This window comes from Parendozoicomonas sp. Alg238-R29 (genome assembly GCF_947331445.1).
Classification (GTDB): Bacteria; Pseudomonadota; Gammaproteobacteria; order Pseudomonadales; family Endozoicomonadaceae; genus Sansalvadorimonas.
The window spans coordinates 1-55,749 of record NZ_CAMZOG010000024.1; the positions used below are offsets into that span (position 1 = coordinate 1).

The window sequence follows — 55,749 nt, forward strand, 5'->3', positions numbered from 1 at the left end:
CGGGTCAAGATTTGCCGGGAAGAAGACGGCAAAGTACTGGTTTTTATCAGTAACGATCTAAAGAGAAGTGCTGCAGAGATTGCCGCCTTGTATAAATCCCGCTGGCAAATCGAACTGTTCTTCAAGTGGATTAAGCAGAATCTGAAGGTGAAGCGGTTCCTTGGGCGCAGTGAAAATGCTGTAAAAATACAGGTGCTCACAGCAATGATTGCCTACCTCCTATTGCGTTTGGCTCAGATCACAACACCCTGCAAATTGTCGTTACAGCAAATAGCTCGAAGAGTCAGTCTTAACCTGACCCGCCGTTGCTCTTTGTTGGAATTATTCAGTGATCCGCCGGATAGCATGGAAGTCAATGTACTCCAGAATCAGGGGAGTCTGGAGCTGGTTTATGCTTAACCGGACAGTAGTGTCCTGCTGGTAAGCATTGTTATATAAATGTGTCAGGTATTCTGTCTGGATCTGTTACCCCGAGTGACGAGTCAGGAACATATTGTTAACAAATCTGTCAGAGCTTGCAGTGAACAAGGCTTTGCTGCGAATTTTCGGGGAGATTTGTTATGGATAGAGAGTTTGGCTTTCATAGATTAGGTCCGGGTAAATTATCTGGATCAAGGGACTCTGGCCACAGATGGCATAGCGGACAAATTCTGGGTTCAGATGGTTCGTCAGTATCTGCTTACCAAGGGCGCACTGTGGGAAAGGCTCAAGATCATGAGCAAGCAGTAAGGCGCCCCTCATCTACAGGTCACTCTGGGAAAAGTGTTACAGCTTCGACTGGGAAGTCGATCTCTGGCAGTGCACTTGTCCCCCCCACAGCTCCTTTGAGGACTACTGATACGGAAAATGGGGAGATGGCTTTTGCTATTGCTGAAAGCTTGAAAAGTCATGCGGCAGATAAGGAGCTTGATGAGCGTCAGGTTCAGCGAGCTATGGTAGCTAATAACCTGGAGCGAGAAGAGAAGAAAAAAAAGGAAGCGCTAGAAGAGGTACGCTATTATAGGCAGATGGCTATTGCCCGTCTTGATAGTCAAAAGGTATCAAGACAAGGGGGGCAAACTGTTGAGGAACGGCCAGCACAGAGTCGCCTCCTAACCGCTTCGCCCAAAATAAAAGCTAATTATCCAACTCCAGCTAACCAGCCACCATACGCTCATCGTAAAACGACCAGTTGCCATGCTGGAAATCCCTCTCCTATGCCTGCCAAGTTAACAATAAAAGTACCTTCTTCACAGGAGGCTAAAAATAAATTTAATAGGGCTTTGGAAGCATTGCCGCCTGGGTTATGGAAGATTTTGGATGACAACTATAAATATCATCCAGATAAAGAGGGGGCACTTCGACAGATTGCTGCGGCATTCCAATCAGGACGTATGCTACATATTGCCTGCCACGAGCAGCATCTCAAACTTCCCCAGGATTTACTTCGGCATTTTATTAGAGATGCGCGGGAGAAAAATTCGTTTCACTTTATTGGCCTGTTTATGCGTGTTTTCCCCGAGCCATATCCTTATGAGAATCTATTAGTGGATAACTTAAGACCATTAATTGCGCTGGCAGTATCGGCAGGAAGGGGGGATTTTTGCGGCTGGCTGGAAAAGAGCCCTAAAATTAATGAAATGCTAGCCCGGCGTCAGAAAAATACATTAGAAATGGATGCCACTGTACTTAGAGGAAGTGCGGGGCGGAATCAGGTGCCATCAAGGGTTGCCGGTCAAGCCTTAGTGAGGAGCGTCGACACCGCGGGCTCAGGTAGTGCGAAGGGAAATCCTGTCGTTTATATCCTGCTGACAAGTAATGAGATGACAATGAGAGATGCTTTACAGCATCAGGAGGACAGTGGGCAGCAGGCTTATGTTTTGAGTCTTGAAAAACAAGGGGAGGCTCCGGGTCTGGTTGAAACTATTGTGCTTAGAAGCCCGAAACAGCTTTCGATAGATAGTAGTACAACGTTGAAACTCTATGTCCACTGGCCAGATGTTCATGAACTTAGTGTTCAGGAAACTGCTGATGCCATTCATAAGTTGTTGAACGGACGCGGAGTTCCCGAGGATCAGTGTCCACAATTGAGCTTCAACATGATTCCTTATCCAACAACTAATCAAGGCTGCCCGTCGTTCCAAGACTGTCAGTCGTTCCAAGACGACCTGCAATTGGCTATGGTGGTTAGAAGGGGAAAGGATTTAATCTCTATTAACACCTGAGAGGTTAATTGGATTTATAGCAAAACAGTACTTCCCGCAAAGGGTACAACCCATTTAAACTAAATAGTTTTAACCTGGAGCTTGCAGGAGCACTCCCATTAATCCCATATTTCGAAAGGGGCAGTCTTTAGGTGCCGGTTTTACCTTTTTATTGGCGCTGTCTCTGGCTTTAATATTTGTTGATCATCGCTTTGAGTACCTTACTCAGGTACGCAGAGCACTGTCTGTTGTTGTTGCTCCTATCCAGTGGTTGGCTGATACTCCTGCTCGCTTAACTGATGATGTCAGAACGGTCGTGATTTCTCGCACTGAGCTAACTCAGGAAAATGCCCGCCTGAAAGCCCGTACGCTGATTCTTGAACAGAAAGTCCAGAAGCTCGCTTCCCTTAATGCTCAGAATGTTCGTTTACGGGAACTGCTCAATTCATCCCGGCTGGTGGATGAGAAAGTTGTGGTCGCGGAACTAATAGGTATTGACCCTGATCCCACGATCAAACAGGTTCTGATTAATAAAGGTGATCAGGACGGTGTATACGTAGGCCAGCCCTTACTGGATGCGACAGGCGTTATGGGGCAGGTGATTCAGACCAGCCCATTCAACAGCCGGGTTATTTTGATTACTGACAGCAGTAACCGTATCCCGATACAGGTGAATAGAAATGGCTATCGTGCCATTGCCGCTGGAACTGAGTCAGGTACCGAACTTGAGTTGCTGCATGTGCCAGCTACAGCAGATATAAAAGAAGGCGATTTGCTAGTAACTTCGGGTATGGGGCAGCGATTCCCGGTAGGGTACCCGGTGGCAGAAGTGAAAGATGTTCATAAAAGTGCCGGCCAACCATTTCTCACGATTCATGCCCAGCCTCTCGCAAGGTTGAATCGCAGTCGATTAGTGATGCTGGTGTTTATTTCTGAACGGGAAATCTACGGGCAGGCGGCTCCTATCGCTTCTGAAAATGCAGGCAGTGAAACAGCTGGAGAGGGAACGCCTCAATGAGACAGAGACATGCTCACTGGCTGGTATGGTTAACTATGCTTGTGGCAGCGGTGCTCAGCCTGCTGCCTATGCCTGATCTGATTTCTTATGCTCGCCCGGCCTGGGTGCCATTGGTTGTACTTTTCTGGATGCTGGCTCTGCCTCAGTATTATGGATTGTTCTTTGCCTGGTTCTCGGGGCTGATTATGGATGTACTGTTTGGCACGGTATTTGGGCAAAGCGCCATGGCTATGTTGTTTATGGCTATTGCTGTCAACCAATTGCATAGGCGGCTGAAAATGTATCCCTGGTGGCAACAGTGTTTTATGGTGTTGGTGATTATCGGGTTATATCAACTCACCGTATTGTGGATTGGTAATGCGACCGGCAGAGTCAGCCCATCACTGCTTTATCTTTTACCGTCGGTAACCAGTGCTTTACTCTGGCCGTGGCTGGCAGCTTTGCTGCATAGTCTGCGCCGACGTTTTGTTGTTATCTGATCTGTTTTTTCCTGAACATTGTTTAGGTAGTGTTTAGGTAGTGTTTAGGTAGTGTTTAGGTAGTGTTTGTTTTAGGTGAATGTATACGATGACGGCTCCATCCTTTCTCTATCTGGCTTCCCGTTCCCCACGGCGCAGGGAGCTTTTGAAGCAGGCAGGTATACCTTTTTGTTTGCTCGATATTGAGGTGGATGAATCTGTACTCCCTGGAGAGCCAGCTACAGATTATGTTGAGCGCCTTGCCCGAAAGAAAGCCGCTTCAGCATGGAAAGCACTTTCTGCGGCTGGTGTGAAAGAACAAGCGCCGGTGCTTGCCGCTGATACAACTGTGGCTTTGGGAGCCGATATCATGGGCAAGCCGGAAACTGAGCAACAGGCTGTGCAAATGCTGATGCAGTTGCAGAAGCAGGTTCATAGTGTACATACCGGTATCGCTCTTTGTTATGGTGGAAATATTGAAACACGTGTGGTGACTACCATCGTACGTTTTAGCGAATTTTCACAGGATATCGCCGAACAGTATGTGAAAACCGGAGAGCCCATGGATAAAGCCGGCGCTTACGGTATACAGGGCTTTGGTGGTGTGCTGGTCGCAGGAATTGAAGGTAGTTATTCAAATGTTGTTGGGCTGCCGGTTCAGGAAACTGTCGAACTGGCCCGCTTGTTCAACGTACCATTTTGGCAGAAGCCTGCTGATGAGGGGGATGGTCAGCGGCTTTAGCAAATGATTTCTGAGCGAGATCTTTTGATCTGATTCGCTCAAGACAAGGGCTGGGGGTTAGGGATGAGTGAAGAGATACTGATGAATATCACGCCCATGGAGTCTCGTGTGGCGTTGGTGGAGAATGGCGTTCTGCAGGAGGTTTATGTAGAGCGTTACCGAAGCCGAGGTATTGTCGGCAATATCTATAAAGGGAAAGTTGTTCGGGTTCTGCCTGGTATGCAGGCGGCGTTTGTTGATATTGGCTTGGAGCGTGCGGCTTTTATCCATGCCAGCGAAATATATGACCGGGCTGATAAAACTGATGGTCAGGAACCGGGTATAGTTGAACTGGTTCATGAAGGTCAGGCTCTTGTTGTTCAGGTCACCAAAGATCCAATTGGTTCCAAAGGCGCTCGCCTGACTACCCATATTTCTATTCCTGCCCGTTATCTTGTTTTTATGCCCCACAATACTCATGTGGGTATTTCCCTGCGTATAGAAGACACAGAAGAGCGTGATCGTCTGCGACTCATTGTTGAGCAGATGATGGAGAAGGAAGAGCTTAAAGATAAAGGCGGGTTTATTCTGCGAACAGCGGCGGAGGGAATCAGCGAGAAAGAGATTCTGGCGGATATCCTGTTTCTTCACCGCCTGTGGGAAACGGTTGAAGAGCAGCGTAAGTGCAGTAAAGCGCCATCCTGTATATATGAAGATCTTCCTCTGCATCTCCGTACTATGCGGGATCTGGTTGAGCCAGATATTGAGAAGATCCGCATTGATTCTGAAGAAACCTTCAACAAGGTTAAAAAATTCGTCCGCAAGCTGGTCCCTCATCTGGATGGTCGGGTGGAGTTCTATACCGGTGAGCGCCCGATCTTTGATCTTTTCAGTGTGGAAGATGAAATCAATCGGGCCATGTCTCGCCGGGTTGAGTTGAAATCTGGCGGCTATCTGATTCTTGATCAGACAGAAGCAATGACCACCATTGATGTGAACACAGGTGGTTTTGTTGGCCACAGGAATCTTGAAGAGACTATCTTCAAAACTAATCTGGAAGCGGCTCACGCTATTGCCCGGCAACTGCGTTTGCGCAATCTGGGCGGCATCATCATTATTGATTTTATCGATATGGAAGATGTGGAGCACCAGCGGCAGGTGTTACGAACTCTGGAAAAAATGCTCGAGCGTGATCACGCCAAAACCAATATCACTGGCGTTTCTGAGCTGGGGTTAGTGGAAATGACCAGAAAGCGCACCCGTGAATCTCTGGAAAACACGTTGTGCGAACCCTGCCCAACCTGTCAGGGGAGAGGTACACTGAAAACAGCAGAAACTGTCTGCTATGAAATATTCCGGGAAATCATGCGGGAAGCCCGGGTTTATGAGAGCGATAGCTATCTGGTGCTGGCATCTGAGCAGGTTGTCGATCAACTGCTGGATGAAGAGTCTGACAATGTGGCTGAGCTGGAGTCAGCTATGAAAAAGACAATTCGCTTTCAGGTTGAACCCCGCTACAGTCAGGAGCAGTTTGATGTGGTTCTGGTTTAAAACCAGAAGAAAAAATCGCATCAATCTCTATAAACGGAAGTAAAGATTTGGGTCTTGATTGTTTGAATAACCGGCGTTTCTGCGCCGGTTCTGTGTATTTGATAATGGGCGATGTTAACGACCTATGAGACGTATCGCCCTGCATATTTCCCGTGCGACCAAAATTACCCTTGTTTTCTCGGTGGTGCTGTTGGCACTGCTTTCATCTGCAGCCCGTTTCATGCTGCCTATGGTGGATGATTTAAGGGAACAGTTGCGAAATCAGATCAGTAGCGCAGTGAACTCTGAGGTTTATCTCGGTGAGTTGTCTGGCGCTGTTGTCAATTTCAATCCCGCCGTCGGTGTCAGTGAGCTGGTTATTTATCAACCGGAAAACCCTGATGTTCCAAGCCTGACATTAACGGATATTGTCCTTGAGCTGGATACAGTCTCCACGCTGATGACAATGAAGCCTGTCTTTCGGAGAGTTGTTTTCGGTGGAGGTGAGCTGCGCCTCGACGGGCGATCAGGGGCAATTGGCCTGTCCGGCTACCCACGTAAACCACAAAAAGATAATGACGAAGCCGCAAAAAGAACGGATGTGCGTGGAGTTATTGATCTTTTAAGTCAGCAAAAACAGATAGATTTTCGTAATTTTCGTGTTGTATTCGCTATGCCTTCCGGGGAACAGAGTGAAATTACTGTTCAGCGTATAGCTCTTTCTGGCCCTCCAGAAGCCCGTAAACTGGCAGCCATTATTGAAACAGAAAGCAATGAACAGATAAGCCTGACGCTGAACATTGCCGGTCGCGCGTATAACTGGCCCGATGTGATGGTGAACGGTTATGTTTCATTGCCATCGGTTAATTTGAAAAGATGGTTACCATTGCTCCCTGAAATGCTGCGTGATGATGGCGGTATTCAGGTGAATCAATTAAGGGCGGGCAGTGAGTTGTGGTTCTCGTACTCACCTGTCGGCTGGGATTTTCGAGGGCAGCTTCGTGCTGACATGCTGGATGTTGACTGGAAAGATCAAACAATCCCTCCTTTAACGGCCCTTAAAACAGATGTTGCATTGAAGTTTTCCCGGGAACAACCAGCACAACTCTGGCTGAGCAATCTGTCATTTTTGTTTGCTGGTTTCCCTTATCCTGAAAGCAATGTATTTATGGAGTGGAAGCGAAAAGGAGATCGCAGTTTTACATTTGCTGCGGATAAAATTCACCTTCAACCTCTTGCGCTTTCAGTGCATGCATCCAACCAGCTTCCAGACTTGCTTGACCAGGTTGTTTCCACTCTGGCACCCCGTGGAAGGTTGAGCAACCTGGTAATGCGAGCGTATCCTGATCGCAAACCATTTGATTTTGATCTTGCCGCAGATATGCAAAGTATTGGCGTTGATCATTGGTATGGGGCACCTTCCGGAGAGCGGATAACGGGCAGTTTCCGAATGAATGCTGACTCGGGAGTGATTGATGTAAATAGTGCTGGTTTCACTCTGGGGCTGGACAATGTTTTTGAAGATAACTGGGTTTACGATCGGGTAGCAGGGCGCTTGTACTGGCGTATCGTGGATGATGTTTATGTGTTGCGCTCTGATGGACTCTCTCTGACCGGTGGTGAGGGGGATATTAGAACACGACTGCGTTTAGATATTCCTTTTGATGGCAATAAGAGTATTTGGATGGCTCTGGAAGCTGGTATTACTGATGGTGATATTGCTTATACCGGTAAATACCTTCCTGTAAAAGGAGCTATGTCTGATGATCTTGGCAGCTGGCTGAATAGCGCCGTTAAAGGTGGAGATATCAGTCAGGGTGCGTTTATCTGGAACGGCCCTCTCGATGGCCCGGATATTGAAAATGACCTGAGTTGGGGACTTTTTTTTGATATCGCTGATACAAGTCTGGCTTTTGATGCGAGCTGGCCTGAGCTGACAGGAATTGATGGTTTGGTATCGGTGGATCAGGACGAAGTTCTGGTAAAAGCCGACAAAGCAAAAATCTATAACAGCCGTTTAAGTGCTATGACTGCCAGAGTCCCTGATCTGCTATCGGGGAAACCTTTGACGATTAATGTGAAGGGGCAGGCAGCGTCTGATGGCAAAGATGGTTTGCGCATTCTTCAGGAAACTCCCATCGCTACAGCCATGGGGCATGGGGCAGATGACTGGAACATGTCTGGCAAGCTTGGCGTAAACCTCGATCTGGATATTCCGCTAACCAGTGGCCCTGAAGGTGACTACAAAGTTGCCATCAAGCTAAATGACAATCGGTTGGTCATTCCTGAAGCCAACATTGAAGGCTCTCATCTCAATGGCGATTTGTTCTATTCCTCAGCCAAAGGACTTGATGGTAAAGGGCTGACAGGTGAAGTGTTTGGAAAACCTGCGTCGTTTAGCCTGTCAACGAAAACAGCGGGGAAATCCCAGACTACACTTCTGGATCTAAGAAGCAGAATCTCTATGGAGGCGCTTTCCTTCTGGTTAGGGCGTGACTTTAATGACTTGGTAGCAGGGGAAACAGATTATCGGGCCCAAGTGAGTGTTGGTCGAACGGTTAAGGTTGATGTCACCTCCGATTTGGTTGGTGTTGCCACAACTCTGCCTGTTCCGCTGGATAAAGCAGCGAAGAGTAAAGAGCCTCTCAAGGTCAGCGTGAATGTTGTTAAAGATAAACCACTGAATGTCACCGCAAACTTGAAGCGTGATGTTTCCGTGGCTATGGAGATTGGTGAACAACATCAGCTTCTTCGCTTAGGGGCAAATTTTGGTTCCGGGAAGCCAAAAATACCTGAAAAAGGTGTTCTGGTTACCGGGCAGCTTGAAGAGCTAAAGCTACAGCCCTGGGTAAGTTGGTGGGAGGGTTTTTCAGCGACAGGATTGAGTACAACCAGTGTAAGTGGGAACTCACTACCCGGTACGCAGGCAACAACAGGTAGTGTTCTTTCATCAATAGAGGTTGAGAGTTTTGATATTAAACACCTTTACTGGCAGGAAGAAATCTTTACTGATTCTGTCGTAAATGTATCCCGTCAAAACGCAGCCTGGGAGCTTTGGTTGAAGGCTCTTGAGATTGAAGGTACAGCAGTTATACCTGATAACAATGATCCGTTGTCGCTGGATATATCTCACCTTGATATTGCATCTTCATTTCTGCTAAACCATGAAGTTGCGACCGACGCACAAGGGAATGCTGTTGTTGAGGTCGCAGAAGCAGATGACGTTGATCCTTTGCTTGATGTTCGACCTGACTCTCTCCCTGATATGAATGTCACCATTAAAAACATTCAGCTGGGTGGGAAAGATTTTGGCCATTTGTCTTTCAATAGTCGTACGGTGAAACATGGCTTGGAAGCCAGCAATGTGGAAGGTGTTTTAGGTGGCAGCAATATTGATGGGTCACTGCAGTGGATGCTGAAAAATAATCAGCATCACACATCGATCAATGCTCTATTCAACAGCTCCGATGTTGAGAATATGCTGACGCAGTGGGGTTATCCTGAGTTAATGACCGGGAAACAGTTGGATGGTAATGCAAGCCTGAACTGGCGCGGCTCTCCGGCTGATTTTGATATTGATGATGTTATTGGTGACCTGAGCGTTGATATTCGAGAAGGGCGTTTTCTTTCAGTTAACGCAGCTTCTCCAACCGGAGCATTGAGACTCTTTGGGGTTCTGAATCTTGACGCCATAACTCGTCGACTAAGACTGGATTTTTCTGACCTTTACAGCAGCGGTATGGCTTATGACAAGGTTGAAGGTAAGTTGGAATTTAATAATGGTTTGATTGTGTTTAGCGAACCGATCACCGTTAAAGGCCCGTCATCGGATTTCCGATTGGGAGGTCAGCTCCATGTGCCTGATCGATCTTTGAATATGGAGTTGGTGGTGACTCTTCCTGTTACCCAGAATATATCAGTTGTCAGTCTGTTGTTAGGGCAGCCCTATATTGCCGGTGCCGCTTATCTGTTTGACAAGTTTCTTGGCAGTACAGTTGAGCAATTTGCCAGCCTTCGTTACGAAATTAAGGGCAGTTTCACCGAGCCAGAAGTAAAACTGGATCGACTGTTTTCCAATAAAGTCAAAGAGAAAAAATAGCAGGGAGAGGGTCGGAAGTGATTCGTGCAGCAGTGATTCGTGCAGCAGTGGTTCAGATGAACTCCAGTCCTGATGTTCAACGTAACTTTGTTGCTGCTGCTGAACTTATCGCTGAAGCAAAATCACAAAAAGCTGAACTGGTTGTTCTGCCGGAATGTTTTTCTTGTATGTGCGGCGACCTCAAAGAGCTTGGGCAAAAAGAAGCGCAAACAGGCGGTGTTCAAAGTTTCCTTTCTGAGCAGGCTGGTTTTCATCAATTAACACTGGTTGGCGGTACAACGCCTATTGCCCAGAATTATGATGGAAAAGATAGTCAGGGCAAAAACTGGGCAACCTGTTTTACCTATAACCCCAGCGGCAAACAAATCGCCCGTTATGACAAAATCCACCTCTTTGATGTCGATGTGGAGGACAGCTACGGAGCCTACCGTGAATCCAGTGATTATCATCACGGCGAGCGTGTAGTTATAACTCCAACAGAGCAAGTGATATTGGGCTTCAGCATCTGTTACGACCTTCGCTTCCCTGAGCTTTACCGCGAGCTTGTACGGCAGGGCGCCCAAATTATCACTGCACCTTCAGCGTTTACTCATGTCACTGGTGAAGCCCATTGGGAGATTCTTGTGCGTGCCCGTGCTATTGAGAATCAGGTATTTATGTTGGCGGCGAATCAATGTGGCAGTCATGCCTCTGAGGGGAAAACTAACCGGGAAACATGGGGACATTCCATGATTGTTTCTCCTGCGGGAGAGGTGTTGGTGGAGGCGGGTAGTGAGCCTGGCGTATTTGTGGCTGATCTTGATTTGTCTTTGCAGAATACTGTTCGGAAAACTATGCCCTGCTTGAAGCATTGTCGTGTATGAGTCAGTGTTTACATCTTTTCTAAATGTTCTTCCACGATAAACAGGTGATCCTGCCCAAAGCAATCCTCATTGCCAATAAACATGGATGGCGCTCCCAATATGCCACGGGATATCGCTGTGATGCTGTGATAAATATTAGAATCACCTCGCTTTTGCGTAGCGAACGTTCGAGCCTAAACGAGAAGGGCTTGTCCTGAGGATTCTTTATTATTCTTTACAGTGATATTGCCTCATCTATCGCCCTCCCATACCATGAAGGGTGACGTAATTCAGGGAACACCTGTCAGATGAGCGATATCCTTGCCCAGGCTAAACAGCAGCTGCTTGCTCCTTCCGCCCTTGATGAGGGTCATTTGGAGAAGATTATTCACGGAATGCTGGGGCATCAGATTGATGCTGCAGATCTCTATTTCCAGAGTCAGCGCCATGAAGGCTGGGTGCTGGAAGATGGTATTGTTAAAGAAGGTAGTTATAACGCAGACAGGGGCGTTGGTGTGCGAGCGGTAAGCGGTGAAAAAACCGGCTTCGCCTACGCCAATGATATTGCCTTAACGTCTCTGGAAGCTGCCGCTGGAGCTTCCCGAAGTATTGCCCGTGCGGGTCAGAATGGTCAGGTGCAGGCCTGGAACCGAACTCAACCTCTGGCTTTGTACAGCGATGCCAATCCTCTTGATTCCATGTCCCGTGATGACAAGGTTAAACTGCTGAAAGATATGGATGCTGAAGCACGCCGTATCGACAGCCGCATAAAACAGGTAAGTGTTAGCCTGGCAGGTGTGCATGAATATGTTCTGGTTGCTGCCGCTGATGGAACCTTATCTGCAGATATTCGCCCTCTCGTTCGTTTAAATATTTCTGTGATTGTTGAAGAAAACGGCAAGCGTGAGCGTGGTTCTTACGGCGGCGGTGGTCGTGGCGATTACAGTATGTTTTTCCAGAACAACTTATGGAAAAAGTATGCAGCTGAAGCTGTGCGTCAAGCTCTGGTGAACTTGGAAGCTGTTGCCGCTCCAGCCGGTGCCATGGAGGTTGTGCTGGGGGCAGGTTGGAATGGTGTACTTCTCCATGAAGCTGTAGGGCATGGCCTTGAAGGTGACTTTAACCGCAAGGGCAGCTCCATGTACTCCGGTCGTATTGGGGAACGTGTAGCTTCACCTCTGTGTACCATTGTGGATGATGGCACTATTGCTGGCCGTCGTGGCTCACTGAATATTGATGATGAAGGCGTACCCTCCTCTAATACCGTGCTGATTGAGAACGGTATTCTTAAAGGTTACATGCAGGACAAAATGAATGCCCGACTGATGGGTGTTCAGTCAACAGGCAATGGCCGTCGTGAATCTTATGCCCATCTGCCTCTACCCCGTATGACCAACACCTATATGCTGGCGGGGCAACATGATAAAGATGAAATTGTCGCTTCTGTGAACAAAGGTATTTATGTTGCCAATATGGGGGGCGGCCAAGTAGATATCACTTCCGGCAAGTTTGTTTTCTCAACCAGTGAAGCGTACCTGATTGAAGGCGGGAAAATCACGACACCTGTTAAGGGCGCTACATTGATTGGTAATGGCCCGGATGTGATGAACAAGGTGTCTATGGTGGGTAATGATCTTGAGCTGGATACCGGTGTTGGGGTGTGTGGTAAGGAAGGTCAATCTGTGCCCGTTGGCGTTGGTCAACCAACTTTGAAGATTGATGAGATTACTGTGGGTGGCACCAGCGCCTGATCCTGTTTCTCAATGTGAAAAGGCCCATCGCTTAATCAGCTGCGGGCCTTTTTCTTATAAGTCTCGATGTTTTTCTTGGAAGTGAGATCTACTCTTCGCTCACTTCACGCAGGTAGCGGAAGAGTTTCTTGCTTTGTGCCGCTTTCTTATCTTCTGATTTTTCTTTATTTGTGTTGCGAATAAGCTGGCGCAGTTTTTGTGCATCCGTTGCCGGATGGCTATCAAGAAATTCGGTAACAGCAGTATTACTGTTTTCCCCTAACAGGCGATCACGCCACCGCTCCAACAGGTGGAAATGGCGATTGTATTCGTCGCTGCTGGTGTCGAGCATGGCTAGCTGGTGGCGAATTGCGTCGATATCCTGATCCAGCATCAGTTTGCCGATAAAACCAAAGTGGCGTTTTCGGGCGTTGTGGCTGGTAATGCGCTTAGCTTCCAGAAGGGCATCAACAATACGTCCTTCTAGAGGGAATTTTTCCAGTTGGCCTGGTTTAAGGTTGGAGAGCTTTTCTCCCAGGTCACGGAGTTCGTGGGCATCTCTTTTGAGCTCAGATTTGCTGACCAGGATGATTTCGTCGTCCTGATCTTCATTCTCATGGAGAGCACTTCTGTCTTTGCGCATTCTGTTGCCAATATGTGAAATATGAGCGCTATTGTAGGCTGCGGTTTACTCTCGGAAAAGCCCGGTTGTAGAATGGATGGAAACCTACAGGATAGGGAGTTGTAATGAATAATCAGGTGCAACCGGTGATTGATCCGGTACTTGAGGAGCAGCGTCTGACCACGCTGGTATCCGATATTATTGATGAAGCCAGTAAACAGGGTGCTACAGCCTGTGAAGTGGGAGCCAGTTCGGATGCCGGTTTATCCACCACCGTGCGAATGGGGGAAGTGGAAACTGTTGAATTCAATAAGGATCAGGGATTTGGCATAACGGTTTATTTCGGGCAGCGAAAAGGTTCTGCCAGCACCAGTGATGATACACCTGAAGCGATTCGTGACACGGTGCGTGCAGCTTGCGATATTGCCCGTTATACCAGTGAAGACCCTTGTGCCGGCCTTGCTGATGCCGATCAGATGGCAACAGAATTTCCTGACCTGGATCTGTATCACCCCTGGGGAATCAGTGCGGAAGATGCTATTGAACGGGCAAAAGAGTGTGAAGATGCAGCCCGTGGTCATAGCAACCTGATTATTAACTCTGATGGTGCGACTGTGAACTCCCATCAGGGTTGCCGAGTGTACGGTAACAGTCATGGATTTATTGGCCCACACCGTTCCAGCCGCCAAAGTGTCAGTTGTGTGGTGATTGGTCAGCAGGGCGAAGAGATGCAGCGGGATTACTGGTACACGGTAGCCCGGGACGGTAACAATCTTGAAAGTATGGAAGAAGTGGGCCGTAAGGCTGCTGAGCGCACACTGGGGCGCCTGGGGAGTCGCAAGCTCGCTACCGCTAATGTGCCTGTGATTATGAGTGCAGAGCTGGCAGGAGGCTTTGTAGGTCATCTTATGGGTGCAATCAGTGGTGGTGCCATCTATCGAGAATCTACCTTTTTGCTGGATCACCTGGGTAAAAAGATTTTCCCGGATTGGGTCAATATCTATGAGCGTCCCCATCAGAGAGGGGGGATGGGATCAGTAGCCTTTGATGGCGATGGCCTGCAGACCCGTGACCAGTCATTTATTGTTGATGGTGTGCTGGAAAGCTACCTGCTCAGCACTTATTCCGCACGTAAACTCGGTATGACCAGCACAGCCAATGCTGGAGGTGCCCATAATTTGTTCCTGGACAGCAATGCTGGTGACTTGGACGCTTTGGTAAAAGAAATGGGAACCGGTTTGCTGGTGACCAATCTTATCGGGCAGGCAGTAAATATGGTAACGGGAGACTATTCCCGCGGCGCCGGTGGGTTTTGGGTCGAGAATGGTGAAATCCAGTATTCGGTTTCTGAGGTCACCATTGCGGGCAACCTTAAGGATATGTTTATGAATTTGCGCTGTGTCGGCAATGATGTTGATCGCCGGGGCAATATTCAGAGTGGTTCTCTGTTGATTGACGGAATGACGGTGGCTGGGGAGTAACAATCTTCCACCGTTCTTGCTTTTCTACCATCTAAACTTCTCGGCTGTATCTGGCCGGGAAGTTGTTTATGAGATTAAGCTCTTTCTTTCGCACCCTTTGTTTTTCCTTTCTTTTACCATCCGCGTCTCTCTGGGCTGACACTCTTGTTCGGGGGCTGCCAACCAATCCAGTTTCTCTTGATCCACATCGCTTTCTGGGAACCCCAGAAGCTACAGTTCTTAAAGATATGTACGAAGGGCTGACCAGTCAGGATGAGCTTGGTAAGCCTGCTCCAGGCGCAGCTGAAAGTTGGAGTGTGTCGGAAGATGGCAGAGTCTGGTCGTTCCATATTCGCAAAGGATTAACCTGGTCTGACGGTTCTCCCCTGACCTCTGCAGATTTTCTCTATAGCTTCCGCCGTTTGGCTGATCCTGCAACACGGGCTCAGTATCGTTGGTATCTGGATTTGGCGGGGGTGGTAAACAGTCGAAAAGTCGCTGCCGGAGAGTTATCAGCAGAACACCTGGGTGTGAGCGCTCCTGATCTGCACACGTTGGAAATTAAGCTTGAGGCTCCACGAATCTGGTTGCCGAACCTGATGACTTTCCCGGCATTTCTTCCGGTTTCGGAGCGGGCAATAAAACGTTGTGGGCCTCTTTGGGCAGAACAGAAAGGTTGTGCTGTCAGTAATGGACCTTATCGTTTTCTTTCCTTGGGAGACGGGCGGATACGGCTTGGGAAAAACTCCGCCTATCGGGATCCCCTGAAATCATCTCCGGAGAAAGTGGTCTGGGAAGTTTTCGGCAGCATACTGGATGAACTGGTCGCTTTTCGGGAAAAGAAATTGGATATCTCGTCTCCTATCCCTGCTGAACTGGGATTAGTTCAGGGGCGAAAGCCATTGTCTGACCGGCAAGTGCGTCAGCTCAACACAACTTATCTTGTATTGAATACCAGAGATCCACAATTATCTTTGCCTGTGCGTAAAGCTCTTGCTGGAATTCTTGATCGTCAGGCTCTCTTTCCTGGTGGTAATCAATCAGATCAGGCCTGGACGCTGATTCCGCCCTGGACTCAAGGGTATCTTTTTCAGCGATTGTCGGAGGTTGATTATTCACAGGGGCGACGTGATGAAGCAGCCAGAAGTATTCTGCAACAGACAGGTATTGATGAAACCAATCCTGTTCGACTACAGCTGTTAACAACTCATTCTCACTACAGATGGGTGGTAAATTCTATCGTTGTGCAGTGGCGCCGGCTGCCGGGTGTTGAAGTGGAAGTTGTCAGTGTGGGCTGGGAGGAGTATATCGATCGTTTGAATCGTGGCGATTACCAGGTTCTTCTGAATCACTGGTTAGCGGCTTATAACGACCCTTCCGCCTTCCTTTTGCTGGGCAGTCGGAGTTTTACCTTCTTTCCTCCTGGGTTGATGGATGAAAGCTATGAAAATGAACTCCAGTCAGCCATGAGCTTGGATGAGCCTGCCGAAATATACCGACAACTTGAACAGAAATTGTTGAATAGCCACTCGTTGATTCCTCTATCCCATATTCGGGTATCTCAGTGGGTGCAGCCAGAGGTGAAAGGTTTCGATATAAAAAATCCGGAAGGGTGGTTGCCCAGCTATAGATTGCAATTAGAGTCAGGCGTAAAAAATTGAAGCAAGGCCAAGGAAGGCAAAGAAACCGACAACATCAGTAATCGTGGTGAGAATAACGGAACCTGCCAAGGCAGGATCAATATCCATCGATTTGAGAAACAGTGGCAGCATTGCACCGGCGAGAACTGCGATAAGCAAATTGATAACCATCGCCAGCCCGATAATCAAAGCAATAGTCGGATCGTTAAACCAGAGCATGGATGCACCGGCGACAACTACAGCCCAGATACCGCCATTTAACAGCCCCACCATAAACTCACGGCTTAACAGCCATGAGGTATTGGACTTCCCTATCTGCCCTAAAGCCATAGCCCGAATAATCAGAGTTAAAGTCTGACTTCCTGCAATGCCACCCATACTGGCAACAATAGGCATTAGAACTGCCAGAGCGACAACCTTATCAATCGTATCTTGAAATAATCCAATCACGCCAGAAGCGATAAAGGCAGTGATCAGATTAATACCCAGCCATAAAGCACGACGGCGGGATGTTTTGATAACTGGAGCAAAAGTATCTTCGTCTTCGTCCAGGCCTGCCATGCTCATGATGGAATGTTCGGCTTCTTCCCGAATAACATCAACAACGTCGTCTACGGTGATTCGCCCTAGCAGGCGGCCGTTTTCATCCACAACCGGTGCGGAAATTAAATCTTCCCGTTCAAACATCTGTGCAACGTGGGTTTCTTCCATATCCACAGGAATGGCCTGATCTGACTCGTCCATCAGTGAGGAAAGCAAATCATCGGGATCGGCAGTGAGCAAATTGGCGATAGAGACTGAACCCATCAGGAAATCCCGACGATCAACAATCAGAACTTTATCTAATGGTTCCGGGAGCGATTCATGACGGCGCAGGTAACGCAGGGCAACATCCACATCGATATCACCACGCATAGTGATGGTATCTGTATTCATCAGGCCGCCGGCAGTATCTTCCGGATAAGCCAGGACTTCTTCGACCCGATGTCGGTTCTGCTGATCCATTGAGTTCAGAACCTGACGGGTAATACGTGTGGGGAGTTGCTGCAAGATGTCGACCATGTCGTCGATATCCTGGTCTTCCAGAATATCGATCAGTTCGGCGACATTCATTTGGTTGATAAAGAATTGGCGAACTTCTTCGCCCAGCTCATTTAGAACATCCCCTTCATCTTCAACCGGGATCAGTTTCCAGAGAATACTGCGTTGACGTGGTGGAGAAGATTCAAGAAGGTGTGCAATATCGGCAGCAGACAGGTTCCCCAGCATCTGCCGGGTATGGTCGGGAATATTGCCTGAGAGTACTTTGTCCAGTATCTCAAGCTGGTCTTCCGAAAGTGCCAGTGACTGTTGCTGCAGCATAAGAAATCACGCGGTTAAAATTGTTGTGTTCCGCTGTTTTGGAACAGTTATTCGTTCTCGTCAAAGCGATTGGCCACAAGAGCTGTAATAGCCTCAAGAGCCTTGTCGGCATCGTCACCTTCGGCCTCCAGCCGCAGGGATGTGCCTTTACTGGCTGCAAGCATCATGACCGACATAATGCTTTTTCCGTCTACCATTTTATCTGGTCGACCAACGCGTATGTTGCAGGTAAATGACGTTGCCACACCTACAAATTTGGCTGCGGCCCGTGCATGGAGCCCGAGTTTATTTATGATTTCGATCTGTTCCTGAATAGCAGCCATAAAAGTTATTGCCCTTGTCCTGCTAATTGAGGTTCTGGTTTCCGTTCCAGTTCCCGGTGTCGTACCTGCACTGATGCCATTATGCCTTCAAAAGCTTTGGCCAGCAGCTCGCTAATATAGACAGAACGGTGCTGACCGCCGGTGCAGCCTATACCAATGGTCAAATAGCTTCTGTTACCTGATTCAAATGCTGGCAGCCAGTTATGGACGAACTGAAAAATATCATCCCGCATGCGTGTGACAGATTCATGCGCTGACAAGAAGTCTTGTACGGGTTGTTGCTGCCCGGTCATTCCCCTCAGCTCTTCACGCCAGTAAGGGTTGGGGAGGCAGCGCACATCGAAAACAAAATCTGCATCTATGGGCACGCCCTTTTTAAAACCGAATGACTGAAACTGTAAGGAAAGTTCATGGCGTTCTTTTCCTGCTACACGCTGGCGAATAACGCTGCGCAGATCGTGCAGGGAGAGACGGCTGGTATCGACGCGCATGTCAGCCGCATCGGCAATAAATCCCAGAACCTCGGCTTCTTTTCTTATCGCTTCGTCTAGTGAGGACTCTCCATCGCTGAGCGGGTGACGACGACGGGTTGCACTGAATCGTTTCAGTAATGTTTCATGATCTGCGTCCAGATAAATAATATCGCCGGTCAGGTTTTCCTGTTCCCGAAGCTGCTGATGAATCATGGGGAACTCTGCAAGTTCTCTGGGAGTGTTACGGGCATCAATGCTGACCGCCAGTGCATTGCCCGCGCCAGCAGGTTTATTTCTAAAACGTTTAACAAGGCTGATCAGTAGACTGGCAGGCAGATTATCTACGCAGTAGAAACCCTGATCTTCGAGAGCTGCAAGAGCGGAACTTTTTCCCGAACCTGATCGCCCGCTGATAATTACGAGCCTAATGGTCTTTGGCATATGTCACCGTATCCCCCGCCGATGGATCTTTATGAATTTGGATCCTTGGTCAAGCATAGGAAAAAAAGCAGGCAAAAAAAACAGGGCCTGCGATTGCAGACCCTATTAATTTATAAATAAATGAAAGTCACGCTGTAACTTTCGCTGTAAGCAAACGATAGAGGGTTTCGCTGCTGTCTGCTTCCCTCAGTTGTTCACAGAGCGAATCGTTACTGAACTGCTCAGCTATTTGCCGCAGGAAATCCAGATGCCTCTCTGTTTCATGCTCTGGAACAACCAGCGCAAAAACAAGGTCGACAGGTTTTTTGTCGATAGCATCGAAATCAATTGGTTTAGCGAGCCTGAGGAATACAGCCTGGGGTTCTTCGCAGTTTGCTACCCGGCAATGGGGTAATGCAAAGCCATTACCAAGACCTGTACTGCCGAACTTTTCCCGGGTAACAAGTTGGTTGAACAGCTCTTTGGCGTCAAGACCGGGTTGTCTTTGGCTGATGATGTTGGCGATGTATTCCAGAGTGCGCTTTTTGCTGGCTCCCTGCACGCCATATAAGGCGTGACCGGGAGCAAGAATATTCCGTAGACTCATTGGATTTGGGACCGGGGATCAGTGAGAAGCCCCCTGAAGGCGATCAATATTCTTTTCCTTGTACTTCAAAAGTTGACGGTCAAGTTTATCAGTCAACAGGTCAATAGCAGCATACATATCTTCATGCTCGGCTGAGGCAGCGATATCAGCGCTTCGAACGTGCAGAGTGGCTTCGGCGCATTGCCTTTGCTTCTCAATACTCAGGGTAACCTGAACACTTGTTATTCCATCGTAATGGCTGGCTAGCTTGTTAAGTTTTTTTGAAACGTACTCGTTCAGAGCTTCTGTTACGTCGAACTGATGACCACTGATCTTAACTTGCATGCGTTACTCTCCTGATGTCAGGTTGAGCAGCCCCGGCAATTCCATACCGGGCCGACACTTTAGATTCTATCACCAGTCCTGTGCCTCGTCTCGGATTTTGCGTATCTGGAATTCATTTCTTATGAGCCAAGGCACGCTTAGGGCTGATCTGACGCTGTGGTAGCGTGTTTTCTACAAAATGGTAGCTATACCAGACGCTTTCGCTCATTAGATGGGGGAATCATTAGAGCTTCCCGGTACTTGGCGATGGTTCGTCTGGCGACCTTGATTCCCTGCTCGCCCAGAAGCGTAGCGATTTTGCTGTCGCTGAGAGGTTTTTTCGGACTTTCCTGAGCAACCAGTTTTTTGATAAGAGCCCTGATCGCCGTGGAAGAGCACTCTCCACCGGATGTGGTGCTAACGTGGCTGGAGAAAAAGTATTTCAGCTCAAAAATTCCGCGAGGGGTATGCATGAACTTCTGGGTGGTGACCCGGGATATTGTTGATTCGTGCATATCAACTGCTTCGGCGATATCGTGAAGAACCAGAGGCTTCATGGCCTCCTCGCCGTAATCCAGAAAGCCACGCTGGTATTCAACAATGCGGGTTGCCACTTTCAGAAGTGTTTCGTTACGACTCTGCAGGCTCTTGATGAACCAGCGTGCTTCCTGAAGGTGATTTTTCAGGTAAGTATTGTCATCACTGGAATCAGCACGCCGGATCAAGGACGCATAACCATCGTTAATGCGTAAATGTGGAGCTGTGTCAGGATTCAGATCAACAACCCAACGACCTTTGCGCTTACGAACCAGAACATCCGGAATCACATACTCTGCTTCTGATTCCTGAAGTTCAGCGCCAGGGTGAGGGTTGAGGCTCTGGATAATAGTCAGCGCATCTTTGATCTGGGATTCTTTCAGGCGTGTACGGCGCATCAATGTCGCATAATCACGAGTACCAAGAAGGTCAATGTAACGATCAACAATGCGGTGAGCATTGATAACATCGTCTGTGGCTTCCGGAAGCTGGCGAAGTTGAATCAGCAGGCATTCGCGTAAATCCCGGCAACCAACACCAACGGGCTCAAAATGTTGTATGCGGTTGAGAACCATCTCAACCTCGTCCATTTCAACCTCCCGTTCAGGGTCCTGATTTTCCAGAATATCTTCCAGTGACACGGTGAGATAACCGTTGTCATCAATGCCCTCAATAATTGCCATGGCAATCATACGATCAGTGTCGGACATTGGAGCCAGATTCAGTTGCCACTCAAGATGATCCTGTAGAGTTTCGCTGGAACTGGTGCGGGCTGTGAAATCGTCAGTTGGGCCGTTTGGCTGGTTGCCAGAGCTGGAAGGTGCAGCCTGGTAAACATCATCCCAGCCGCTATCTACCGGCAGGTCTGAGGGGATGGATTCTGTCCAGTCTTCCTGGGTTTCTTTGGTCTCGTCAGTTCTTTCGGCCTTGGCGGATGCGTTCAGATCGGTCAGGCCAGCATCAGAAATGGCGTCCTGCGCTTCTGGGTCAACAGGTTGGAGTTCCTCTTGCTCTAGCATTGGGTTGCTTTCCAATGCCTGCTGAATCTCCTGCTGGAGATCCAGTGTAGAAAGTTGCAGCAAGCGAATGGCCTGTTGCAGCTGGGGTGTCATCGTCAGCTGCTGACCAATTTTAAGTTCAAGAGTTGGCTTCATGGGATCGTATTATCCAGCCTTTACTGCACAGTCCTGCAAAATTATTTTCAACATCCCTGCCTGTTGGCTTAATGCTCGATAACGCTTCCGTATAAACCACTATATTACACTGACGTATGCTCTAACGTGAAGCGCAGCTTGTGAAATACGAAGGGCTATATCCAATGAAGGAACAGCCCTGCAGGCGTTAAATCCGGAAGTGTTCTCCAAGGTAGACGTCGCGCACTTTCTGGTTGGCCAGAACTGTGTCACTGTTACCTGACGCGATGATCTGACCTTCGCTGACAATGTATGCATGCTCGCAGATGTCCAGCGTTTCCCGAACATTGTGATCTGTAATGAGTACGCCAATACCTCTGTTCTTCAGGTGTGTGACTATTTCTTTAATATCTGTTACGGAAATAGGATCTACACCGGCAAAGGGTTCATCAAGTAATATGAATGAAGGTTCAATGGCCAGAGCGCGGGCAATCTCAACCCGACGTCGTTCACCGCCAGACAGACTCATACCGAGGCTGTCACGAATGTGCTGAATATTGAACTCATTCAGCAGTTCTTCCATCTTTTCCAGACGTTGGGCTTTACTCAACCCTTTTCTGGTTTCCAAAATGGCCATGATGTTATCGGCCACAGTCAGCTTCCGGAAAATTGATGCTTCCTGGGGCAGATAGCCAATACCAGCACGGGCTCTGCCGTGCATGGGTAATGCAGTCAGATTTTGGTCGTCAATGGAAATCTGGCCGCCTTCAGCATGAACCAGACCAACAATTATATAGAAACATGTGGTTTTTCCGGCTCCGTTAGGGCCAAGTAGGCCGACGATCTGGCCACTTTCTATAGAAACAGAAACATCACGAACGACCTGCCGACCGCTGTAACTTTTCTTCAGGTGTTTTGCTTGCAGTTGTGCCATGTGGCCTGTGTCTTTCTCTGCGTCTACTTGGATGAACCGGGAGCTTGATTGGGTTGGATTACCATCTGCACCCGGCCACCTGATTTCTTGGTTGTTCCGCCAGTAGCGTTAACAAGCTGTTTGAGTTGGTCGTAATTAATCTGGTCACCGATAAATGTATCACCCTTTTGAATCAGGCGAGCTTTTTCGATGAGTTTGATCTTGTCAGTGCCCATGTTGTAGTCGATGGTTATACCCCAGGCCTTTAGTAAGCCTTTGTCACCTTCCTGCTCTTCTTCGTAGTAGGCCAGGTCTTTATCACCTTCAGACACCACTCGTTTAATCTCACGATTCTGGGAGTAGATGGTGATAATGTCGCCGGTCAGTTTGGTGGAGCCCTGGGTCATTACAACATCGCCGCGATAGATGGCAATGCCTTTTGCGTCGTCAATATCCGCATTATCAGAGGTAATGTGGATGGGCTTCTCTCTGTCACTGTTCAGAGCCCAGGATGGTGTGGTGGCCATCACTGCAGCCAGAGCTAGATAAAAAGGGAGTTTAGCGGCTTTCATGTATGCTTCTTACCCTGGATTTAAGCTGAATAAAGTCCCGTTTATAAAAAGTGCGCATTCCTACAGCGTTAACGACACTGGTTGGACTTGTTAAGCGAACAGGTAAATCGGTCTCTGCGAAATCTTGTCCAGAGTAAACGGTCATAAAATCCGTGTCTATACGCTGCTCAGGGTTTCCTTGGGCGTCAGGCTGGATCATTACTACATTGTCAAACAGCTCAACAGTCTCTCCATCGGGGAGTATGCGACCATTGTCGGAAGTCGTGTGCCACGGCTGTTTACCTGTTTTTTCAGGATCACCGTTGTAACTCCACATATCTGGTTGAGTGAGCAGGGTTATATCGTTATGGGGGTAGTGACTAATTTCATCGGAAACCAGAGTCGATTCCAATTCGCCAGCCGGGCCGAACTCTTTGATGCGGGCATTGCGAACAAAGAAGTCAGGCGCCTTGTTTTCTGCTGCAGCTTGGCTTTTCACCATGGCATGGGGGTTGTCAGCGGTGTAGGACCAGTATCCAACAAGGCCGGTAAAGCCCAGAGCAAGAGCGATAAATAATAACTGACGCAGAGACATCAGGCCTCCCACTGTATCTGGTTCGGGGTTGCGGAAGGCTGTTGGAGTGCAGTTGTTGTAAACGGTGCTTTCATATTACCTGTCAGACAACACCTGCTTTGAGTAGGTCATGCATATTAATTGCACCAACCGGATGTTTTTCATCATCAACGCAGATCAAACCGCTGATCTTATGATCTTCCATAACTTTCAGGGCTTCTGCTGCCAGGATGTCGGAAGTGATAGTGACGCAGTTTTCCGTCATCACCTCTTCCACTCTGGTAGAGCGTGGATCGATGCCATTATCCAGTGTCCGGCGGAGATCTCCGTCAGTAAATATTCCCCGCAGGCGACGTTGACCATCGGTAATGGCGGTCATACCCATACCTTTGCCGGTCACTTCCAAAAGGGCATTGCGCAGATCGGTACCTTCTTCCACAACAGGAAGACGGCTACCGGTATGCATGATATCGCTGACTTTCAGTAGCAGGCGACGGCCAAGGCTGCCCCCTGGGTGGGAGAAGGCAAAGTCTTCTGCAGTAAAACCACGAGCTTCCAGAAGGGCGATGGCCAGCGCATCACCCATCACCAGTGTTGAGGTGGTACTGGATGTCGGAGCCAGGTCCAGTGGGCAGGCTTCTTGGTCAACACCGGTATTCAGGTGAACATCAGCGCTGGTGGCCAGTGCAGACTTTGGGTTACCGGTCATAGCAATCATGGGGATGCCGAGACGCTTGAACAGAGGAATAAGGGTGACAACCTCGGAGCTGTTGCCAGAGTTGGAAAGAGCAATGACAACATCATCGGCTGTAATCATGCCCATGTCACCGTGCTGGGCTTCGCCAGGGTGCACAAAGAAAGAGGGGGTGCCGGTACTGGCAAGCGTTGCAGCTATTTTATTGCCAATATGACCGGACTTTCCCATTCCTGTAACGACAACCCGGCCACGGCAGGCCAGCAATAATTCACAGGCTTTGGCGAAGGTCTGGTTAATGCGATCCTGCAGTGCCTCTACAGCCCGGCGCTCTATATCCACTGTGCGCCGCCCGGAGGCAATAAAGTCTTCAGCACTCTTCATCGGTGTTGCCATAAGAGAAGCGTTTATACATCCAAAAAACGATTGATGGGATTGTAACGAAACAACTGCCTGGCTGCTATCAACTTCCGGTGGTCAGAATCAGGAGACTATAGGCTATATAGCAGGCCAGAAGTAGAGTTCCAGATATTCGCCCTATGACTTTTGGGCGCTTGCCAATCAGGGTGAGAGCCACCAGAAGCAATGTTAGTCCGGTCATGATCGGATAATCCCGGGCGAAAGCCGAGGGGTCAATGGCCATGGGGGAAACCAGCCCGGGCACGGCCATTACGGCCAGCAGGTTGAATATATTGGAGCCAATGATGTTGCCAATCGCCATATCGTGGTGCTTTTTCAGGGCGCTGGCGATACAAGCGGCGAGCTCCGGAAGGCTGGTGCCGATGGCGACGACTGTCAAGCCAATGGTTAATTCGCTCATGCCTAGCTCTAGAGCTATTTCTGTGGCTGCCCACACCAACATTCTGGAACTGGCCAGAAGTACTGCCAGACCTGTTACCAAAACAAAAAATGCCTTCCCTTGAGGTATGTCCGGAATGTCTTCATCACTCTCTTGTCCCACAGAGGTGGTCTCGCCGACATCGGGTTGTTTCTGCCAGTGGTTGAAAATCAGAAGAGTGATGATCAGTGCGCACACCATGACCACACCTTCAAAAAAGCCGATGTAATTGTCATACATCATGAACCCGGAGGTTATGGTGATCATTGCCAGAAGGGGCAGCTCTTTTTTCATCAAGCGGTCGTTAACCGGAATTGGTGCAACCAGAAGCGTGATCCCAAGAACTAGAGCTATGTTAGCGATGTTGGAGCCCAGTGCATTGCCGATCGCCAGGTCTCCATGACCGGATGTGGCAGCCATTAGTGAAACCAGAATTTCAGGGGCGGATGTGCCTATGGAGATAATGGTCAGGCCTATCAGCATAGGTGACATACCCAGATTTCTGGCAGTGGCGGCGGCACCATTTACAAAATGATCAGCGCTCCACATCAAGGCGATGAAACCGAGAATCAGGGCTCCTGTGGCTAGTAGCATGTATCCGGGACCGTTTGTTTTAGGAGGGTAAATTAGGGAATCTGACCATTCTACGGATTTTGGCGCAGGATTCCATCCAGCTTAACTGTTCACCACGCAATGAAATTGCTGACTATTCTGAATACATAATTGCAAGGATGCAGGGGTTTATTATCTATGGATAAATCCGGAGCGGGTTCGGGAACGTCTGGCTATGCCGGGCAGGATGTTCATGGGTTTTCAAAATTATCGGGCCATCAGTCAGAAAAAGAGTCGGGCGTTAAACCGGTTCCTGTTTCTCTGCGTATGGAACTGGACGCTGCAAGCAAAGTTAATAAAAAAGATCTTCAGCATTATAAGGTTGAACAGGAGCATAATGTTTCCTCCCGGCTGAAGACAGCAGGCAAGGTTGCTGGAGTAGCGGTACTCGGTACAGCTGTAGGTGCTGCGGCAACAGCTTTTCTTGGGCCTGCCGTAGTGGTGGGAACCGCAGTTGGTGGTAGTGGCTTTTATCTCCTTAATAAGGGGTGGGAATGGTGGGCGAAAAAGTCCGAGGTTGATGGCTCGTCTCCCGGCCACCTGGAAGATGATATTGAGATTGAGCTGGAATCGGCCATTGGGCAGATAAGGCGGCAGGAAAAAGAAATTGCAGACCTTAATGGAGAGCTTAGGGAAGCGCAGGCAGCTCTCGATGAAACGCGTTTTTCTTCTCTCGAAAGTGAATCTGTCGATTCGGAAACGGATAGAGTTTATGCGCTTTTTCGTTTTAGGCGGGCAGAGAGTGTTAATAGCGAGAACGGTGGGAGCTTCATTGCTGACACCTTGACAGGTGTCCGGCTTTTACAGGGCGAGGTTAATGCAAATTTATCTGTGGGGAAGCGAGGTGATACTCCGGTTAGAGATAGTTTGGAGGGTGAGTCTGATAGTGGCAATGTATTGGAAGGGACGCGTGCGCTTCACAGTCAACTCAGTAATTCCAGTGTACTCAGCTCGTTGAGTCATTACTCCGTAGACAGTGGGATAGGTGAGCCGAATAAACAACCTGAGCCGAATAAACAACCTGAACCGAATAAACAACCTGAACCCAAAGAAGAATACGATGACACGCTGTTTAGAGGGGATGGTTTTATTCCATCAAGGCCAAAAACAGAGCCGCTGGAGGATCTTTTGGATATCAGGGAGGGGCGTATTCAGGAACTGGAGAGTGAAGCAAAAAAGGTTAAAGGGCAGTTTGACGATGTTATTGCCAGCCGAGATGAGCTGTTGGTAAAAAAAGAGGAAGACATCCGTCGCCGGGATGCTGATATTGCTAACTTTGAGAAAAAGCTTAAGAGTAAAGAAAACGAGTTGATTGCCTACAAAGATGATCTGGAGTTAGAACAAAAACAAACTGCAGATTTGAGAGAAGTGAATAGTCAGTTAAAAGAAGGACTTGTTACACTGAGAGACTCTCTGGGGCAGTTGCTGAAAGATGACGAGTCTCTGCACCTTGAGGTGGTGGAACGGGTGCAACCCTATACCCAGAAAACAGGAAAAGTGTTTTGGTCGCGGGCATCGGAGCAAATCTTTGAGGGTGGTTTGCCACGTCTTGCGACCGGGATGAAAGAGCTAAAAGTTCTTGTCGACGTAATTGGTAAAAGGCTGAAAGCGGCTGATCTGAATGAGGAGGATATGAACAGCCTCAGGGGTGAGCTGGATAAGCAGGCGCAGTTTTCAACATTCGGCAGGCAGCTTATTGCAGAGTTTGACCCTGATGTGAAACCGGACGCTCTTCTTGATGGCGCAATGCCTTCAACCTTGCAGTTGATGGCGGAGGCACTGAAGGATGGAAAAATGTTTCAGGAGGGATATGAGCATATGTCAGCCAACGGTTTTGCCGGCAGCAAGAAGGATCTTATTAAGGTCATGATGGGGGCGAGGCCGCAGGGTGGATAGGTGAAGTCCTATATGTGTCTTTCAATTTGTGTTGAGAGATGGAGTGCTAATGTGCTGTAGTGAATGGTACACTTTGTTTTTACGGATAATCAATTCTATTTGTCGTATTTAAAGGTAAGCGGATACGGCAGTTGGCTATAGTCTGGCCTCTGCAGTGGAAACCTGTTGCTGATGAATCAAGAAAATGAAAGCTTTATCGAGATCCGGGGACTCACGTTTATGCGTGGCGACCGAGTGATTTTCGATAATATTGATATGGATATACCCCGTGGCAAGGTCACCGGAATAATGGGGCCCAGCGGGACGGGTAAAACGACTTTGCTGCGTCTTATTGGTGCTCAGCTTAGACCTGACGCAGGAAAGATTTTTGTAGATGGGCGCTGTGTTTCAACAATGGGACGCGACGAGTTGTTTCGTGTTCGCTCCCGAATGGGCATGCTGTTCCAGAGTGGAGCCCTGTTTACTGATATTACCGTTTTTGAGAATGTGGCCTTTCCGCTTCGGGTTCATACTCGTCTTTCTGAACAGATGATTCACGACATTGTACTGATGAAGTTGCAGGCTGTTGGGCTTCGTGGTGCCAGTCAGCTAATGCCTGCTGAATTGTCCGGTGGTATGTCACGGCGTGTTGCATTGGCACGAGCTATTTCTCTTGACCCTGATTTTATTATGTACGACGAACCTTTTGTCGGTCAGGATCCTATTGCCATGGGCGTTTTGGTGAACCTTCTTCGAAAGCTGAATAATGCCTTAAATCTGACCAGCGTGATTGTGTCTCATGACCTGAGTGAAACGGCCAGTATTGCCGACTATCTCTATCTGCTTGCCGATGGCCATGTGATTGCTGGTGGTACGCCAGACGAACTGCAGTCTTCAGAAGATCCAAAGGTGCGACAGTTTATGAATGGTATACCGGATGGCCCGGTTCCCTTTCATTATCCTGCAGATGATTATGCTAAGGAACTTCTGGGGGAACGTCCATGAGCCGTTTGCTGGATCATGTCGCTACTCTAGGGCGCAGCGGGCTTGAAGTCCTTCAAGCCATGGGGCGGGCAACGATAATGCTGGGTATGGCTTTGTTTGGTCGCAGCAGCAGTCATGGATCCATGCCTTCACTGGTTGTGAAGCAGATTTATGCCGTGGGTGTCCTTTCGTTGATCATTATTACCGTATCCGGCGTGTTCATTGGCATGGTGCTGGGGCTTCAGGGTTATAACATTCTTGTGCGGTACGGCACTGAACAATCTGTTGGTCAGATGGTTGCTCTGAGTCTTGTTCGTGAGCTCGGGCCGGTAGTAACAGCTCTGTTGTTTGCCGGGCGAGCCGGTTCAGCACTGACTGCAGAGATTGGCTTGATGAAAGCCACTGAACAGTTATCCAGTCTGGAAATGATTGGTGTTGATCCACTCAAGCGTATTATTGCCCCCCGTTTTTGGGCTGGCTTTATCAGTATGCCTCTGCTGGCCTGTATCTTCTCAATGGTCGGTATCTTCGGCGGCTCCATGGTCGGCGTTGACTGGTTGGGGATTTATGAAGGATCTTTCTGGGGCAATATGCAGCAATCTGTCGACTTCTGGAATGATGTGGTTGATGGCCTGATTAAAAGTGTGATGTTTGGTTTTGTAGTGACCTGGATTGCGGTGTTCCAGGGATATGATGCTGTGCCGACATCTGAAGGTATCAGCCGGGCAACAACCCGGACAGTTGTCTACGCCTCCCTGGCTGTGCTGGGGCTGGACTTTATCCTCACAGCCGTGATGTTTGGAGATCTCTGAAATGCGGATGCGAACCGTTGAAATCAGCGTTGGCGCCTTTCTTTTGGCCGGTTTGTTTGCCTTGGTTTTACTTGCCCTGAGGGTGAGTGGCCTGTCTGTTAATGCTGACAATACTACCTATCGGCTTTATGCAGAGTTTGACAATGTGGGTTCCCTTACCAAGCGGGCAAAAGTTGCCATGGGTGGTGTAACGATTGGTCGGGTTGTCGATATCGAGCTTGATAAAAAAACCTATATGGCCCGTGTGATTATGGATATTGAGACCAATGTCGATAATATCCCTGTGGACAGTTCGGCCGCTATTCTTACTGCAGGACTTCTGGGTGAGAAATTTATCGGGATCAGTATTGGTGGTTCCCGGGACTTTTTTAAGGATGGGGAAACCATCGATGACACCCAATCAGCTATTGTCCTGGAAGACCTGATTGGTAAGTTCTTGCTCGGCTCTGTCGGTAAGGACGATGAAGAAAGTAATGACAGTTTCTGATTTGCTGGAAAGGAATATGGGTATGGTCGGCTTCAACAAGAGCAGTTTTTCAGGTGTATTTTTTACATTCCTGATCTGGTGTCTGCCTTTTGGCGTTTCTGTCGCCAATGCTGCTGAAACTCCTGATAAAGTCTCTGGCAATGCAACGGCCAGAGTAATCAAACTGCTTCAGGATAACCGTAATACTTACGAGAAAAAACCGGATCAGTTTTACAGGGATGTTGAGCAGGTTATTGATCCTGTTATTGCCTTCGATGAAATGGCTCGTGGGGTCATGGGTAAATATGCGCATCGAGCCTCAGACGCTCAGATAAAAGAATTTACTGGTGTGTTTCGCAGTAGCCTGATCCATTTTTATAGCAAGGCGGTGCTGACGTTTGATTCCAGCCAGCTATCACTGGGTAAAGTCGATCCTGTTTCTCCGGAAATCCTGAAAGAGTATGACAGTGGAAAAAGTCGTTCTGTTCCCGTGAGCCTGAAAATCAAGGCGAAAGATGCAGAGTACTCTATATCTTACTCCATGATGAAAGAGGGAGGGGAGTGGAAAGTTCGCAATATCATTGTTGAAGGTATCAATATTGGTATTCAGTTCCGCAACCAGTTTGGCGAAGCCATGAATCGCTATAAAAAGGTTGAGGTGGCTATTGAGAAGTGGCCAGAGCTGATGCAGCAGACTGAGAAGAGTCAGGAAAAAGAACTGCGTGAGAAGGGAAAAGACAAGTCATGAGTGAGTTGTCCGTCGTCTCTCCTGGGCGCTTTTCCTTGATTGGTGAAATTAATAAAGAGTCGGTACCAGGTTTAGTAGACAGAGGCTGGGCGGCACTTGCAGATCATGACGGCAAAGATTTGCTTGTTGATTTGTCTGGTGTGAACCATGCCGACAGCGCCGCTTTGGCCATGCTTTTATCCTGGGTAAGGCGCTCCCGTAATGACGGAAAGGACCTGTCCTACTATCAATTTCCCGAAGATCTTATGGCTCTTGCTCGGGTGTGTGGTGTCGATACGCTGCTGCCTTTGGCAGAGCCTGTCTGACAATTCAGTGCATCAGAGCCCTTCTTACACTGGTGTCCTGCCCCGCACTTCCCTATCATAGGCCTCTTTGCGTTCCGGTTCCGGGAAGAGTCCTATGCATGCCAGTGAAGTAAAAGAGCTGCTTGAAGCGAAAATAGATGGTGCTCAGATTTTGGTTGAAGGGGAAGGCTGCGACTTCACCCTGACCGTAGTTTCTGAAGTTTTTGCCGGTTGCCTGCCGGTCAAACGCCAGCAGATGGTCTATACACATCTCAACGAGATGATTGCTGCAGGCACTATTCACGCTGTAACCATGCAAACCTTTACTCCTGAGGAGTGGGCTGCCCGACAAGGGTAATACCATCCGGAATGCGGTTTGGACGGCGCTGTTTGGGCGAAAAGCTCTAAGTGCCAGTTAACAATTGTATTTAAGAATGATGCAGATTCATGGAGGAATGCTTCCGGACTCTGCATCTTTCTGTTTTAGCCTGCGGGTATTCGATGGATAAACTGATAATTACTGGTGGCAACCGTCTGGATGGAGAAATTCGCATCTCCGGTGCCAAGAACTCTGCGCTGCCTATTCTTGCGGCAACTCTGCTGGCTGATGAACCAGTGACGGTTTGTAACCTGCCTCACCTCCACGATATTACCACCATGATTGAGCTGTTTGGCTGCATGGGCGTGGAGTTAATGATTGATGAAAAGATGAATGTTGAAGTTCATGCCAGCACTATCAAGCATCTGACCGCACCTTACGATTTGGTTAAAACAATGCGTGCTTCCATTCTGGTTCTGGGACCGCTGGTAGCCCGTAACGGTTACGCAGAAGTTGCTCTGCCTGGTGGTTGTGGAATTGGCAGTCGACCTGTCGACCTGCATATTCGTGGTCTTGAAGCCATGGGAGCCGAGGTTTCTGTTGAAGACGGTTACATTAAAGCGAAAGCAACGCGCCTGAAAGGTGCACACATTTTCCTCGATACCGTGACTGTAACCGGTACTGAGAACTTGCTGATGGCCGCGACTCTGGCCGAAGGCGAAACCATTATTGAGAATGCCGCCCGTGAACCGGAAGTGGTTGATCTGGCTGAGTGCCTTATTCGCATGGGTGCTGAGATTGAAGGTCACGGCACCGATACGATTCGTATCCAGGGTAAAGAAAGCCTTCATGGTTGTGTTTACTCAGTACTTCCTGATCGTATCGAAACCAGCACCTACCTGATTGCTGCGGCAGCTACTCGTGGCCGTGTTCGAGTAAAGGATACCGACCCAACCATTCTTGATCCGGTTCTGGTGAAACTTCGCGAAGCGGGTGCCAAGGTTGAAGCCGGTGACGATTGGATTGAACTGGATATGGAAGGTCGTCAGCCAAAAGCTGTCAGCCTTAAAACTGCCCCTTACCCAGGCATGGCTACCGACGTTCAGGCGCAGTTTACCGCCTTGAATGCTGTAGCTGAGGGTACTGGTACCATTACCGAAACCATTTTCGAAAACCGCTTCATGCATGTTCTGGAAATGAAACGAATGGGTGCAGATATCGATGTGGAAGGCAACACTGCGATTGTTAAAGGCGTCGATAATCTGAAGTCTGCTCCGGTTATGGCTACCGACCTGCGCGCATCTGCCAGTCTGGTCATTGCAGGTCTTGTGGCGGAAGGTGAGACTGTTGTCGACCGTATCTACCACATTGATCGAGGCTATGAATGTATTGAAGAGAAGCTGCAACAGTTGGGTGCTACGATTCGTCGAATCCCTCGCTGATAGCTTTGGTTTTGCTGTTGGAATGCGGGGAGCATTTCAGCAGCAGGGCTGTATTGAAAGAATTTGAGTGGTCACAAAATAATGATATCAACACCTCTGACTATCGCCCTTTCTAAAGGCCGTATTCTGCAGGAAACCCGTCCATTACTGGAAAAAGCGGGCATAACACCGACAGAAGATGTAGCAAAAACCCGCAAGCTTATTATTCCTACTAACCATGAGAATGTCCGTCTGCTGATTGTTCGGGCCAGTGATGTACCGACTTACGTTGAGCATGGAGCAGCAGATCTGGGCGTTGCCGGAAAAGACGTGTTGATGGAGCACAACTCGCCAGAGTTGTACGAGCCTCTGGATCTTCAAATATCAAAATGTCGTCTAATGACGGCTACTGCAGTTGATTATCAGGAAGAACCTGGTCGACGCATTCGAGTCGCAACCAAGTTTGTGAATGTCGCTAAACGTTTCTATGCCAGCCAAGGCAAACAAGTTGATATTATTAAACTCTATGGTTCCATGGAGCTGGCACCGTTAATTGATCTGGCAGATCAGATTGTGGATATCGTTGATACCGGAAATACCCTGAAAGCCAATGGGTTAGAACCGAGAGAACATATCGCTGATATCAGCTCACGGTTGGTGGTGAACCGTGCTGCTATGAAAGTGAAGCATGAAACTATCAGCGAGATAATCAATCACATGAAAGCTGCAGTGGAAGTGGCTGGTTAAGCGCGACCATTTCTGAATCTGTTTTTATAAATATAAATTCATTGACGCTGTCAGAGGCACCCTATGAGCGAAGTTGCGGTTCAGCCCCGCAGGCTGGTTTACGGCGATAAAACATTTGCCGAACACCTTGATCATCTTCTGGCCTGGGAATCTGTATCAGATACAAGTGTTCAGCAGGTTGTTACTGATATTGTTGAGCAGGTGAAAAGTCGTGGTGATGATGCTTTATTAGAATTCTCCAATCGCTTTGACAATCTGGCAGCTAAAACCCTTGCTGACCTTACTCTTGATAAACAGCAACTGCTCAGTGCCCTTGAAAACCTGCCAACGGAACAACGTACCGCACTGGAAACTGCTGCAAAACGCATTCGTGATTACCACGAAAAGCAGGTTCAGGATGGCTGGAGCTTTACCGAAGCTGATGGCACCAGACTTGGTCAACGGGTCACGCCACTTGACCGGGTAGGGCTGTATGTTCCCGGTGGGCAGGCCGCTTATCCCTCTTCTGTACTGATGAATGCGATTCCTGCCAGCGTGGCAGGTGTTGATGAAGTAGTCATGGTTGTTCCAACCCCTGGCGGCGCAATCAGTGAACTGGTTCTTGCCGCTGCAGCGCTAGGTGGTGTTGATCGAGTGTTTACCATTGGAGGAGCTCAGGCTATTGCTGCTCTGGCTTATGGTACGGAAACTGTTCCCGCTGTGGATAAGATTGTTGGGCCGGGTAATATTTATGTAGCAACAGCTAAGCGGATGGTCTTTGGTCAGGTTGGTATTGATATGATTGCCGGCCCATCAGAAATTCTGGTAATCAGTGACGGCAAAACAGATCCGGACTGGATCGCAATGGATCTGTTTTCTCAGGCAGAGCATGATGAAGATGCTCAGGCCATTCTGATAAGCCCTGATGCTGAGTTTCTTGATGCAGTACAGGCCAGTATAAATAAGCTTTTGCCCACGATGGAACGTAAAACTATTATCCAGGCTTCATTGAATGACCGTGGTGCCATGATTCATGTGCCAGACTTAAGTAAAGCCGCAGAGGTGTGTAATCGAATTGCTCCGGAGCATCTGGAATTGTCGATAGAAAACCCTGAGGCCGTTCTGTCTGACATTCGACATGCGGGCGCTATCTTTATGGGGCGTTACACTGCAGAGGCCTTGGGAGATTACTGTGCCGGGCCAAACCATGTGTTGCCAACGTCTGGCACCGCTCGTTACTCATCACCGCTGGGTGTTTATGACTTTCAGAAGCGAACATCACTGATTAACTTCTCGGCGCAGGGGGCTTCAGAGGCTGGAAAGGTGGCTTCTGTTCTGGCTCGCGGAGAAGGGTTGACTGCGCATGCCCGATCGGCTGAATACCGTATCAAGAAGTGAATAAGATGAGAGCCAGTATTCTGGCTCTCATCTTTCAGGTTTTATTTATCCGCGGGTTGGATCTTCCGGGCGTTCGCCAACTTCTGTGACAAACGGTATTTCCTTGCCATCACGCAAAACTATAATTGTGACTTTCGAGCCGGGTTTAAGCTTGGCAACACTGTTCATTACCTTTCGGGCATCGTAGGTTACAAGCTCATTAATACGGAGAATGATATCACCTCGCTGAAGGCCAGCAGATTTGGCTGGACCATTCTCATAAACTCCAGAAATTAATATGCCGCTACCCAGTGGCAGATTAAAGGCTTCAGCAAGTTCTGTGCTGAGAGCGGTAGATTCAATTCCCAACCAACCCCGTACAACCCTGCCTCTATCGATAATGGATGTCATCACAAACTTGGCAAGATTCGATGGAATGGCAAAGCCCAAGCCTTCACTACCGCCGTCACTGGAAATCAGTGCGGTAGAAATGCCTACCAATTCGCCTTTGGCATTAATGAGTGCACCACCGGAGTTACCAATATTAATTGCGGCATCGGTTTGCAGGAAGCCTTCATAAGTGCTGAGTCGCAGGTCGCGGCGGGTTGCGCTGATGATTCCCTGACTGACTGTTTGCCCCAATCCAAATGGATTACCAATGGCGAGAACAACATCACCAATTTTTACTGACTTTGAATCTGCCCAATCGGCACTGGGGAGGTTCTCCATTTCAATTTTAAGAACCGCCAGATCGGTTTCCGGATCAAAACCGATAACCTTGGCTCGGGTTTCCCGGAAGTCTGGCAGGGCAACAATAATATCGTCTGCACCTTTAATTACGTGATTGTTGGTGAGTACATATCCGGCCGGGCTAACAATAACTCCTGAGCCAAGACTGGACTGAACCTGCTGTCTTCGGGGAATTCGGCTTTTGCTGAAAGGTTCGGATAACAGGTTGTTGTCCCGATTTCCCGGACGCCGCAAGGTGCGTTGAGTGAAAATGCTGACAACTGAGGGGGCAGCCTTAACCACGGCGGAATTAAAGGAGGGGACAAATGTTTGGAGTGGTGGTTGCTCAACAACTGGTTGAGGTTTGGCCTGTTCAACTTCTCCAGTGAGAGAAGGGTATTGCTGAAGAATAATCAGAGCAACAAGAAGACCACAGAGTGCAGGCCATCCAAACCAGCTAAGTGTTTGTGAAAACCGGTTCATTAAAGTTATCCAGCCATCCTGTTTGAGATTGTGCTCGAATCTGCCTTTCTACCGCATCAAAACAGATGCACATAGAATGCCAGTACCAGTTAGTATAAAGGTATGCATTGTTCGGTGGTATATGCAAACTCCGGCATGATTAGAGAAAGGTTAAATTTGTTATGAAGTTACAGGAATTGTTGTTATGAAGTTACAGGAATTGGTGAGTGTTCTTGATACTGAACTGCAACCCTGGATGTTTAAGGATTACTGTCCAAACGGTTTGCAGGTAGAAGGCCGGGAGAATGTTTTGCGGCTGGCAACAGGTGTAACAGCCTGTGAGGCGCTTATTGATCAAGCTATAGCGTGGAAAGCTGATGCCATATTGGTGCATCACGGCTATTTCTGGAAGAACGAGCAAGCCCAGGTGACAGGAATGAAAAAGCGCCGTCTGCAAAAACTTCTGACTCACGATATCAGTTTGCTCGGTTACCACCTTCCCTTGGATGGGCATCCCACTATGGGAAATAATGCCACTCTGGCAAAGCTGTTGGGGATTGAAGAAACCGGACCTATGGATCCCTCTGAATCTCGCCCCATTGGAAATATTGGAGAAGTGGCCGACACGGTGTCTCTTGAGGATTTTGGCGCAGCTATTGAGAAGGCTCTCGGTCGGAAGCCTTTACTGATAAGTGGTGGTGATCATACGGTTAAAACGGTGGCATGGTGTACCGGTGGAGCACAAAGCTTGATTGGTAAAGCCATTGAAGCTGGAGTTGACGCTTACATCAGTGGTGAGATTTCAGAATCAACCGTGCACGCAGCTAGAGAAGAAGGTGTTCACTATATTTCAGCTGGACACCATGCCACTGAGCGGGGAGGTGTTCAGGCTTTTGGGGCGTGGCTGGCCGTTAATCACGGAATTGAACATCAGTTTTTTGATATTGGGAATCCAGTCTAACCGGGAAATCAAAACCAACGTTTTGGATAGCTCCTCTGACTCAATATTGAACACGACCCGGGAATATCTCTCTGGGGGCTTACGTAGAATTTCCCTGGAGAGATATTAAACGTATTCTGTATTCATTCATGTTGATGGTCATGAGTATGCGTCTACAGAGCGCTATTTCTAATGTATAGGGTTAGGAGAGTCTGACTCTATTCCAGGGCGACAGCTGGCTGGACGAACCCCGATGCTGGAGTCGATCCTATGGATGTTAAGGCATTTGCGAATCGTCATTGGAACGTGAAGAGTGAAGCATGGGAAAGAGGAGGTAATAGTCAAGCAATGCGTGAAGCTGTTCAGACAACCCTTGAAAGCAAAAATGAAAAAGAAAGCTCAAAGTTCATCCTATTAATGCGAATTAACGCGAAATTATGTTGCAGGTTGATTTCCTGAGGCGTTTGCCTCTGAAGTGTTGTCATATGGATAGTACAAACAATTCTAAATATCCTCGCTCATATTCTTTAGAATTATTGATATAGTGTGCCTCCCGCCAATAACAACAGATGAAATGGCGGGTCAGAATGACAACAACGGGGCTGCCCCATGAGTGCGGATTATAACCTGAACCACCTTCGGCAACTCGAAGCCGAAAGCATACATATTATTCGCGAAGTCGCGGCAGAGTTTGATAATCCGGTGATGCTTTATTCCATCGGTAAAGACTCTGCGGTGATGCTGCATCTGGCTCGCAAAGCCTTTTTTCCTGGACGAATTCCATTCCCACTACTGCATGTAGACACCGACTGGAAGTTTCGGGAGATGATTGAATTTCGGGATCGTATGGCCAAAGACTACGATCTCGATCTCCTGGTTCACAAGAATCAGGAAGGCCTGGATATGGGCGTCGGCCCGTTTACCCATGGCAGTTCCAAGCATACCGATATTATGAAGACCCAGGCTCTGCGTCAGGCTTTGGATAAATACGGCTTTGATGCTGCCTTTGGTGGAGCCCGTCGAGATGAAGAGAAATCTCGCGCCAAAGAGCGGGTTTACTCCTTCCGTGACAATAACCATCGCTGGGATCCAAAGAATCAGCGCCCAGAGTTATGGAATGTGTACAACGGCAATCACGAAAAGGGCGAAAGCATTCGAGTGTTCCCGCTATCCAACTGGACTGAGCTGGATATCTGGCAGTATATCTGGATGGAAAATATCGAAATTGTTCCCCTTTATCTGGCCGAAAAGCGTCCTGTCGTCGAACGCGACGGCATGCTGATTATGGTGGATGATGATCGTATGCCATTGGAAGAGGGGGAATTGCCGGAGATGAAGTCGGTACGCTTCCGTACTCTGGGTTGCTACCCGCTTACCGGTGCCGTGGAATCTGAAGCAGATACTTTGCCTGAAATTATTCAGGAAATGCTGCTGACTACAACATCTGAGCGTCAGGGGCGAGCTATTGACCACGACTCCTCCGGTTCCATGGAGAAGAAGAAGCAGGAGGGTTATTTCTGATGAGTCATCATTCCGATTTGATCGAGTCAGATATCATTGCCTACCTTAAGCAGCACGAAAACAAAGAGCTGTTGCGTTTTCTGACTTGTGGCAGTGTTGATGATGGTAAGAGCACACTGATTGGGCGTCTGTTGCATGACAGCAAAATGATCTTTGAAGATCAGCTGGCAGCCATTGAAAACGACAGTAAGAAAGTTGGCACTCAGGGCGATAAGATTGACCTGGCCTTGCTGGTGGATGGTCTGCAGGCCGAGCGTGAGCAGGGTATTACCATTGATGTGGCTTATCGTTACTTCTCCACAGAAAAGCGTAAGTTCATTATTGCCGACACCCCGGGCCATGAACAGTACACCCGAAATATGGCAACCGGTGCTTCCACCTGTGATCTTGCCGTTATTTTGATTGATGCCCGTTATGGGGTACAAACCCAGACTCGCCGTCACTCATTCATAGCCAGTCTGCTGGGTATTAAGCATATTGTTGTGGCTGTGAACAAAATGGATCTGGTGGATTACAGTCAGGATACCTTTGAAAAGATTCGCAACGATTACCTTGATTTTGCCGAACCTCTGACTGTGGATGGGGCAATGGGCGATATTCGCTTTGTGCCAATGTCTGCGCTTGATGGCGACAACGTTGTGAATGCCAGTGAAAATATGCCCTGGTATGAAGGCAAGACTTTGATGCAGATTCTGGAAACCGTTGAAGTTTCCAGTGACCGCAACCTGGATGATTTCCGCCTGCCAGTTCAGTATGTCAATCGCCCTAATCTTGATTTTCGTGGCTTTGCCGGGACAATTGCCTCTGGTGTGGTGAATGTTGGCGATGAACTCAAAGCATTGCCTTCCGGAAAAACCAGCCGGGTTGCAGAGATAGTCACCTTTGATGGCAATCTTGAGCAGGCTTTTGCCGGCCAGGCTGTGACTCTGACTCTGGAAGATGAAATTGATATCAGCCGTGGCGATATGCTGGTTAAGCCTGAGCGCCAGCCAGAGAGTAGCAGTGAACTCGATGCCATGGTTGTATGGATGGCAGAGCAGCCTCTGCAGTCGGGTCGCCAGTATGATTTTAAAGTCGGTGCATTTACTTCAGCTGGGCAGGTGAGTGGTATTCACCATCGGGTTGATGTGAATACTCTTGAACAACAGTCCACACAACAGCTGGCTCTGAATGAGATTGGCCATTGTCACCTGACGCTGACCAAGCCTGTAGCTTTTGATGAATATCGCAATAACCGGGCTACCGGAGCTTTTATCATTATTGATCGCTTAACCAATGCTACTGTTGGTGCGGGTATGATCAGTGGGCGAGCCGACTCTGGTTCTCAGGGTAAGGTTTCTGCCGATGAAAGGGCGGCTCGTCTTGGGCAAAAGGCTAACGTTATCCAGATATCTGGAGCTTCCGCTGAACAGTTGGTTGCACTGGAAAGAGGGCTGTTTAATAAGGGCCTGTTCCCGGCAATTTGTGAGTCAGAGGCTCCTGAACTGGAAAGCATTCTTCTGGCTCAGGGAGTTGTTGTATTAACAGATAACGCGTTTTCAGATGGTGCTGTGCTGTTGAATGCTCAGGACACTGATTTGCTGGATAAAATCTCTCAGATTGTATCGTTATAAGTCATTTGCCCGGGATCAAATCTGTTCCCGGGCGAATAATATTTATCTTTTGGATAAATTGCTTTTTCTTTCTCTACTCGCTGTATTAATGCGTATGCGTTAGCAAAAAATCTTGTAAAAACTTCTCCTTTCGAACTATTTTTCTAATCTTCTAAAGAACACAAAAATGGACAGGAATTGACTACCTGTTCTGTGGCAGTGTGCGCACTTTCGATTGAACCTGATCGGCATGTTTGTGATTCCACAGGGCATGTGGCTGTTATGTCTTGATAGTTGAATATGCTATCGCCGCGTACTGCAGAAAATCGTACTATGCCAAGAGTTTGTAATGTTTCCTTACACTTCTATGTTCTATAGAAGTACTTGTTCAATCATCTACCCTGGACCCTTTTCGGAGCCAAGATGAAATCTGCATTTTACGATCAGCTCTCCGCGCAACTGGAAGAGCTCAAGCAGCAAGGCCTGTACAAGGACGAGCGTGTTATTACCTCCCAGCAGTCTTCCGACATTACTGTTACGGGTGGTGAACAGGTTATTAACTTCTGTGCCAATAACTATCTGGGTTTGGCCAATGCGCCAGAGCTGATTGAAGCTGGTCAGAAGGCTCTGGATAAGTATGGCTATGGTATGGCGTCTGTACGCTTTATCTGTGGTACTCAGGATGTTCACAAAGAGCTGGAAGCTCGTATGTCTGAGTTTCTGGGTATGGAAGACACCATTCTTTACTCTTCCTGCTTCGACGCCAACGCAGGCCTGTTTGAAACAGTACTGAGTGCTGAAGATGCCATTATCAGTGACTCCTTGAACCACGCCTCCATCATCGATGGTGTGCGTCTGTGTAAGGCCAAGCGGTTCCGTTACGCCAACAACGATATGGCCTCTCTGGAAGAGCAATTGAAAGCCGCAGATGAAGCAGGCTGCCGCCACAAGATGATTGCCACTGATGGCGTATTCTCCATGGATGGCATTATTGCCAACCTGAAAGGCATCTGTGATCTGGCTGACAAATACAATGCGCTGGTAATGGTTGATGACTCCCACGCTGTTGGCTTTGTGGGCGACAAAGGCCGTGGTACTCATGAATACTGTGAAGTGATGAGCCGTGTAGATATCATCACCGGCACTCTGGGCAAGGCCATGGGCGGTGCATCCGGTGGTTACACTGCTGGTAAAAAAGAAGTGATTTCCTGGTTGCGTAATCGTTCCCGTCCTTACCTTTTCTCCAATACATTGTGCCCTACCATCGCCTCCGCAACCCTGAAGGTTCTGGACCTTCTGGCTGCTGGCGACGATCTGCGTGCTCGCCTGCGTGATAACGCAGCTTACTTCCGTGCAGAAATGGAAGAGCATGGCTTCACTCTTGCTGGCAAAGATCACCCAATTATTCCAGTTATGCTGGGTGATGCGGCTATGGCCAAAGAATTTGCTGACCGTATGCTGAAAGAAGGCATTTACGTTATCGCCTTCAGCTTCCCGGTTGTTCCAAACGGTAAAGCCCGTATCCGTACACAGATGTCTGCCGCTCATACTAAAGAGCAGATTGACCGTGCGGTAGCCGCTTTCGCCAAGATCGGCCGTGAACTCAAGGTTATCGCCTGAGTCTAATTGGCTGGTCTAAGATCGATAGATACACACTGAAATGGATTTAAGCTGCCTCAGGCTCCGCTTTCTATGGGGAGAGGGCAGCTTCCGCTTTCTGGAAATTAGAGTACGTCCCCATGGCAACAATGAAAACTCTGGCCAAGCTGCATGCCGAAAAAGGCATCTGGATGGACGAGAAGGAAATTCCGACTCCCGGCCATAATGATGTTCTGATCAAGATTCACAAAACGGCTATCTGCGGTACTGATATCCATATCTACAACTGGGATGAATGGTCTCAGAAAACTATCCCGCTGGGCATGACCGTAGGTCATGAATTTGCCGGAGAAGTTGTAGAAATCGGTCAGGAAGTCGCTGGCTTCAAGATTGGTGATCGTGTTTCCGGTGAAGGTCACCTGGTATGCGGTCATTGCCGTAACTGCCGAGCTGGCCGTCGTCACCTGTGCCGCAACACTCAGGGCGTTGGCGTCAACCGTCCTGGCTGCTTCGCAGAATACCTGTGCATTCCTGCCGCTAACGTATTCCCTCTGCCAGATGACATCTCCGATGACATGGCTTCTATCTTCGATCCATATGGCAACGCTGTTCACACGGCCCTGCAGTTCGACATGGTTGGCGAAGATGTGCTGGTAACCGGCGCTGGCCCAATCGGCATCATGGGTGCGGCTGTAGCCAAGCACGCGGGTGCCCGTCACGTTGTTATCACCGACGTTAACGAATATCGCTTGTCTCTGGCTCGCGAAATGGGCGTGACTCGTGCCGTGAATGTAGCAGAGGAGAAGCTGGAAGACGTAATGGAAGGCCTCGGCATGACCGAAGGTTTTGACGTTGGTCTGGAAATGTCCGGCAATGGTCGTGCGTTTGAGCAGATGCTGGAATTGATGAACAACGGCGGTAAGGTATCTCTGCTGGGTATTCCTGCGGCTGACACCGTGATCGACTGGAATCAGGTGATCTTCAAGATGTTGACACTGAAGGGTATCTACGGTCGTGAAATGTTCGAGACTTGGTACAAGATGGGCAGTATGCTGCAGTCCGGCCTGGATCTGGATCCAATCATTACTCACCGCTTCCCTGTATCCCGGTTCGAAGAAGCCTTCGAAATTATGGCCAGCGGTAAGTCCGGTAAGATTGTTCTGGATTGGACTGAGTAACGGTTCCGAGCCTGAATCTGTTCAACCCTGAGGGAGCGGTATTTTCGCTTCCTTTTGTATTAGTCCCCTAAAAGGTTAAAACCACCGGCTTTGGCCGGTCAGCTTTAGCTACAGATGGGCTCTGTTCTGCAGTTTTGTTGATAGCCATCCAAACTGTTCATCTCCCTGTAATAGTCGGAGGTCATCATGAATGACGACTGACTTTCGTCAGCTTCTCGAAAGCTGCACTCTGCTTAGCGACAGACAAAAAGATACCCTGCGTTCAGTACTTCTGCAGCCCCGAAGCCATGACTGCAATCTGTATCAACGACTTGAGAAAAACTTCGCTGCTCACCCTTGCTGCCACCACTGTAGTGATGACAATGTTCGCAAGTTTGGTTTTCAGAGCAGCCGCCAACGTTACCAGTGCAAAAGCTGCCAGCAGACGTTCAATACTCTGACAGGGACAACTATCCTGACACAGTGGGGTTGTCACACCTGCATGTTATTCCTGTTCTGGACCAGTATCTTGAATGCATGATCATTATCGATGACGCTCCGTCCTGCAGTCAGGCAATGCGGCATAAGCCTGGACACCTCTTTTCATCTCCGCCTTTCATCTCCGCCACCGCATCATGGAATTGTTGGAGAGTGATAAGGCAGAGCTGTTGCAGGGAATGGTTGGGTTCGATGAAACCTTTCCCGGGAATCTCAGAAAGGTCCAAGGAACCTTAGCCGTGCACCACGAAAACGCAGTGGTTTGAAAAAGAAACCATCCGGGCCAGGCGCTCCTCGAAAGAAGGTGCATCCTGTTTAAAAGGTCCCCGTCCTTGTGGCTTGCGATAGACAGAAACATGTGGCCGATGGTGTTTTTCACCTACCTGAATGTGAAAGTCATTCACATCCGCTTGCAATACAAGAGCGGGCTCTCAAAGTCAGAAGCTACCAGCCTTAACAATGAACTCCCCCTAAACAGCGGTTGAAGAGGGCGAGGAGCTGTCGCTGCTATTTCTCGACAACTATGTATGTGGCTCACGCAATATCAGACATGTGGTGCCAATACTTTTTCAGAAGTTCCTGCCTCAGCGTCAGTACACATATCTGGCATTTTGTCTGCCCAGGGCTGTGCTCGTTCCAACTGACCAGCCAGACTGAACAGTAAGGCATCTCCCCCCATCGCGGCGGTAAACTGGACTCCAACCGGAAGGTTATCCCTGCTCCAGTGTAAAGGTACAGACATGGACGGTTGCCCGGTCATATTTGCCAACTGAGTGAATGGCAGTTTATCCAACATATCTCGCGCCATCTTATCGACAATGCCTGCCTTAAGGCTTAACCAGCTCATTCCGGGAATAGCCAGCAACTTCATGAAAACCTGATCGGCTTTAGAGGGATATAAGGAGCCTACCGGCTGAGGAACATCTGCCAGAGTAGGGGTAAGAATCACATCAAACCTGTTATGCAGCTCGCCAATAGAGCGACGCAGGTCATTCCAATAAACCTGACTTAACAGAAAGTCCCGGGCTTTGACCTGGCTACCAATCTTATACAGTGACCGGGTTGCCAGTTCGATATCCAACTTATTGACAGCCACGCCTGTTAGTTGAGAGAGCCCCACAACATCAGCAGCCGTATTACACAGCAACATGGTCAGGAAGCTGGATGCCAACTGCTCACTGTCCAACCCGAGATCAACCTCTTCAACATGGTGCCCCAGATTCTGCAATAACCGAACGGTATTATTCAGCCCATCGATACATTCCTGACTGACTGGAGAGCCAGTCGGGCTCTTACAGGTAAAACCAATACGCAGTGGCTTTGGATCTTTTCCTGTAGCGGCCAAGAAACCCTGCTCATGTTTTACCGGGAAAGGGGCACCGCAATCCATACCATTGGTAACATCCAACATTGCTGCGCTGTCTCTCACAGAACGAGTAAGCACATGCTCACTGACAGCACCACTCCAGGCATCAGAAAGATACGGCCCCATAGGTTGCAAACCACGACTTGGCTTTAAACCGAACAGGCCACAGCAGGATGAAGGAATACGAATAGAGCCACCACCATCCCCCCCCAGATGCCATAGGAACAATACGCGCTGCAACTGCAGCCGCTGTACCACCACTGGAGCCACCGGGTGTTCTATCGGTATTCCATGGATTACGAGATGGGCCATTAGCTTTTGGTTCAGTAATCCCCATCAATCCCAACTCAGGAGTGTTAGTCTGCCCGAGAATCACCAGTCCGGCTTTGCGAAAACGTTTCACCAGCTCAGAATCAACTGGAGGCCGATAGTTCTTCATAGCACCACTGCCAAACCCTAGAGGCTCTCCACCGATGGCAGCCATAAGATCTTTAGTCAGAAAGGGAACACCGGCAAAAGGAGCATCCGAATCAGCAGCTTTCATTTCTATGCGAGCTTTATCAAAACGGGTGCGGATCACAGCATTTAAGGCAGGGTTATGTTGTTCAATTTGCTGAACACTGAAATCGAATGCCTCCTCCCTGCTTATCTGACCAGTACGGATAAGTTCAGCAAGCCCGGTGGCATCATAATTTTGCAGTGAAGAGTTAAACGACACAATAATATTACTTTGTTTGTTGTCAGAGGCAGACATTAAACGTTGTTTATTTTTTTTCTTCAATCACCTGTCAAGATTACTTCTGAATGAGTCGGTAGTGTTCCAATAGCGCTGCGGCATTAACTTTCACTAATAAACCACCACAACTTTTCTTATCAACCGATTGCTGATCAAGTGCACTACCAAGAGAAAGCCCGCCATCCACACTCTTTCGCTTCATTCCAGCAGTCATTAATGCTCTGTTTCCCTGAAAAAACTCCAGAAAGACTGCTGGCAGCTCATTAATTTTTAAAAACCGCTCTCCAGTGGCCGGACACAAAGCAAATAAACGATCTAAAGAAGCTCTATTCTCGTTTATACAACGCAATGTGTGTAACGCAAAAATACCACAGCCGACATAATCCCTCTGCTGCAAAAAATCGGGAGCAATCACAGAAACCTGACAATCAGGAAAAGCTTTACCGATCTCCTTTTGAAGTGATTCTCTTGTTTTTTTAGCCACGCCACTATCTGGCTTTAGAGTCTCGTTAATAAATACCCGCACCTTTTTATCTTTGGCATTAAAACGGAGAATAACGGCGATGCAATGACAGGTTTTGGTCTCGAAGAGCATCTCACACTGAAAATTTTTACCCTTATTATCCAAGGCCTTCACATAGCTGGCCATATCAGGCAAGGAATAAAAACAGGGAATCTCTTTTTCAGTTTCCCGTTTAAAAATACAAGCTATCTCAGCTGCTGTGAGATGCGGCTCACCGGTTGCAGGTGAATCTGTTTTTGAAGCCGGAACTCCCTCTTGCAGCAAAGGCATAGGAACAGAGGTGATATTCTCAGGAAGCGCCCAGGACACCATCTCCCACGATAACTTTCCATCAACCTCAGTACAGCAATAACAAATATTAGCTCCGGGTGGAATGGACTCCTGCTCCAGCTTCAGTCCACGCTTTCCTGCACACAACAGAATTTCCCTGGGAGCATTATTAACAATGGTTATGAGTTTTCCCCGGTCACCTTCTTTCAGATTTGGAAGCTGTAAATTAAAAGGCCACTCACTGCCTTTATAAACAAAACCAGCATGACTGGAATTACCAAACTTCAACTGGCTCCCATTCTCTGTTACCGGTATCAACTCACTCTCTTTTTTCAGTTCGGCTGCAGGTGAATGTTTATGCCAGCGCATAATTGTTCTTTCTACATCCGGCTGAGCTGCGCTGGGAAGCTTTCGCTGTTTTAACAGTGTTGATCGTTTGAGTTCATTAACCGACAGCTGACTGCCAGCCAAGCCACTTAAAATAAATGCACCCGGTTTGATAGAAAGATCTTCCTTGAGCTCGTTTAAAATTTTAATTCGCTCAACTCGTGAGGAGACTCGCAGGGAGTGCCTCACTTTCATTGGAGGTGAATGAACTCTTTCTCGATAACGATTGGGAGGGTGTCTTACAGTCCTGGGAGATTTTCTGATCATTAAATTGAGCCTTTGATCTATTAAAGACTAATAGACCAAAGACCCAACCAATAATTCTCTTACAGTATTGTTAGCCCGGAATATGGGCTAACAAGGCGGTTACGTTATTCTACAACCTCAAAGCCCAACCCAGCGTGGGCAGTCAGGCGTTTGAACATACGCTCATCAAAGATTGTTGCTGTTGTCCAAAAGCCGCCTGCCTTCTCCTCTTTGGAAATATCCAGCGCAAGGCTTAACCCGGCCTGCCCCAACATTTTGCTGGTAGAACCATAGCCAGGGTCACGATCACCAGTGACTTTTGTTCGAAGCTCTTTGCCATCAGCGGTAAGGCCGACAAAACGCAGGTCGTAATAACCTTTTTGCTGAGCTTCAGGGGAAGGCCCCTCACCCGGTTTGGGCAGCATATAGCTTTCCATCAGCCAGCGTGTAGGTTTGATAACAGCGCCCACCATAAAGGCTCCCAAGCCTGCCACCATGGTTATAGCGGTCATCCGGCCTTTGAATTCACGACCGGTCAACATGGCTTCGTCATAGCGGAAATCAACACCATAAGCATTGCCAGACAAAGCATTAGAACGATGGACAACACGAGTATTAATGGCTGCCATCACAAACGGGGCAGACCAACACTGAAAGTCTTTGTCAAACACTGCAGATTTCACATTACGCTGACGAGCAGTGAATGTGTGGTCAGGCGGGCAAATTGAATAAGGATTAGCCAGCTCTTTCCTGAGAGCTGGATTGGCAATCGCTTCCTTGGTGACATTGATAATGCTGGCAATAGTCCCGCCGGACGCACCACCCTTGGCAGCTTTCACCCGCATTTTCACATCAGTACAGGGAGCGCCGAACTTCTCCTGAGCTGTTTTCTGCAGAAAAGCCACACCAAGATCAGAAGGGATGGAATCAAAACCACAGCAGTGAACAATACGGGCACCCGTCTGTTTTGCCTTGGCTTCAAACCGGTCCACCATACGTTTGATCCACTGGGTTTCACCGGTGAGGTCACAATAGTCCGTGCCATTTTCAACACAGGCTTTCACCAACGTGGTGCCATACAGCGCGTAAGGACCAACGGTTGAGATAACAACCTTGGTTTTTTTACACATGGCCTGCAGAGCGGCTTCATTGTCAGCATCGGCAATGAGCAAAGGAGTATCTGTAGCACCGGTTTCAGAACGAACCTGTTCCAGCTTGGTTTCCGAACGCCCAGCCATGGCCCAGGGCACTTTGTCTTCAGGGTGTTCGTTGAAGTGATCAACCAAATACTTCACCAGTATCTGCCCTACAAAACTGGTGGCTCCGAAAACAACCAGATCATATTGAGGAGTACTCATAACTCAGCCTCTGTTATCGTTTTTATCGCGAGTTTTCGACTGCTAACTCTACGTGAAGCATGACCTCTCTGCATCCCTGAGTTAGTATCTCCGCCACAGTTAATATCTCCGCCACAGAGAGCTTCGCTCACTCTCAATACGCTAAAGGATGACAAGCAGTGCATATAACTCTCACCCGCCCTGATGATTTCCACCTGCACCTAAGAGATGGCGATGCACTGGCCACCACAGTTCCCGCTACGGCCAATACTTTTGGTCGCGCCATCATCATGCCGAACCTGAAACCACCGGTCACAACGGCAGCACAGGCGGCTGAATACAAACAACGGATTATGGCTCATGTTCCAGAAGGTTCTGGTTTTGATCCATTGATGACTCTGTACCTGACGGACCAAACCTCTCCAGAAATCATTCATGAAGCTCAGGCCGGTGGTGATGTTCGCGCGCTGAAACTTTATCCGGCCGGAGCTACAACGAACTCCGACTCAGGTGTAACCGCACTGGATAATGTTTTCCCAGCTCTGGAAGCCATGATTGATGCAGGCATACCTTTGCTGGTTCATGGTGAAGTGACAGACTCAGATATTGATATTTTTGACCGGGAAAAAGTCTTTATCGATCGCCACCTGATTCCTCTGGTTACTCGTTACCCAGAACTGAAAGTGGTACTGGAACATATCACCACTGTGGACGCTGTGGCTTTTGTCAGTGAAACCGGTGCTAATGTTGCCGCAACGATTACTCCGCAACACTTGATGTATAACCGTAATCATATGCTGGTGGGTGGTATTCGCCCTCACTACTACTGCCTGCCAATTCTGAAGCGCAATATTCATCAGCAGGCTCTGGTGAAAGCGGCTACCAGTGGCGATTCCAAGTTTTTCCTGGGTACTGATTCCGCTCCCCATACCCAAGACACCAAGGAAACTTCCTGCGGCTGTGCTGGCTGCTACTCTGCCTTTGGTGCCATAGAACTCTATGCAGAAGTGTTCGAAAAAGAGAACGCTTTGGATAAGCTGGAAGGTTTTGCCAGCCACTTTGGCGCAGATTTCTATGATATTCCGCGAAACACAGATACCATTACCCTGGTGAAAAAAGAGCAACTGATTCCTGAGTCCATCCCCTTTGCAGGAAGTCAGGTCGTTCCTCTTAAGGCTGGAGAACATTTACAATGGTCCCGGTCTGTTTAAATTGAATTACTCCGAATAAGGCAATGATGTGAGCCATTCTGACCCGAAAACCCTGATGTCCGAACGTTTCCGGGGCTTTCTTCCAGTTGTTATTGACGTTGAAACTGGCGGTTTCAACGCCAAAACCGACGCGCTTCTGGAAATCGCCGCCGTAACCGTCGGTATGGACGAGCAGGGATTTGTCTTTCCGGAGTCCCGTGAGTCCAGTCATGTGGTCCCGTTTGATGGTGCGAATATTGAGAAATCCGCCATCGAGTTTATTGGTATTGACCCATTCCACCCTCTGCGTATTGCTTCGCCGGAGGAGGAGATCCTCGGGACAATCTTCAAAACCGTTCGCAAGGCAATGAAACGTTACGGCTGTACCCGCGCGGTGCTGGTTGGCCACAATGCTTCGTTTGATCTTGGCTTCCTCAACGCAGCTGTGGAACGTTGCGATATCAAACGGAATCCATTCCATCCGTTCTCCTGCTTTGATACGGCAAGCCTCTCAGGGCTGGCATATGGCCAGACTGTTCTGGCTCGCGCCTGTGATGTGGCCGGTATTCCTTTCGATAAGGAAGAAGCTCATTCAGCCCGTTACGACACTGACCGTACAGCAGAATTGTTCTGCGGCATTGTAAACCGCTGGAAAGAGCTGGGTGGCTGGATCGACTAACCCAGAGCATAATTTCGCCTATTCACGAAACCCTGGTCGACCATTCTGCCGGGGTTTATTTTTTTAGGGAATCAAACGCAAGGCACGTATCAATACCTACTTTTATTTTCAACCCAAAGAACGGTATTGTGAAAAAGGGAGAATTATTCCAACGACGAGTAACATCATGAGATTGCCACCTTTTGCGGTGCTGTCGGCACCCGAACAATACAGTATAACTCTGTCAGCCTCTTTTGATTTGTCTGCTTCTCTGCACGCTTCCCACCTGTATCATCACTGATTGTTATTTTTGTCACGCCTGACAAAAGATCTGTGATCGGCTTCTGAGCCTTCAAATACTTTTACAACATGCCGGACCTTCCGAACTGAGCCATAGTTTGTTCTAAGCAGACTATTTTCAGGCTGCGTGATTATTTAGCCGACAACAAGACTCATACAAAAACTCAGGTTTACTTTCAATGAATGCAGTTGTGATTGCTGTTCTCGTAATGCTCGCCATGAGCCTGGCGCGCATGAATGTTGTTCTGGCGTTACTCGTTGGTGCGATTACTGGCGGTATCGCCGGTGGCATGCCTATAGCTGATACTCTGGCCAGTTTCAGTGGCGGCCTGGCTAATGGTGCCAGTATTGCTTTGAGTTACGCATTGCTGGGTGCCTTTGCCATGGCAATTTCCAAGTCGGGAGTGCCAGTGGCTTTGGCTGGCCGTATTATCACATTTATCCACAGTCGCCGCAGTGGTCACCGCTCAGCAGGCATTGCACTCATGCTATGCCTGATACTCATGGCCATCGCATCACAGAATATTATTCCTATCCACATCGCTTTTATCCCTATTCTGGTGCCGCCCCTGCTTGGGCTATTAAGTAAACTTCAATTAGACCGCCGGGCCATAGCCTGCTGCCTGACTTTTGGTTTAACGGCTACCTACATGCTGTTGCCCATTGGCTTCGGAAATATCTACCTGATTGAAATTCTGGCAGGCAACCTGCGAACGAATGGTCTCGAAATCAGCAATAGCGCGATTCCTTCCGCCATGATGATTCCAGTATCCGGCATGTTTCTCGGGTTGTTAATTGCGGTTTTCTGGACTTATCGCAAGCCGCGTAATTATCGCACTGAAGATGAAAATGTTTCCGCCAATGATGTTCCAGAAAATATTTCTGCTACCAAAGTGGCAGGCATTGTTCTCGGTATCCTTGCAGCACTGATGGTACAGCTTGGCAGTGGTTCTATGGCCATGGGAGCTTTAGCTGGCTGCATAACTATGCTGGTCTTCAAGGTGATGAAATGGCAAGAGGCAGATAACACCTTTATCGATGGTATGAAAATGATGTCCTACTGTGGATTCATCATGATCAGTGCCGCCGGTTTTGCGGAAGTAATGCGCGCAACAGGAGATATTAATACGCTGGTCAGCTCAATCAGCGGACTGTTTGTAGGCCAACAAGCTTTGGGAATTCTTATGATGCTGGTTGTTGGCTTGTTGATTACTCTGGGCATTGGTTCATCTTTTTCTACTGTTCCCATTATTGCTGCGCTCTATGTGCCTTTAGGAATGGAAATGGGGCTCTCTCCTTTGGCTATCGCGGCCCTGGTTGGTACAGCTGGCGCTTTGGGAGACGCAGGCTCCCCTGCATCAGACTCCACAATAGGTCCCACCGCAGGATTAAATGCAGACGGCCAACACGACCACATTCGTGACTCCGTTCTGCCAACCTTTATCCACTTCAATATTCCACTGGTTCTGTTTGGCTGGCTGGCGGTGATGGTGCTGTAAGAAAAACAGCTCAACCCTGGTAACCAGTGTCAGATTGGCTATTGCCCGGATTGCATTATCAGGAGTTGCCCGTTTTGCGAAATCATCATCAGGGGGGAAGGAAAACTATATAGCCAAAGTACTGTGGATATATCTGTTAGCACATTACAGTCAATGGATGCTAACCCAGAATAATCACAGGGTTTCCCCCCTTAGAAACGGCTCTTGAAAGGCAAAACCACTCTGTAACAGCCGTGAATTATTGACTGCATTTTTCAATCCAGAGTCGGAGAAATATGTTTAGAAACTGAACAGCAAGAAGAGAAAAACAGAGAAGAATTATGAGGCTATCCCTTAAATATATGAAGTTAATTTCAACCCTGCAATAGCCAGCAAACTATTTTTTATAAAATGTGAGAAAAACAATGAACTTACTGTGTCAGCACTTGCCATCCCTGAAATTCTCAACACATAATCAAAGCAGGCCTGCCCGTAATCCATAGCTGTCTGGCAGTGCTGTAAGCTCATTTGAGCTGGTGGCCCTGACAAGGCCAAACGTACCAACACCGGCCCTGCTTGTGATCCAAGTGCCGGCGCCGGTGACGTTAAGGGAAGAAGGAGCAGCTATGCATGACGCAGTGACGCTGGAACCAACCAAGTCGCCCCATCGCACGACCTATGTCCTGGACAGTAATGTCCTGATCCATGATCCCAACTCACTACTGAACTTCGAAGAACACCAGGTCATCATCCCTATCACAGTTCTGGAGGAACTGGACAAGCTCAAAAACGGAAAACAGACAATAGCCGCCGACTGTCGTCAGGCTATTCGCTTGATAGACAGCATTGTTGGTTCAGCAACCCCCGAGGAGATTGAGAAAGGAGTTCCCATAACCCGCGGAGAAAAAAGTCCACCATCTGGCGCCCTGTCGATACAGATGAACAGTGCGCCACCTAATGTCACCATGCTTCCCACAGACCTCAACGACAATCGCATCATTAACGACATCTGCCACCTTCAACGCCAGCACCCGGAAGATGAGTTTGTGCTGGTTACCAAAGATATCAATATGCGCCTCAAAGCCCGTGGCTGTGGCTTGATGGCCGAGGACTACCATAGCGATCAACAAATTTCTGATGTCAGCCTTTTACCCCGTGGATTCCTGGAACTGGATGGTAGTCTCTGGGATCGTCTCAACAAGGTAGAAACAGAACAGCATAAAGGCAGAACCCTGCATACCATTCCCAAACTGGAGGTTTTCGGGAATCCGGGCATAAACGAATTCATTCTCGACAAGCAGGACTTTGTCGGGCGAGTTGTCAGCACCTTCGTTGACGACAAGGGCGACGGCCAACTCGTGCTTGAGCATATGGATCGGGAGAAACTCCTCCACCGCAAAGCCTGGGGTTTGCAGCCATTAGATATCCACCAAGCCCTGGCACTGCACCTGTTGCTGGATCCAGACATTCAACTGGTAAACCTGAACGGCCCGGCCGGCTCCGGTAAAACAATTCTCGCTCTGGCTGCCGCTATCGAGATGACTGTTGCCGACCAGCAGTACCGCAGGATTATTGCCACCCGCAGCACCAAAGGTCTGGACGAAGATATTGGTTATCTTCCTGGTACGGAAGCGGAAAAGATGGAACCCTGGTTAGGGGCCATTACCGATAATCTGGAAGCTTTGCACAACGATGATGAAAGTACCCGCAGTAGCGTGGATTACATCCTTGACCGGGTGCCCATTCAGTTCAAATCCCTGAACTACATCCGTGGTCGCAGCTTCCAGCACAGTCTCATTATTATTGATGAATGCCAGAACCTGACACCACACCAGATGAAAACCATCATCACCCGTGCAGGCTATGGCAGTAAGGTGATTTGCCTCGGCAATCTGGCGCAGATCGACACTCCCTACCTGAACCCGTCCAGTTCCGGACTCACCTATCTTACTCAACGTTTTCGCAGTTTCGACCACGGAGGCATGATTCAACTCGAAGGAGTTCCCCGCTCTGCTTTAGCAGCTTTTGCTGAAGCCAATCTTTAATCACTGACGGCCCCAGCCGGATACAATTCCTGTATCTGGCTGGAACCTGTACTCCTGTCATTTTGAACTTTGCTTAGGCGCCTGAATCGTATGCTGAATTGAGAACGCCCTTAATGACGACCGGGATACATCGCTTCAATCTCTTTGCGGAAACGCTCCATAATCACCTTTCTGCGTAATTTCAGAGTTGGTGTCATTTCGCCTTTTTCCAGAGAGAACTCACGGTTCAACAACGTGAACTTTTTAACCTGCTCAAAACGAGCCAGCTCGCTTTGCAACTGCTCAAGTCGTTTATGGAACATCTCCTGAATATCGCTGTGACGCAGAAGCTCCATACGGTTTTCAAACTTTACGCCAATAGAGTGAGCATACTCTTCCAGAGCTTCAAAAGCTGGAACAATCAAGGCAGACACATATTTGCGGGCATCGGCAATAACCGCCACCTGCTCAACAAAATGATCCCGTACCAGAGCACCTTCTACAACCTGGGGCGCAATGTATTTACCACCAGAGGTTTTCATCAGATCTTTCAAACGTTCGGTCATTACCACATTACCGGCTTCATCAATGTAGCCAGCGTCACCAGTCCGGAACCAACCATCTTTAGTAAAGGCTTCAGCCGTAGCTTCCGGCTTGTTGTAGTAACCGCGCATGACAGTATCTGATTTTATCTGTATTTCATTTTCTTCACCGATACGCATTTCAACACCAAGAAGTGGCTGCCCTGTTGTTCCAAACTTAAAGCCAGAATCTTCGTAACAGGAAACAGTAGCCGTGGTTTCACTCAGGCCGTAACCAATTTTGATGTGAATACCGATACTCTGGAAAAACAGATTAATATCGTCAGCTAGTCGTGCGCCACCACATGGGAAATAGCGTATCCGCCCACCCATTGCTGCACGGAGTTTGGAATAAACCAGTTTTTCACCAATAGCACAGGAAAACTTTAGCAATGGCCCAGCTGTTTTCCCCTGTTGCTCCAGAAGAAAACGTTTCTCTGCACAGCCAACGGCCCACTTGAAAAGCTTCTTCTTTCCGCTAGGCGCTGTTTCAACCTTCGCAAAAATAGCTGTGTGCATTTTCTCGTAGAGTCGGGGAACGGCACACATAACCGTTGGGCGAACACTGCTCATAACATTTTTAATGTCAGTTTGATCGCGCATATAAATGTTCTTCGCACCACGGTAGAGAACGTAGTAAGTCCATGCCCGTTCAAACACATGGCTCAGAGGCAGAAAACAAATCGAGACGTCATCTTCCGTCAGTGTTAAACGACTGTCGTGAGACTTGAAGCCTGCTGCTATATTGGTGTAATCCAGCATAACTCCTTTAGGTTCGCCGGTTGTACCGGAGGTATAAATCAGTGTCAGGAGATCATCCATACACATACCTTCCAAACGGCTTTGCAGTTCGGCTCTCTCGGCACGGTCTCCATGGGCGTTGACAAACGCCTGCATGTGGCAGGCTTTTTCAGAAGAACGCAGGTCAATGCTGGCATCCATGGCAATGATGCGTTCCAGCTCTGGATTATCAGCACTGATTCCCAAAGCCGCATCAAACTGTTCCTGTTCGCCCACAAACAAAATACGGGCACCAGCGTCTTTGATAATGTACGCCGCCTGTTTGGCCGTGTTGGTTGGGTAAATGGGAACAGAAACTCCGCGGCACCACAGGGTAGCAAGGTCGGCAACTGTCCACTCTGGCATATTGCGGGAGAAAATGGCGACTTTCCCCTGAACGTCCAGGCCTGCAGCAATCAAGGCAAGGGCGAGTTCTTCGACTTGCACTCCGAGTTCAGCCCAGCTGATATCCTGCCCATCACTGCTGTTTGCATAACAAAGAGCAGGACGATTCTGATACTTGCTGATACGCTCACGCAGCAGGCTGACAAGGTGATAACTGGAAAGTTGAAACATAAAGCAGGCGCTTGTTACTTCTGGCCAAAATGTAGGAGGAGTCTCTATTGGAGAGAACCAGTGGTCAATACGGTATGTCACCTGTTGGAACAAAAAGAAACAGTTGGAGTCTAGCATTGACAGAACTATCCTCAGGGGGGGGGG

At 48.5% G+C, this 55,749-nt stretch carries 49 protein-coding genes and 1 pseudogene; 32 read left to right on the plus strand and 18 right to left on the minus strand.

Going from position 1 to position 55,749, the window contains the following annotated elements; translation table 11 throughout:
• From QMA35_RS08060 to tldD, 9 genes and pseudogenes are all read left to right on the plus strand, one after another.
• A pseudogene (locus QMA35_RS08060) lies at positions 1-225 on the plus strand (transposase); the annotation flags it as partial.
• Between the two features lie 629 nt (positions 226-854).
• Complete coding sequence (locus QMA35_RS08065; RefSeq protein WP_281646632.1) at positions 855-2,204, plus strand: hypothetical protein; 1,350 nt, start codon at positions 855-857, stop codon at positions 2,202-2,204.
• Between the two features lie 106 nt (positions 2,205-2,310).
• Positions 2,311-3,201: a rod shape-determining protein MreC gene (gene mreC, locus QMA35_RS08070; RefSeq protein WP_281646675.1), complete on the plus strand. Its 891-nt coding sequence runs from the start codon at positions 2,311-2,313 to the stop codon at positions 3,199-3,201.
• Positions 3,198-3,680, plus strand: coding sequence for a rod shape-determining protein MreD (mreD, locus tag QMA35_RS08075; protein WP_281646633.1), 483 nt, complete (start codon positions 3,198-3,200; stop codon positions 3,678-3,680). The genes mreC and mreD overlap by 4 nt, the downstream gene beginning before the upstream one ends.
• 88 nt (positions 3,681-3,768) lie before the next feature.
• Positions 3,769-4,401: a Maf family protein gene (locus QMA35_RS08080; protein WP_281646634.1), complete on the plus strand. Its 633-nt coding sequence runs from the start codon at positions 3,769-3,771 to the stop codon at positions 4,399-4,401.
• A 63-nt stretch (positions 4,402-4,464) separates the two neighbouring features.
• A complete protein-coding gene (gene rng / locus QMA35_RS08085) occupies positions 4,465-5,931 on the plus strand; it encodes a ribonuclease G (RefSeq protein ID WP_281646635.1) in 1,467 nt (488 codons plus the stop codon).
• 124 nt (positions 5,932-6,055) lie between these two features.
• On the plus strand, positions 6,056-10,009 hold the full coding sequence (locus QMA35_RS08090) for a YhdP family protein (protein ID WP_281646636.1): 3,954 nt from the start codon (positions 6,056-6,058) through the stop codon (positions 10,007-10,009).
• 17 nt (positions 10,010-10,026) lie between these two features.
• Entirely contained in the window at positions 10,027-10,872 is an 846-nt protein-coding gene (locus QMA35_RS08095) for a carbon-nitrogen hydrolase family protein (RefSeq protein ID WP_281646637.1), read from the plus strand.
• Positions 10,873-11,159: 287 nt separating this feature from the next.
• Positions 11,160-12,602, plus strand: coding sequence for a metalloprotease TldD (tldD, locus tag QMA35_RS08100; protein ID WP_281646638.1), 1,443 nt, complete (start codon positions 11,160-11,162; stop codon positions 12,600-12,602).
• An 88-nt stretch (positions 12,603-12,690) separates the two neighbouring features.
• Here the strand turns inward: tldD and yjgA are convergent, their stop codons facing one another.
• Positions 12,691-13,224, minus strand: a complete 534-nt coding sequence (gene yjgA, locus QMA35_RS08105) for a ribosome biogenesis factor YjgA (protein WP_281646639.1) — start codon at positions 13,222-13,224, stop codon at positions 12,691-12,693.
• 104 nt (positions 13,225-13,328) lie between these two features.
• Here yjgA and pmbA point away from each other — a divergent pair, with 104 nt between their 5' ends.
• Together pmbA and QMA35_RS08115 are read left to right on the plus strand one after the other, a co-directional pair.
• The gene (gene pmbA / locus QMA35_RS08110; RefSeq protein ID WP_281646640.1) at positions 13,329-14,684 is read left to right on the plus strand and encodes a metalloprotease PmbA; all 1,356 of its coding nucleotides are present in this window, start codon (positions 13,329-13,331) and stop codon (positions 14,682-14,684) included.
• A 68-nt stretch (positions 14,685-14,752) separates the two neighbouring features.
• Complete coding sequence (locus QMA35_RS08115) at positions 14,753-16,324, plus strand: peptide ABC transporter substrate-binding protein (protein ID WP_281646641.1); 1,572 nt, start codon at positions 14,753-14,755, stop codon at positions 16,322-16,324.
• Here QMA35_RS08115 and mgtE read toward each other — a convergent pair.
• The 11 genes from mgtE to QMA35_RS08170 all read right to left on the minus strand — a co-directional run bounded on the left by mgtE (position 16,307) and on the right by QMA35_RS08170 (position 25,625).
• Positions 16,307-17,665, minus strand: a complete 1,359-nt coding sequence (gene mgtE, locus QMA35_RS08120) for a magnesium transporter (RefSeq protein ID WP_281646642.1) — start codon at positions 17,663-17,665, stop codon at positions 16,307-16,309. The two genes, QMA35_RS08115 and mgtE, sit on opposite strands and share 18 nt — an antisense overlap.
• Positions 17,666-17,712: 47 nt before the next feature.
• Positions 17,713-17,988: an HPr family phosphocarrier protein gene (locus tag QMA35_RS08125; protein WP_281646643.1), complete on the minus strand. Its 276-nt coding sequence runs from the start codon at positions 17,986-17,988 to the stop codon at positions 17,713-17,715.
• A gap of 5 nt (positions 17,989-17,993) precedes the next feature.
• Positions 17,994-18,902, minus strand: a complete 909-nt coding sequence (gene rapZ, locus QMA35_RS08130) for an RNase adapter RapZ (RefSeq protein WP_281646644.1) — start codon at positions 18,900-18,902, stop codon at positions 17,994-17,996.
• 127 nt (positions 18,903-19,029) lie between these two features.
• The gene (gene ptsN / locus QMA35_RS08135; RefSeq protein ID WP_281646645.1) at positions 19,030-19,488 is read right to left on the minus strand and encodes a PTS IIA-like nitrogen regulatory protein PtsN; all 459 of its coding nucleotides are present in this window, start codon (positions 19,486-19,488) and stop codon (positions 19,030-19,032) included.
• Between the two features lie 18 nt (positions 19,489-19,506).
• Entirely contained in the window at positions 19,507-19,812 is a 306-nt protein-coding gene (gene raiA, locus QMA35_RS08140; RefSeq protein WP_281646646.1) for a ribosome-associated translation inhibitor RaiA, read from the minus strand.
• A 185-nt stretch (positions 19,813-19,997) separates the two neighbouring features.
• Complete coding sequence (locus QMA35_RS08145) at positions 19,998-21,482, minus strand: RNA polymerase factor sigma-54 (protein WP_281646647.1); 1,485 nt, start codon at positions 21,480-21,482, stop codon at positions 19,998-20,000.
• Positions 21,483-21,669: 187 nt separating this feature from the next.
• Positions 21,670-22,395: an LPS export ABC transporter ATP-binding protein gene (gene lptB / locus QMA35_RS08150; RefSeq protein WP_281646648.1), complete on the minus strand. Its 726-nt coding sequence runs from the start codon at positions 22,393-22,395 to the stop codon at positions 21,670-21,672.
• 23 nt (positions 22,396-22,418) lie between these two features.
• The gene (gene lptA, locus QMA35_RS08155) at positions 22,419-22,946 is read right to left on the minus strand and encodes a lipopolysaccharide transport periplasmic protein LptA (protein ID WP_281646649.1); all 528 of its coding nucleotides are present in this window, start codon (positions 22,944-22,946) and stop codon (positions 22,419-22,421) included.
• A complete protein-coding gene (gene lptC / locus QMA35_RS08160; RefSeq protein ID WP_281646650.1) occupies positions 22,933-23,520 on the minus strand; it encodes an LPS export ABC transporter periplasmic protein LptC in 588 nt (195 codons plus the stop codon). Before lptC ends, lptA begins: the two co-directional genes overlap by 14 nt.
• An 82-nt stretch (positions 23,521-23,602) precedes the next feature.
• Positions 23,603-24,577 (minus strand): KpsF/GutQ family sugar-phosphate isomerase, encoded by a 975-nt coding sequence (locus QMA35_RS08165; protein ID WP_281646651.1) that lies wholly within the window; start codon positions 24,575-24,577, stop codon positions 23,603-23,605.
• 79 nt (positions 24,578-24,656) lie between these two features.
• Complete coding sequence (locus tag QMA35_RS08170) at positions 24,657-25,625, minus strand: calcium/sodium antiporter (RefSeq protein WP_281646652.1); 969 nt, start codon at positions 25,623-25,625, stop codon at positions 24,657-24,659.
• 156 nt (positions 25,626-25,781) lie between these two features.
• Between QMA35_RS08170 and QMA35_RS08175 the strand changes: the two genes are divergently transcribed.
• The 10 genes from QMA35_RS08175 (at position 25,782) to hisD (ending at position 34,676) form a co-directional block, all read left to right on the plus strand.
• Positions 25,782-27,539 (plus strand): hypothetical protein, encoded by a 1,758-nt coding sequence (locus QMA35_RS08175; RefSeq protein ID WP_281646653.1) that lies wholly within the window; start codon positions 25,782-25,784, stop codon positions 27,537-27,539.
• A gap of 171 nt (positions 27,540-27,710) precedes the next feature.
• Positions 27,711-28,523 (plus strand): ATP-binding cassette domain-containing protein, encoded by an 813-nt coding sequence (locus tag QMA35_RS08180; RefSeq protein WP_281646654.1) that lies wholly within the window; start codon positions 27,711-27,713, stop codon positions 28,521-28,523.
• 5 nt (positions 28,524-28,528) lie between these two features.
• Positions 28,529-29,314, plus strand: coding sequence for a lipid asymmetry maintenance ABC transporter permease subunit MlaE (mlaE, locus tag QMA35_RS08185; RefSeq protein ID WP_281646676.1), 786 nt, complete (start codon positions 28,529-28,531; stop codon positions 29,312-29,314).
• Between the two features lies 1 nt (position 29,315).
• Positions 29,316-29,801 (plus strand): outer membrane lipid asymmetry maintenance protein MlaD, encoded by a 486-nt coding sequence (gene mlaD, locus QMA35_RS08190; RefSeq protein WP_281646655.1) that lies wholly within the window; start codon positions 29,316-29,318, stop codon positions 29,799-29,801.
• Positions 29,788-30,528 carry an ABC transporter substrate-binding protein gene (locus QMA35_RS08195; RefSeq protein ID WP_281646656.1) on the plus strand — a complete coding sequence of 247 codons (741 nt, stop codon included), beginning with the start codon at positions 29,788-29,790 and terminating at the stop codon, positions 30,526-30,528. The genes mlaD and QMA35_RS08195 overlap by 14 nt, the downstream gene beginning before the upstream one ends.
• The gene (locus QMA35_RS08200; protein WP_281646657.1) at positions 30,525-30,833 is read left to right on the plus strand and encodes an STAS domain-containing protein; all 309 of its coding nucleotides are present in this window, start codon (positions 30,525-30,527) and stop codon (positions 30,831-30,833) included. The genes QMA35_RS08195 and QMA35_RS08200 overlap by 4 nt, the downstream gene beginning before the upstream one ends.
• A gap of 94 nt (positions 30,834-30,927) precedes the next feature.
• Positions 30,928-31,170, plus strand: a complete 243-nt coding sequence (locus QMA35_RS08205) for a BolA family protein (RefSeq protein ID WP_281646658.1) — start codon at positions 30,928-30,930, stop codon at positions 31,168-31,170.
• 143 nt (positions 31,171-31,313) lie between these two features.
• Positions 31,314-32,573 carry a UDP-N-acetylglucosamine 1-carboxyvinyltransferase gene (gene murA, locus QMA35_RS08210; RefSeq protein ID WP_281646659.1) on the plus strand — a complete coding sequence of 420 codons (1,260 nt, stop codon included), beginning with the start codon at positions 31,314-31,316 and terminating at the stop codon, positions 32,571-32,573.
• Positions 32,574-32,654: 81 nt separating this feature from the next.
• Positions 32,655-33,299 (plus strand): ATP phosphoribosyltransferase, encoded by a 645-nt coding sequence (gene hisG / locus QMA35_RS08215; protein WP_348650937.1) that lies wholly within the window; start codon positions 32,655-32,657, stop codon positions 33,297-33,299.
• Between the two features lie 63 nt (positions 33,300-33,362).
• Positions 33,363-34,676: a histidinol dehydrogenase gene (gene hisD, locus QMA35_RS08220; protein WP_281646660.1), complete on the plus strand. Its 1,314-nt coding sequence runs from the start codon at positions 33,363-33,365 to the stop codon at positions 34,674-34,676.
• 45 nt (positions 34,677-34,721) lie between these two features.
• Here the strand turns inward: hisD and QMA35_RS08225 are convergent, their stop codons facing one another.
• On the minus strand, positions 34,722-35,867 hold the full coding sequence (locus QMA35_RS08225; RefSeq protein ID WP_281646661.1) for a trypsin-like peptidase domain-containing protein: 1,146 nt from the start codon (positions 35,865-35,867) through the stop codon (positions 34,722-34,724).
• Positions 35,868-36,051: 184 nt separating this feature from the next.
• Between QMA35_RS08225 and QMA35_RS08230 the strand changes: the two genes are divergently transcribed.
• The 7 genes from QMA35_RS08230 (at position 36,052) to QMA35_RS08260 (ending at position 43,196) form a co-directional block, all read left to right on the plus strand.
• Positions 36,052-36,807 (plus strand): Nif3-like dinuclear metal center hexameric protein, encoded by a 756-nt coding sequence (locus tag QMA35_RS08230; protein WP_281646662.1) that lies wholly within the window; start codon positions 36,052-36,054, stop codon positions 36,805-36,807.
• Positions 36,808-37,056: 249 nt separating this feature from the next.
• Positions 37,057-37,245, plus strand: coding sequence for a hypothetical protein (locus QMA35_RS08235; RefSeq protein WP_281646663.1), 189 nt, complete (start codon positions 37,057-37,059; stop codon positions 37,243-37,245).
• Between the two features lie 150 nt (positions 37,246-37,395).
• Positions 37,396-38,307 carry a sulfate adenylyltransferase subunit CysD gene (cysD, locus tag QMA35_RS08240; RefSeq protein ID WP_281646664.1) on the plus strand — a complete coding sequence of 304 codons (912 nt, stop codon included), beginning with the start codon at positions 37,396-37,398 and terminating at the stop codon, positions 38,305-38,307.
• Positions 38,307-39,920: a sulfate adenylyltransferase subunit CysN gene (cysN, locus tag QMA35_RS08245; RefSeq protein WP_281646665.1), complete on the plus strand. Its 1,614-nt coding sequence runs from the start codon at positions 38,307-38,309 to the stop codon at positions 39,918-39,920. Before cysD ends, cysN begins: the two co-directional genes overlap by 1 nt.
• Before the next feature lie 402 nt (positions 39,921-40,322).
• The gene (locus QMA35_RS08250; protein ID WP_281646666.1) at positions 40,323-41,519 is read left to right on the plus strand and encodes a glycine C-acetyltransferase; all 1,197 of its coding nucleotides are present in this window, start codon (positions 40,323-40,325) and stop codon (positions 41,517-41,519) included.
• 128 nt (positions 41,520-41,647) lie between these two features.
• Positions 41,648-42,676, plus strand: a complete 1,029-nt coding sequence (tdh, locus tag QMA35_RS08255) for an L-threonine 3-dehydrogenase (protein WP_281646678.1) — start codon at positions 41,648-41,650, stop codon at positions 42,674-42,676.
• A 190-nt stretch (positions 42,677-42,866) separates the two neighbouring features.
• Complete coding sequence (locus QMA35_RS08260; RefSeq protein WP_281646667.1) at positions 42,867-43,196, plus strand: hypothetical protein; 330 nt, start codon at positions 42,867-42,869, stop codon at positions 43,194-43,196.
• 501 nt (positions 43,197-43,697) lie between these two features.
• Here the strand turns inward: QMA35_RS08260 and QMA35_RS08265 are convergent.
• The 4 genes from QMA35_RS08265 to QMA35_RS08280 all read right to left on the minus strand — a co-directional run bounded on the left by QMA35_RS08265 (position 43,698) and on the right by QMA35_RS08280 (position 48,039).
• On the minus strand, positions 43,698-44,732 hold the full coding sequence (locus tag QMA35_RS08265; RefSeq protein WP_281646679.1) for an amidase family protein: 1,035 nt from the start codon (positions 44,730-44,732) through the stop codon (positions 43,698-43,700).
• Positions 44,626-45,273, minus strand: a complete 648-nt coding sequence (locus QMA35_RS08270; RefSeq protein WP_281646668.1) for an amidase — start codon at positions 45,271-45,273, stop codon at positions 44,626-44,628. The genes QMA35_RS08265 and QMA35_RS08270 overlap by 107 nt, the downstream gene beginning before the upstream one ends.
• A gap of 40 nt (positions 45,274-45,313) precedes the next feature.
• Positions 45,314-46,702, minus strand: coding sequence for a YopJ family acetyltransferase (locus QMA35_RS08275; RefSeq protein ID WP_281646669.1), 1,389 nt, complete (start codon positions 46,700-46,702; stop codon positions 45,314-45,316).
• A 104-nt stretch (positions 46,703-46,806) separates the two neighbouring features.
• Positions 46,807-48,039 (minus strand): saccharopine dehydrogenase NADP-binding domain-containing protein, encoded by a 1,233-nt coding sequence (locus QMA35_RS08280; protein ID WP_281646670.1) that lies wholly within the window; start codon positions 48,037-48,039, stop codon positions 46,807-46,809.
• A gap of 164 nt (positions 48,040-48,203) precedes the next feature.
• Here QMA35_RS08280 and pyrC point away from each other — a divergent pair, with 164 nt between their 5' ends.
• The 4 genes from pyrC to QMA35_RS08300 all read left to right on the plus strand — a co-directional run bounded on the left by pyrC (position 48,204) and on the right by QMA35_RS08300 (position 53,689).
• Positions 48,204-49,229, plus strand: coding sequence for a dihydroorotase (pyrC, locus tag QMA35_RS08285; RefSeq protein ID WP_281646680.1), 1,026 nt, complete (start codon positions 48,204-48,206; stop codon positions 49,227-49,229).
• Between the two features lie 28 nt (positions 49,230-49,257).
• The gene (gene rnt / locus QMA35_RS08290; RefSeq protein WP_281646671.1) at positions 49,258-49,887 is read left to right on the plus strand and encodes a ribonuclease T; all 630 of its coding nucleotides are present in this window, start codon (positions 49,258-49,260) and stop codon (positions 49,885-49,887) included.
• A 458-nt stretch (positions 49,888-50,345) separates the two neighbouring features.
• Complete coding sequence (locus QMA35_RS08295) at positions 50,346-51,665, plus strand: Na+/H+ antiporter NhaC family protein (protein WP_281646672.1); 1,320 nt, start codon at positions 50,346-50,348, stop codon at positions 51,663-51,665.
• Between the two features lie 605 nt (positions 51,666-52,270).
• Positions 52,271-53,689, plus strand: coding sequence for a PhoH family protein (locus QMA35_RS08300; protein ID WP_281646673.1), 1,419 nt, complete (start codon positions 52,271-52,273; stop codon positions 53,687-53,689).
• A 110-nt stretch (positions 53,690-53,799) separates the two neighbouring features.
• Here QMA35_RS08300 and QMA35_RS08305 read toward each other — a convergent pair whose 3' ends face one another.
• Complete coding sequence (locus tag QMA35_RS08305; RefSeq protein WP_281646674.1) at positions 53,800-55,605, minus strand: long-chain fatty acid--CoA ligase; 1,806 nt, start codon at positions 55,603-55,605, stop codon at positions 53,800-53,802.
• Positions 55,606-55,749: the final 144 nt, after the last annotated feature.

What these genes read in the sequence shown, in the direction of transcription:
- QMA35_RS08280 (WP_281646670.1), bottom strand. Translation starts at nt 48,039, where the DNA reads ATGAGTACTCCTCAATATGATCTGGTTGTTTTCGGAGCCACCAGTTTT.
- mlaD (WP_281646655.1), top strand. Translation starts at nt 29,316, where the DNA reads ATGCGGATGCGAACCGTTGAAATCAGCGTTGGCGCCTTTCTTTTGGCC.
- QMA35_RS08205 (WP_281646658.1), top strand. Translation starts at nt 30,928, where the DNA reads ATGCATGCCAGTGAAGTAAAAGAGCTGCTTGAAGCGAAAATAGATGGT.
- QMA35_RS08225 (WP_281646661.1), bottom strand. Translation starts at nt 35,867, where the DNA reads ATGAACCGGTTTTCACAAACACTTAGCTGGTTTGGATGGCCTGCACTC.
- hisD (WP_281646660.1), top strand. Translation starts at nt 33,363, where the DNA reads ATGAGCGAAGTTGCGGTTCAGCCCCGCAGGCTGGTTTACGGCGATAAA.
- mreD (WP_281646633.1), top strand. Translation starts at nt 3,198, where the DNA reads ATGAGACAGAGACATGCTCACTGGCTGGTATGGTTAACTATGCTTGTG.
- QMA35_RS08270 (WP_281646668.1), bottom strand. Translation starts at nt 45,273, where the DNA reads ATGTCTGCCTCTGACAACAAACAAAGTAATATTATTGTGTCGTTTAAC.
- QMA35_RS08065 (WP_281646632.1), top strand. Translation starts at nt 855, where the DNA reads ATGGCTTTTGCTATTGCTGAAAGCTTGAAAAGTCATGCGGCAGATAAG.
- pmbA (WP_281646640.1), top strand. Translation starts at nt 13,329, where the DNA reads ATGAATAATCAGGTGCAACCGGTGATTGATCCGGTACTTGAGGAGCAG.
- QMA35_RS08250 (WP_281646666.1), top strand. Translation starts at nt 40,323, where the DNA reads ATGAAATCTGCATTTTACGATCAGCTCTCCGCGCAACTGGAAGAGCTC.
- cysN (WP_281646665.1), top strand. Translation starts at nt 38,307, where the DNA reads ATGAGTCATCATTCCGATTTGATCGAGTCAGATATCATTGCCTACCTT.
- QMA35_RS08180 (WP_281646654.1), top strand. Translation starts at nt 27,711, where the DNA reads ATGAATCAAGAAAATGAAAGCTTTATCGAGATCCGGGGACTCACGTTT.
- QMA35_RS08145 (WP_281646647.1), bottom strand. Translation starts at nt 21,482, where the DNA reads ATGAAGCCAACTCTTGAACTTAAAATTGGTCAGCAGCTGACGATGACA.
- yjgA (WP_281646639.1), bottom strand. Translation starts at nt 13,224, where the DNA reads ATGCGCAAAGACAGAAGTGCTCTCCATGAGAATGAAGATCAGGACGAC.
- cysD (WP_281646664.1), top strand. Translation starts at nt 37,396, where the DNA reads ATGAGTGCGGATTATAACCTGAACCACCTTCGGCAACTCGAAGCCGAA.
- rapZ (WP_281646644.1), bottom strand. Translation starts at nt 18,902, where the DNA reads ATGCCAAAGACCATTAGGCTCGTAATTATCAGCGGGCGATCAGGTTCG.
- QMA35_RS08260 (WP_281646667.1), top strand. Translation starts at nt 42,867, where the DNA reads ATGACGACTGACTTTCGTCAGCTTCTCGAAAGCTGCACTCTGCTTAGC.
- lptB (WP_281646648.1), bottom strand. Translation starts at nt 22,395, where the DNA reads ATGGCACAACTGCAAGCAAAACACCTGAAGAAAAGTTACAGCGGTCGG.
- QMA35_RS08275 (WP_281646669.1), bottom strand. Translation starts at nt 46,702, where the DNA reads ATGATCAGAAAATCTCCCAGGACTGTAAGACACCCTCCCAATCGTTAT.
- QMA35_RS08295 (WP_281646672.1), top strand. Translation starts at nt 50,346, where the DNA reads ATGAATGCAGTTGTGATTGCTGTTCTCGTAATGCTCGCCATGAGCCTG.
- lptA (WP_281646649.1), bottom strand. Translation starts at nt 22,946, where the DNA reads ATGAAAGCCGCTAAACTCCCTTTTTATCTAGCTCTGGCTGCAGTGATG.
- raiA (WP_281646646.1), bottom strand. Translation starts at nt 19,812, where the DNA reads ATGCAAGTTAAGATCAGTGGTCATCAGTTCGACGTAACAGAAGCTCTG.
- murA (WP_281646659.1), top strand. Translation starts at nt 31,314, where the DNA reads ATGGATAAACTGATAATTACTGGTGGCAACCGTCTGGATGGAGAAATT.
- QMA35_RS08300 (WP_281646673.1), top strand. Translation starts at nt 52,271, where the DNA reads ATGCATGACGCAGTGACGCTGGAACCAACCAAGTCGCCCCATCGCACG.
- ptsN (WP_281646645.1), bottom strand. Translation starts at nt 19,488, where the DNA reads ATGAGTCTACGGAATATTCTTGCTCCCGGTCACGCCTTATATGGCGTG.
- QMA35_RS08200 (WP_281646657.1), top strand. Translation starts at nt 30,525, where the DNA reads ATGAGTGAGTTGTCCGTCGTCTCTCCTGGGCGCTTTTCCTTGATTGGT.
- QMA35_RS08125 (WP_281646643.1), bottom strand. Translation starts at nt 17,988, where the DNA reads ATGGCTGCTATTCAGGAACAGATCGAAATCATAAATAAACTCGGGCTC.
- hisG (WP_348650937.1), top strand. Translation starts at nt 32,655, where the DNA reads ATGATATCAACACCTCTGACTATCGCCCTTTCTAAAGGCCGTATTCTG.
- lptC (WP_281646650.1), bottom strand. Translation starts at nt 23,520, where the DNA reads ATGTCTCTGCGTCAGTTATTATTTATCGCTCTTGCTCTGGGCTTTACC.
- QMA35_RS08195 (WP_281646656.1), top strand. Translation starts at nt 29,788, where the DNA reads ATGACAGTTTCTGATTTGCTGGAAAGGAATATGGGTATGGTCGGCTTC.
- QMA35_RS08080 (WP_281646634.1), top strand. Translation starts at nt 3,769, where the DNA reads ATGACGGCTCCATCCTTTCTCTATCTGGCTTCCCGTTCCCCACGGCGC.
- mgtE (WP_281646642.1), bottom strand. Translation starts at nt 17,665, where the DNA reads ATGCTGCAGCAACAGTCACTGGCACTTTCGGAAGACCAGCTTGAGATA.
- QMA35_RS08090 (WP_281646636.1), top strand. Translation starts at nt 6,056, where the DNA reads ATGAGACGTATCGCCCTGCATATTTCCCGTGCGACCAAAATTACCCTT.
- QMA35_RS08305 (WP_281646674.1), bottom strand. Translation starts at nt 55,605, where the DNA reads ATGTTTCAACTTTCCAGTTATCACCTTGTCAGCCTGCTGCGTGAGCGT.
- QMA35_RS08170 (WP_281646652.1), bottom strand. Translation starts at nt 25,625, where the DNA reads ATGCTACTAGCCACAGGAGCCCTGATTCTCGGTTTCATCGCCTTGATG.
- QMA35_RS08175 (WP_281646653.1), top strand. Translation starts at nt 25,782, where the DNA reads ATGGATAAATCCGGAGCGGGTTCGGGAACGTCTGGCTATGCCGGGCAG.
- QMA35_RS08115 (WP_281646641.1), top strand. Translation starts at nt 14,753, where the DNA reads ATGAGATTAAGCTCTTTCTTTCGCACCCTTTGTTTTTCCTTTCTTTTA.
- QMA35_RS08230 (WP_281646662.1), top strand. Translation starts at nt 36,052, where the DNA reads ATGAAGTTACAGGAATTGGTGAGTGTTCTTGATACTGAACTGCAACCC.
- rng (WP_281646635.1), top strand. Translation starts at nt 4,465, where the DNA reads ATGAGTGAAGAGATACTGATGAATATCACGCCCATGGAGTCTCGTGTG.
- QMA35_RS08165 (WP_281646651.1), bottom strand. Translation starts at nt 24,577, where the DNA reads ATGAAGAGTGCTGAAGACTTTATTGCCTCCGGGCGGCGCACAGTGGAT.
- tdh (WP_281646678.1), top strand. Translation starts at nt 41,648, where the DNA reads ATGAAAACTCTGGCCAAGCTGCATGCCGAAAAAGGCATCTGGATGGAC.
- tldD (WP_281646638.1), top strand. Translation starts at nt 11,160, where the DNA reads ATGAGCGATATCCTTGCCCAGGCTAAACAGCAGCTGCTTGCTCCTTCC.
- QMA35_RS08235 (WP_281646663.1), top strand. Translation starts at nt 37,057, where the DNA reads ATGGATGTTAAGGCATTTGCGAATCGTCATTGGAACGTGAAGAGTGAA.